The following is a 57,671-nucleotide window of genomic DNA, read 5'->3' on the forward strand; positions in this document are numbered from 1 at the left end:
GCCTTCTTGTCCGCGGCGACGTCGAGGATGGTCGTGATCGGCTGCTTGATGCCGATGTTGACGACCTCGTAACCGTTGTTGGACAGGATGATGTCGACGAGGTTCTTGCCGATGTCGTGGACGTCGCCCTTGACGGTCGCCAGCACGATACGGCCCTTGCCGTCCTCGCCGGTCGCCTCCATGTGCGGTTCGAGGTGCGCCACAGCGGCTTTCATGACCTCGGCGGACTGCAACACGAACGGCAGCTGCATCTGACCCGAGCCGAAGAGCTCGCCGACGGTCTTCATCCCCGACAGCAGCGTGTCGTTGATGATCGACAGCGGCGGAACCTGGGTCATCGCCTCGTCGAGATCGTCGGTCAGGCCGTTGCGCTCACCGTCGACGATGCGTCGTTCCAGCCGTTCGAAGAGCGGCAGCTTGGCCAGTTCCTGGGCACGTGACTCGCGAGCCGAGGCGGCCGAGACGCCCTCGAACAGCTCCATCAGCTTCTGCAGCGGGTCGTAACCCTCGCTCCGGCGGTCGTAGACCAGATCCAGCGCGACCTGACGATGCTCCTCCGGGATGCGCGCCATCGGCAGGATCTTCGAGGCGTGCACGATCGCGGTGTCGAGGCCGGCCTGCACGCACTCGTGCAGGAACACCGAGTTCAGCACCTGCCGCGCGGCCGGGTTCAGGCCGAACGAGATGTTCGAGATACCGAGCGTGAAGTGCACATCGGGATGCGACTCGTGCAGCCGGCGGATGGCCTCGATCGTCTCGATGCCGTCGCGGCGGACCTCCTCCTGACCCGTCGAGATCGGGAAGGTCAGGGCATCGATGATGATGTCCTCTTCGGCGAGGCCCCAGTTGCCGGTGATGTCGTCGATCAGACGCTCGGCGACCCGGACCTTCCAGTCCGCGGTACGCGCCTGCCCCTCCTCGTCGATGGTCAGGGCGACAACGGCCGCACCGTGCTCGACGACGAGACGCATGATCTTGTTGAACCGCGAGTCCGGCCCGTCGCCGTCCTCGTAGTTCACCGAGTTGACCGCGCACCGACCGCCGAGCGCCTCGAGACCCGCGCGGATGACCTCCGGCTCGGTCGAGTCGAGCATGATCGGCAGCGTCGACGACGTCGCGAAGCGGCTCGCGAGAGCGGTCATGTCCGCGGCGCCGTCACGACCGACGTAGTCGACGTTCAGGTCGAGCATGTGCGCGCCGTCGCGCGTCTGGTCCTTGGCGATGTCGAGGCACTTCTGGTAGTCCTCGGCGATCATCGCCTCACGGAATGCCTTGGACCCGTTGGTGTTGGTGCGCTCACCGATGACCAGGAAGCTCGCATCCTGATCGAAGGGCACCGCGGTGTAGAGCGACGACGTCTCCGACTCGTGCTGGGGCGCGCGCGTCGCGGGGGTGACCTGCGCGACCGCCTCGGCGACCTGGCGGATGTGCTCCGGCGTGGTGCCGCAGCAACCGCCGACGAAGGAGAGCCCGAACTCGCCGACGAACTGTGCCATCGACTCGGCCAGTTCCTCCGGCGTCAGCGGGTACTCGGCACCCTTCGCGCCGAGGACGGGCAGACCGGCGTTCGGCATGACCGACACCGGGATGCGCGCATGCTTCGACAGATAGCGCAGGTGCTCGCTCATCTCCGCCGGACCGGTGGCGCAGTTCAGGCCGATCAGGTCGACGCCCAACGGCTCGATCGCCGCCAGCGCGGCACCGATCTCCGAACCGAGCAGCATCGTGCCGGTCGTCTCGACCGTGACGTGGCTGATGATCGGGATGCGTCGGCCCACCTGGTCCATGGCGCGCTGCGCCGCGATCACCGCGGCCTTCACCTGCAGCAGGTCCTGCGACGTCTCGACGAGCACCGCGTCGGCGCCGCCCTCGAGCATGCCGATGACGCATTCCTGATAGGCGTCGCGGATCGCGGCGAACGTCGTGTGTCCGAGGCTCGGGAGCTTGGTGCCCGGGCCCATCGAGCCGAGGACGTACCGGTCGGTGCCGTCGGCGGACGGACCCATCTCGTCGGCCACGCCGCGTGCGATCGCGGTGCCCTTGTAGGCCAGCTCACGGATGCGGTCGGCGATGTCGTAGTCGCCGAGGTTCGACAGGTTGCAGCCGAAGGTGTTGGTCTCCACGGCGTCGGCGCCGGCCTCGAAGTAGGCGCGGTGGATGCCCTCGAGGACGTCGGGGCGGGTGTCGTTGAGGATCTCGTTGCAGCCCTCGAGCTGGTTGAAGTCGTCGAGGGTCAGGTCCGCGGCCTGGAGCATCGTGCCCATCGCCCCGTCGCCGATCAGGACGCGCCGCGACATCGACGACATGAAGGTCGTGTCGAAGTCGCTCGGTCGATGGCCGGAGTTTTCGAAGGACATGGTTGACAGCGTAGTTCGCCCTCTCTGCGTGTTCGGTCGTAGGCTGGTTCGGTGAACGCTGAGCAGATGTCGAACCTCCCCCAGCTGCGCAGACCCATTCTGCTCGCGGCCTTCGAGGGATGGAACGACGCCGGGGACGCCGCCAGCAGCGCCGTCGAGCACCTCGCCCTCGAATGGGACGCTCGTCCGCTCGCCGACATCGACTCTGATGAATACTACGACTTCCAGGTCAACCGCCCCACTGTCAAGCAGGTGGACGGCGTGACCCGGCGCATCGAGTGGCCGACGACGTCGATCTCATACTGCAGCCCGCGCGGTGCCGACCGCGACATCGTGCTGGTCCGGGGCATCGAACCGAACATGCGGTGGCGTGCGTTCTGCGCCGAGATCGTCGAACTCGCCCAGGAGCTCGAGGTCGAGACCACCGTCATGCTGGGCGCGCTGCTCGCCGACACCCCGCACACCCGCCCGGTGCCGGTCACCGGGACGGCCTACAGCAGTGAGTCGGCGGCCCGGTACAACCTCACGGAGAGCCGCTACGAGGGCCCCACGGGCATCACCGGCGTGCTGCAGGACCTCTTCGTGCAGGCGGGCCTGCCCGCGGTGTCCTTCTGGGCCGCCGTGCCGCACTACGTGTCGACCCCGCCCAACCCGAAGGCCACCGTCGCGCTGCTGACGCGCGTCGAGGAGGTCCTCGACATCGAGGTCCCGCTCGGCACCCTGCCCGAGCAGGCCGAGGAGTGGGAGCGCGCGGTCACCGAGATGACCGAGGACGACGAGGAGATCGCCGACTACGTCCGCGGGCTCGAAGAGCGTGGCGACGCCGAGATGGATGCCGACGAGATGATGGCGAAGATCGACGGCGACGCACTCGCCGCCGAGTTCGAGCGGTATCTGAAGCGTCGCGGCCAGGGGCCGTTCGGCGGGTGAGCAGCCACCGATCGACGTTGGCGCTACGTGCCGGCGCCGGGATCGCGACGGGTCTCGCCGCGATAGGGGCCGGTACGGCGACGTACGCCGCGCGCAATCTCACCTACGACACCCGCGAGGCGGCCCGGCTCGCGTCGAGCAGGATGCGGCCGCGGGCGGTCACGACCCCCGACGGCGCCGTCATCACTTACGGCGAGGGACCCCGACACGGCCCTCCCCTGCTGCTGATCCCCGGCCAGCAGGTGTCGTGGACGGATTACGCAGCGGTGCTGGGCACACTCACCCGCGACTGGCAGGTCTTCGCCGTCGACGCCTTCGGACACGGGGGTTCGGCCAAGGAGCCGTCGCTGTACCCGGCCCTGCCGCAGACCGAGGCCCTCGCCTGGTTTGTCGAGAACGTCGTCGGCGCCCCCGTCGTCGTGGCGGGACATTCCTCCGGCGGGCTCCTGGCCGTGCGGCTGGCCGCCGACTTCGGAGACCGCGTGCGCGCCGTGCTCATCGAGGACGCACCGTTCTTCGGCACCGAACCCGACCGCGTGCACGCGACCTACGCCTGGCTCGACACGTTCCGGAACATCCACCGCCATCTCGAAGCCGGCGCATCGGCGGATGCGGACAGCTGGACCCGGTACTGGGTCCGGCACAGCCACCTGCGGACGATGTTCGGCGACCGCGCGTGGGAGTCCCTGGTCCGGGGTCCGCTGGAGCGCCGCCTCGACCGGGATCCGCACGTGATCCCGAAACTGTGGTGGCTGCCGCCGACCCTCAACCGCGCGATCGCACTCACGGCCTGTCTGCAGGACGGAACCGGCGACTACGACCTGCGCTACGGGGAGATGTTCTACGACGGCTCGTGGCTCGCCGGATATGAGCAGGCCGAGACCCTCAGCCGGGTCCTCGTACCCACGACGCTGTTGCACACGACGACCCATGAGCAGGACGGCGTCCTGCTGGGCGCGATGACCTCCGACGACGCGGTCCGGGCGCACACGCTCATGCCGGACTGCCTGCTGATCGACCGCATACCGTCGGGACACGACATCCACCGGCAGCGGCCGCCGCTGTATGTCGACGCCCTGAACGCGCTACGGGATCGGATTCGCGCCCCGCTCAGCCGATCTTCTCGATAGACACGACCGGCGTGGTGATCCGCCACGTGCGGACGTCGGGATCGTCGGCGGCCCGTACCCAGAACTGCGCGGACTCGCCGAGCCGGCAGGACTTGACCCCGAGCAGCGGGATGTCCTCGGAATCACGGCGCAGCCGGCTGACGGTCCAGTCCTCGCTGTCGGTGCCGCCGACGCCGGGGGCACGCAGCAGCGTCATCTCCCCGAAATCGAGCAGGTAGGTGGAGGTCCGGGTGACCACGGTGAACACCCCGGAGTCGGTGTCTGGTCTGATCTCTTGCACGCGCGCCACGAGAGCACTGTACCCAGAGCGGTCACTCACTGTTCGCCCCGCACGACCCGGAGGGATCAGTTCTGCCGGGTCGCCGGGATGCCGAGCAGCGCGTCGACCGCGGCCGCGAGTGCCGCCGGGGCCTCCGCCGACGAGCCGATGCCGCTGCGCACGTCCGCGCTCCAGGCGTCCACTGCGGCAAGTGCTTTCGGGGTGTCGAGATCGTCGGCGAGATGCTGGCGGACGCGCGCGATGACATCTGCGGCGTCGGGTCCGGTGGGTGCGGCGAAGGCGGTGCGCCACCGGTCGAGACGTTCGACGGCGGTGTCGAGCACCGTCTGGGTCCACATGCGGTCACCGCGGTAGTGGTCGGCGAGCAGGGCCAGACGGATCGCGGCCGGGTCGACGCCCTCGCGACGCAGCACCGACACGAACACCAGGTTGCCGCGGCTCTTCGACATCTTCTCGCCGTCGAGGCCGACCATGCCGGTGTGCACGTAGTGGCGGGCGAAGCGGCGCGAATCCGTGAGTGCCTCGCCGTGGGCGGCCGAGAACTCGTGGTGCGGGAAGATCAGGTCGTTGCCGCCGCCCTGGATGTCGAACTCGATGCCGAGCCGGTTCAGTGCGATGGCCGAGCACTCGATGTGCCAGCCCGGACGTCCCGGACCGAAGGGCGAGTCCCACGACGGCTCGCCCTCACGCTTCGCGCGCCACAGCAAGGCGTCGAGGGGGTCACGCTTGCCCGTACGGTCGGGGTCGCCGCCGCGTTCGGCGAAGAACCGGGCCATGGTCTCGCGGTCGTAGCCGGACTCGTAGCCGAACTGCTCGGTGGCGTCGGTCCGGAAGTAGACGTCGGGGTACTCGGCGTCGTCGACGGTGTAGGCGGCACCCGAGGCGAGCAGCTTCTCGACGACCTCGATGACCTCGCCGATCGACTCGACGGCTCCGATGTAGTCGCGCGGCGGCAGCACGCGCAGAGCGGTCATGTCGTCGCGGAAGAGTTGGGTCTCGCGCGCACCGAGGTCGCGCCAGTCGACGCCGTCGCGGTCGGCGCGCTCGAACAGCGGATCATCGACGTCGGTCACGTTCTGCACGTAGTGGACGTCGTGTCCCTGGTCCCGTAGGACGCGGTTGACCTGATCGAAGGTCAGGTACGTGGCGGCATGACCGAGGTGGGTCGCGTCGTACGGGGTGATCCCGCAGACATACATGGTGGCGGTCTGTCCGGGGGTCACCGGACGGACCGCACGGTCGGCGGTGTCATAGAGGCGAAGGGCAGGTCCCTCGCCGGGTACCTCCGGAAGTTCCACATCGGGCCACGACTGCATGTCGTCCACTGTATTGCCCACGGACCGCGAGGTGTTCACGGCCCGGTCGGAGAGGCGCCGGCCGGCGACGCGGGTCACAGTGGGCCGTCAGAACGGGGGCCACGGGATGGGCCGGTGGCCCGGCGGGAGCGGCATGGTCTCGCTCTCGGCGACCACGATCGCCCGGATCGTGAGTGCGTCGACCTCGTCGACGGTGATGTGACGCAACAGTTCGTCCCGCAGCGCGCACCCGTCGGTCTCCAGCTTCTCGGCCAGTTCGGCGACATCGGCGACCAGGTGTCCGGGCACCTGCTCCCCCGCCCAGCCCCACAGGACGGTGCGGAGTTTGTCCTCGGAGTGCAGGCAGATGCCGTGGTCGATGCCGTAGACCCCGCCGTCGAGGCCCTCGAGGACGTGGCCGCCCTTCCGATCGGCGTTGTTCAGGACGACGTCGAGCACCGAGAGTCGCTGGAGTCGCGGGTCGTCGGCGTGGACGAGCACGACGGGTTCGCCGTACGGGTCGTAGGCCTGCAGGACGGCGAAGAAGCCGGCCGGCACCCGGTCGACCGGGCACAGGTCCACGAGGTCGACCCTGGGCTGGTTCTCGACGGGCGGGTGTTCGGTGTTGTCGGGCGTCTCGATCCAGCGCTGGACCATCCCCGGGCCGACCGGGCCGTCGCGGTGGATCGTCGTCGGGATGGCACCCCAGCCGAGGGCCTCCGAGATCAGGTACGACGCAACCTCGCGGCCGGCCAGCGTGCCGTCCGGGAAGTCCCACAGCGGAACCTCGCCGCGGACCGGCTTGTACACGCAGCGGATCGTCTGTTCGTCGAGCACGGCGTCGCACACGAGGGTGGCGTTGCTCGCCGACGGGATCCGACCGAGGATCGTCAGCTCCCCGTCGCGGAGGATCTCGAGCGTCGACACCTCAGCCGGCACCGGGTCCGAGGGCTCGGGCTGGGTGCTCGCGGCCTCCGACGTCAACGACCGTGCCCCTGTCTCACGTGTGGGAGGGTCCGGACGTGCCCGGATCATCGTCGTCGGGACCCTCCGGGTCGTCGTCGTCCTCGTCGACGAGGAAGCTCGGATCGGTCTGGGCCGCAAGGCTGTTGAAGACCTCGGGGTCGATGAAGTCGATGGACTTGCTCAACTCCGCATCACGCTTGTAGCCGTTGGTGCGCACGCACAGGTGGCCTTCGGGGTCGAGCGGTTCGCTGCACAGCGGGCACGGCTGGCGGCCGGCGGAGATGACCTTCGACGAGCGGGCGGCGAATTCCCGTGCGGCCGCGGTGGTCAGGAACACCCGCACGGCGTCGGGCCCCTCGTCGGTGTCGTCGAGCACGACACTCTCGTCGAACTCCCCCTCGGTGATGGCGAGGAGCTCCACCACGACGGCCTCGGACTCGGCGTCCCAGCCCAAACCCATGGTGCCGACCCGGAACTCGGCGTCGACCGGCATGACGAGCGGGCTCAGGTCGCCGACCCGATCGGTGGCCGGGGGGATCGGGGTCCCGAAACGGCGATGGATCTCGTCGAGGAGCGCACCGATCCGATCCGCGAGGATCTGAACCTGCTGCTTCTCGAGCATCACGCTGATGATGCGGGTCTCGTGGACGGCCTGGAGGTAGAACGTGCGGTCACCGGGTTGCCCGATCGTGCCGGCGACGAACCGGTCCGGGCTGCGGAACACGTGGATCGCTCGGGACATCACACCTCCTTGATTGTTGTGTTCATTATCCCGATGTCGCCGGGATCGTCGCAGTGGCACCGGTGTCTCCGCCCACGACCGCGTCGTCGGAGGCCTGCTGATCGTCTCCGGCGGGCGGACGCGGGGTCGGTATCGAGAGCTTCTGGGTGTTGTTGACGGTGTGCACGTACGGGCGCGACGAGGCGTAGCGGATGACGCTGATCGACGCCGGTTCGACGACGATGCGCTGGAAGGCGTCGAGGTGGCTTCCCATGGCATCGGCGACGATCGACTTGATGACGTCGCCGTGCGAGCAGGCGACCCACACCCCGGAACCGTCCGGTCCGCCGTAGATGCGGTCGAGATCGCGGACGGCGCGCACCGCCCGGGCCTGGACGTCGGCGAGCCCCTCGCCGTCGGGGAAAACCGCCGCCGAGGGCTGCTGCTGTACGACCTTCCACAGCGGCTCCTTGAGCAGCTCGGAGATCGATCGTCCGGTCCAGCCGCCGTAGTCGACCTCGGCGAGGTCGTCGACGACGACCTCCGGCGGGCGGTCGCCGTTGGTGCCGAGCGCGGCGAGCAACGGTGCGACGGTCTCTGCGCAGCGGTCGAGCGGCGAACGCACCACCGCCTTGATCTCGGCGAGGTGGTCGCCCAGGCGGCTCACGAGGTCGTCGGCCTGTGCGCGGCCCCGGTCGTCGAGGTGGACTCCGGGGCTACGACCGGCGAGCACACCCGAGGTGTTCGCCGTCGAACGGCCGTGCCGGAGAAGGATCACGGTCATGCCACAACCATAGGCAAGAGCGCAGGCGACCCGCACACGACGAGGACCGTCGGGATCGTCAGGTCGCGGAGATGGCGCCGGTCGACAGCAGGATGATCAGCACGACGCCGAGGACCACGCGGTAGGCACCGAACCAGTTCATCGAGTGATTGCCGACGAACTTCAGCAGCCAGGCGATGGCCGCATATCCGACGATGAAGGCGACGATCGTCGCGACCAGCAGTTGGGGCCCGGTGGCCTCCATGCCCTCGCCACTCGGATTGAACGCGTCCGGGAGGCTGAACAGACCGGAGGCCGTCACCGCCGGGATGGCCAGCAGGAACGAGAACCGGAACGCGGCCTCGCGTTCGAGGCCGAGGAACAGGCCCGCACTGGCGGTCGCACCCGATCGGGAGACGCCGGGGACCAGCGCCAGGCACTGTGCGCCACCCATCACCAGACCGTCGCGCAGGGTCAGCTTCTCCAGCGGACGCTGCTTCTTGCCGTAGCGCTCGGCCAGCCAGAACACACCCGCGAAGACGATCAGCATGATGGCCACCAGCCACAGATTCCGGCCGGTGGTGCGGATCTGGTCCTTGAGGACGAAACCGATGATGCCGATCGGGATGGTCGCGAAGATCACATACCAGCCGATGCGGTAATCGAGGTTGCGCTCCTCGGCCGAGAACAGACCCCGGAACCAGGCCGCGATGATGCGGACGATGTCCTTGGCGAAGAACAGCAGCACAGCGGCCTCGGTGCCGAGCTGGGTGACCGCGGTGAACGACGCGCCGGCGTCCTCCCCGAACATCAGTTCCGAGGCGATGCGGAGATGCCCGGACGACGAGATCGGCAGGAACTCGGTGAGACCCTGCAGCGCCCCGAGGACGATCGACTGGGTCCAGGTCATGGTGTCGGTCACGGCGCCCGATGCTACGCGGAGCCCCCACCGCCGACCCGGCTCGGTGACACGCGTCGACCCGCCTGAGCGTCGCACGCGAGCGGTCACGCAAGATGGGTTCATGCACTCGTCTCGACGACCGCGCCCCCGTCACCAGCCCCCGAAAGGTCTCGCACGGTTGCGTCGGCCGGTGGCCGCGGCGGCTACTCTCGCCGTGGGTGTGGCGATGATCACGGCGTGCGGGTCCGACGACTCGGGCACCCCCGACGTCGCGACCGTCGCCCCGGCGACCGCGGTCGAGGCACCCGCGACCTCCGAGCCGGCCGGCCTCACGGTCACCGCACCCGTCGGCTCGCGGGCTCTCGCCTCCTCCGGTCGCACGGTTGCCGTCGTCTCGCCGGACGGCAGCCAACTGTTCCGCTTCGACACCGCCACGATGACCGCGCCGCCCACCCACGTCCAGGTGCCGGGCCTGACCGCGCTCGCCCCGGACACCGACGGCGGCTACCTCGGCGTCGGACCGGGCTCGCTGGTCGTCGTCGACGCCGAGGGCCGCGCCCGTACCGCCGAACTCGACACCGATGAACCGACCGCGGTCGTGCGTGCCGCGTCCGGCCAGATCGTCGTGGGAACCGCCGACGGCCGGGTCCTGATCTACGACACCGAGTCCGAGAACGGGGAGTTCCAGAAGAAGCACGACCTGCGCGAGTTCGTCCGCGTGGACTCACTCACCGCCGCCCCGGCCTCCGCCGAGAACCTCGACGGCCAGGTCGTCGTCCTCGACCGCGCGCAGTCGTCGGTGACCCCGATCGACCCGGAGTCCGGCGAGCCCGGTCCCGCGCTGCGGGCCGGCAACGGCGCCACGAACTCGACGGTCGACAGTTTCGGGCGCATCCTGGTCGCGAACACCCGCGACGGCGAGATCCTCGGGTTCTTCGGGTCGCCGCTGGTCATGCGATTCCGCTACCCGGTGGCCGACGGCCCGTACGCCGTAGACTACGACGACACCCGCAACCTGCTCTGGGTGTCGACAACCGGGAACAACGAGGTGGTTGCGTATGACCTGGACGACGGTGAACCCACCGAGAGGCAGCGGTTCGCGTCTGTCGTCCAGCCCGACACCATCACCGTCGACGACGCGGGCACCGTCTTCGTCCTGTCTGCGCGCGACGGCAAGCTCCAGGTCGTCCCGCCGCCCGGCACCCCTCTGGGCGTCACCGCGGTCGAGCCGGGTCGGTGATCGATGAACGCTGACCGACGACCCCACACGCGGCATTCGCGGACCTTCGCCCGCTTGGGCGCCAAGTACCCCGCCGGCTGGGAGGTCACCTCGGAGGACGTCGAGTACATCCTGCTGAAGCTGCCGCCGGACGTCACCCGGGTGACCGCGTCGATGCGCCTCGCGCTCGAGGCCGAGTTCGGCGGCTGGGAGCTGTCGCGGGTCCGCCTCTACTCCGACGGCACACGCAAGGTCCTGCTGAAGCGCAAACGTCCGCCCCGCGGGGCCCGCGCACTCGACGAGAACCGTTCCACCGACCACGATCCCCGGAGCGCCCAGGCATGCTGACCGCACGAACCGCCACGAAGGTGCTGATCGCACTCAACCGGCGGTGCTATCCCCTGCTGCTCAAACTGATGTTCCTGCTTCCGCCGGAACGCATCCATCACATCGTCTTCGTGCTGTTGCGTGCGGTGAGCCGGTTCTCGGTGATCTCGTTCCCGGTGGCGAAGCTGCTGGCCCACCACGATCCGGTCCTACGCAGCCGGGTGTTCGGTGTGGATTTCCCGGTGCCCATCGGCTTGGCGGCCGGTTTCGACAAGACCGCCGGAGCCGTGAACGCTTGGGGGCAGATCGGTTTCGGTTTCGCCGAGATCGGCACCATCACCGGCCAGGGGCAACCCGGCAACCCGCAGCCGCGCCTGTTCCGCCTGCCCGCCGACCGCGCCCTCATCAACCGGATGGGCTTCAACAACCCGGGCGCGCACGTCGCCGCCGAACACCTCAAAGAGGTCCGGCGCGGTCCGGTGTCCGCACCGATCGGCGCCAACATCGGCAAGACCAAGGTGGTCCCGCTCGACGAGGCCATCGACGACTACCGGCTCTCGGCCGGCCTTCTCGGGCCCCTCGCCGACTTCGTCGTCGTCAACGTGAGCTCACCCAACACCCCGGGCCTGCGTGACCTACAGGCCGTCGACTCGCTGCGGCCGATCCTCACCGCGGTGCAGGCCGAGGTCCACGTCCCGGTCCTGGTGAAGATCGCACCCGATCTCGTCGACGACGACATCGACGCGGTCGCCGACCTCGCCGTCGAGCTCGGACTGGCCGGGATCGTCGCCACCAACACCACCATCGGCCGCGAAGGCCTGCGCACCCCGGACGCCGAGGTGCGCGAGATCGGTGCGGGCGGACTGTCGGGCGCCCCGGTCGCCGACCGGTCGCTGGCCGTCCTCAGGCGCCTCTACAACCGCGTGGGCGGGAAGATCGCGATCGTGAGTGTCGGCGGCATCGAGACCGTCGATCAGGCCTGGGAACGCATCTGCGCCGGCGCCGATCTGCTGCAGGTCTACACCGGGTTCATCTACGGCGGACCGCTCTGGCTGTACGAGCTGCACGCCGGTCTCGCCGAGCGGGTGCGCGCCGGCGGCTTCGCGTCCATCTCCGACGCGGTCGGCTGCGCCGCCGCCCACCAGCCCTAGCGAATCGCCCTGCGTCAGACGTTCTCGCCGGGTTGTTCGTAGGTGCCCACCAGGGTCGCGCGGGCGATCGCGTGGGAGAACAGGTTGAAGCCGAGGTAGGCCGGGGTGGCCGCCTCGGGGAGGTTCAGCGACTCGGTGTCGACGGCGTGGACGACGACGAAGTAGCGGTGCGGTCCGTGTCCGGGCGGCGGCGCGGCCCCGATGTAGCGACGCAGCGAGGCGTCGTTGGTCAGGGTCACGGCACCGTCGGGCAGACCCGTGCCGTCCTCGTCACCGGCGCCCTCGGGGAGGCTCGTGACCGATACGGGGATGTCGGCGACGGCCCAGTGCCAGAAACCGGACGCGGTGGGTGCGTCGGGGTCGTAGACGGTGACCGCGAAAGACTTGGTCTCAGCGGGGAATCCGGACCAGCTCAGCTGGGGTGACAGGTCTTCTCCACCCGCGCCCATGATCCCGCTCACCTGACCGTTGGCCAGCGGCGATCCGTCGGTGAGGCTTTCCGAGGTCAGCGTGAAACCGGGCAGGCTCGGTAGCGGGGAGTACGGGTCGAAGGACGACATGTGTTCACCTTTCTGACGTTTCGCGCATCGGAACGATCTGGTTCTCACTCTATGTGAGGGTTCAGCTGTGGAGCAGGAAGTGTTCGAACACCTTGGTGCCGAACAGAACCGCGTCGACCGGGACGCGCTCGTCGACGCCGTGGAAGAGCGCCGCGAAGTCGAGGTCGGGCGGCAGCTGCAACGGCGCGAAGCCGAAGCAACGGATGCCCAGCTTGGCGAACGCCTTGGCGTCGGTGCCCGCAGAGAGCATGTAGGGCACGGTCTTTCCGTGCTCGTCGTGCGCGAGGATGGCGTCGTTCATGGCGTCGACGAGGTGGCCGTCGAAACTCGTCTCGTAGGAGTCGAGGTGGGTGATCCACTCGCGGGTCACATTGGGCCCGATGAGTTCGTCGATCTCCTTTTCGAACGCCTTCTGCCGTCCGGGCAGCACGCGGCAGTCGATGACGGCCTCGGCCTTCTGCGGAATGACGTTGGCCTTGTACCCGGCCTTGAGCATGGTCGGGTTGGCCGTGTCGCGCAGTGTCGCGCCGATGATGCGGGCGAGGTTGCCGAGCTTGAACAGTGAGGTCTCGAGATCTGGCGCCTCCGGGTTGAAATCCAGACCGGTCTCGGCGCTGACCTCGGCGAGGAACTGGCTCACCGAGTCGGTCATCACGAGCGGGAAGGTGTGTCGGCCGATGCGCGCCACCGCCTCGGCGACCTCGGTGACGGCGTTGTCCGAGTGCAGGAACGACCCGTGGCCGGCCTGCGCGTCGGCGGTGAGGCGCATCCAGCCCAGGCCCTTCTCCGCCGTCTCGACGAGGTACAGGCGCTTCTGGGTGCCGTCGGGTCGGTCGACGGTCAACGAGAAGCCGCCGACCTCGCCGACCGCCTCGGTGATCCCCTCGAACAGGTCGGGGCGGTGCTCGACGAGCCAGTGGGCGCCCCAGGCCCCGCCGGCCTCCTCGTCGGCGAGAAACGCGAAGACGATCTCGCGCGGCGGGACCGTGCCGTCGCGCTTGAACTGGCGGGCGAGCGCGAGCGCCATCCCGGCCATGTCCTTCATGTCGACCGCGCCGCGTCCCCAAATGTAGCCGTCCTTGACGGCACCGGAGAACGGGTGGACGCTCCAGTCCGCCGGTTCGGCGGGCACCACGTCGAGATGTGCGTGGATCAGCAGGGCACCGCGATCGGAATCGGGCGGTCCGGCGAGCCGTGCGAAGACGTTCCCGCGGCCCGGACGACCTGATTCGACGTATTGTGTGGTGTATCCCACTTCTTCGAGTTGCTGCGCCACCCATTTGGCGCACTCTTCCTCGCCTTTCGTGGTTTCCGGCTCCCCCGTGTTGGAGGTGTCGAACCGGATCAACCGGCTGACGAGATCGACTACTTCAGTGGTCGCAGACTGTGAAGACACCCCTCACTCCTACGGGATTTGGGATACACGGGCAACCTCGGTTAGTGTTATCCCGCTGCCGCGAGATGGCGAGGAGAAATCCCCGCCGGAGCAACGCAGCAGAGCAAGTCCGAGTGGCGGAATGGCAGACGCGCTAGCTTGAGGTGCTAGTGTCCTATTAACGGACGTGGGGGTTCAAGTCCCCCCTCGGACACCGCAGAACGACGAGAAAACCCCCGGCTCCGGCCGGGGGCTTTCTCGTTGTCGGAGCTCGATATCCCGGGCTCAGGTACCGGCAGTCTCCAGGAGTGATCCCCACCGCGAGTACGGCAGAGCGATGTTGTTCTCCACGAAGGCCTGAAGGATCGCGCGTCGCAGCCGGCGCTGTACGGCCCACTGTCCGTTCGGCTTGGTCTTGACCGTCAGGCGCAGGACGATCTGCTCCGAGGACACCTCCTGCACGCCGAGCATCTCGATCGCTCCGAGGATGTCGGTGTCGTCGTCTTCGACGGCCCGCCGTGCCGCCTCGGCGGCGACCTGCTGCGCCTTGTCGATGTCGGCGCCCGGTGCGACCGGGGTGTCGACGCGGGCGACCGCGAACTCCTGGCTCATGTTGCCGACGCGGGCGATCTCGCCGTTGCGGACATACCAGAGGGTGCCGTCGATGTCGCGGAGCGTGGTGACCCGCAGTCCCACCGTCTCCACCTCGCCGATGGCCTCGCCGAGGTCGACGATGTCACCGACCCCGTACTGGTCCTCGAGCAGCATGAAGACACCGGTGACGAAGTCGCGCACCAGGTTCTGTGCACCGAAACCGATCGCCAGACCGACGATGCCTGCGGAGGCGATGAACGGCGCGATGTTCACACCGAGGACGCTCAACACCGACAGCACCACCCATACGAGCAGCACGATCGACACCGTCGACTTCAGCACCGAACCGATCGTCGCCGCCCGCTGGGCGCGTCTGGCGGCGATCTGGGCGCTGCGCTCGGTGGTCACCGTCTTGGGCCGCAGACCGCGCATGAGGGTCGCTCCGCGCGACTTCTCGCCGTCTCGGGACCGCGGACGGGTCGCCCTGTCGATGGTGCGGTGAATGGCGAAACGCACGATGAGCGCGACCAGGATGTAGGCCACGATCCGGATCGGATTCTCAATGATCCATTCGCGATTCGTCTCGGTCCATTCGAAGGCCAGGTTCTGAATGGTCATGACCCCGACCGTACGGACGATGAGATCGTTGTCCAGTCGTGATCGCCCCGAGATCGGCGCGGCCTACGCCGAAAACCGTTGTCAGCCTGCGCGGAACGTGACGACGTTCTGATCGAGGATCATTCGGTCCTGCGGTGTGGACACGGTCACACCGGGCGCCATCTCGAGCGGGACGCCGGTGCTCTCCGAGGCGTCGAACGCCTCCGTGTCGTCCACCCGGCCGGTGATCATGAACAGGTCGGTGACACTCGGCACACCTTGGGACATCAGGAACGAGGGTCCGTTCATGACATGGACATGCAGGTGGGGTGCGACCGAGTTTCCGGTGTTGCCGACCTTGCCGATGACGTCGCCGCGTCGTACCCGATCCCCCGGCTTGAACCGCACCGATCCGGGTTGCATGTGCGCATAGTTCACGAAGAACCCGTCGCCGATGTCGACGACGAGATTGTTGCCGTCGGCGTCGGCGATCGGCAGGTTCGCGGGGAACTCCCCCGGTACCTGCTCGGGCAGATCGTTGCGACTGGCGACGACGGTTCCATCGGCGACGGCGAGCACGTCGTCGCCGTAGATCCGGTAGCTCGCCGGGTCCTTGGCGTCACCGACGAAGATCTTCCCGTCGGGTCCGGCCTGTTCCCAGTCGACCGCGTACCGCTGGGCGACGACGGGGGTGCCGTCCAACGGCAGGATCGCGCGCGTGTGACGGACCGCGTCGCAGCAGGCGTCGGCGGCGATGTAGTCCTCGCCGATCAGCGGCGGACCGAGGACCGGGACGACGGCGTCGTTCACTTCGACCTCGGCGATCCGCTCGGTGGTCTCCCGCATCTGCGGCGGCGCCCCGTCGGCACGGACCGAGATCTCGTGGACGAGCTTCTTCGGGGCCTCACCCTCGAACTGCAGATGCAGGAACAGCACACCGTTCTGCCCCGGTGCGAGGACCTCGGAATAGCCCTCGGGCACATCGGGTCTCGGCGGGACGGAGGCCGCACCGGTGGGCTTGAGCCGTCCCGCGACCCCGGTCTGGTCGAGGCCGCTCAACTAGGGAGTGCCCGCAGCCCCGGCGTCGAGCGTCTTGACCCCGGTGATCGTGACCGGGGTGCGCATGAAGTCGGTCAGCGACACCTCGTAGACGAGATGGGCGGACCCGTCCGACCCGGCGAACGGCGTCGGCGCGAACAACACCGACCCCACCACCGGGGTCAGGACCGGGTCGGGCGGTACCGGCACGGGCGTACCACTCCCCCTGTCCTCGCCGCCGCACGCGGACAGCAGGAGCGCCGCGCACACGCCAAGGACCGCCAATGGACGTCGTGGTCTGTGCATTGCTTCCTCCGCGGCCGCGCCGACGGCGATCCGCCCGGCTCCCTGAGCGTCGAATTCTAGGGATTCCCCGGGGCGACACGCGGGCCCTCGCCCCACACCGGGCACAATTGTGTCGTGACCCAGCGCCTGTTCTTCGACTGCGACACCGGCATCGACGACTCGGTCGCGCTGCTCTACCTGCTGGCACGCGCCGATGTCGAGCTCGTCGGCATCGCCTCGACCGCCGGCAACGTCCCGGTCGACGTGGTCACCACCAACAACCTCGCCTGGCTCGAACTCTGCGGCCGCCCGGAGATCCCCGTGCACGTCGGGCCGGTCGCACCCCTCGTCGCCGAACTCATGACCACCGAGGACACACACGGCCCGCTCGGCGTCGGCCACGCCGAGCTGCCCACGCCGACCATCACGCCGGGCCACCTCGACGCCCCGGATGCCTGGATCGAGGCGTCGCGAGCGCACGAGGGCGAACTAGTCGGGCTGGTGACCGGGCCGCTCACGTCGCTGGCGACCGCGATCCGCCGGGACCCGGGCCTTCCCTCCCGTCTCCGACGCCTGGTGATCATGGGTGGGGCCTTCCACACCCACGGCAACACGACGCCGACCTCGGAATGGAACGTCGCGGTCGACCCGGAGGCCGCGGCCGAGGTCTTCGCCGCATTCGGCACCGCCGGCGCACCGGAACCCATCGTGTGCGCGCTCGATCTCACCGAACAGGTCGTGCTCACCCCGGACCATGTGGTGCGTCTCGCCGCGGCATCGGGGAGTTCACCGCTGGAATGCCCCGACCCGGGCGACGAACGGGGTCTGCGCTCGGTCGCCGACAACGAGATCATCCGGCATCTCACCAACGCCCTGCGCTTCTACTTCGAGTTCCATCACGACCACGACGAGGGCTACATCGCCCATCTCCACGACCCGTTCGCGGCGATGGTGGCCCTGAACCCGGATCTCGTCACGACCATCCCGGCACGGGTCGACGTCGAGCTCGTTGGCACGCTCACCCGCGGAATGACCGTCGCCGACGAACGCTGGATGTCGCCGCTGGGCCCCAACGCCCGGATCGCCACCGCCACCGACCTCGACGCCGTCTTCGACGACCTGATCGACACGATCGGCGCCTTCGCCCGCGCCTTCGTCCGGATCTGAGACGCGTGTCCACCTAGGGTTGAACCGTGACCCGACTCGGATACCAGATCGCCAACTTCACCTACGCGGACGTTCCCGCGGATCAGCTCTTCCCCACCGTCGTCGCGCAGGCGCAGGAGGCGGAGAACTCCGGGTTCGACACGGTCTTCGCGATGGATCACTTCTATCAACTGCCGATGCTCGGCGAGCCGCACGATCCGATGTTCGAGTGCTACACGTTGCTCTCGGCCCTCGCCCAGCACACCTCGACCGTGCGACTGTCGTCGCTCGTCACCGGCAACACCTACCGGAACCCCACCCTGCTCGCCAAGACGGTCACCGCACTGGGCATCGTGTCCGGCGGCCAGGGCCAACTCGGGATCGGCGCGGGATGGTATGAGCTCGAACATGATTCGCTCGGCTTCGAGTTCGGCACCTTCACCGACCGGTTCGAGCGTCTTGAAGAGGCACTGCAGATCATCCGCGGCATGCTCGCGGGCGAGCGACCGAGCGTCGACGGCAAGCGCTACCAGGTGTCCGAGGCACTGAACGTTCCTGCGCCGCTGTCGAGGATCCCGGTGATGATCGGCGGGGCCGGCGAACAGAAAACCCTGCGAATGGTCGCACAGTACGCCGACGAGTCGAACCTGTTGTGTCCGCCGAACCACATCCCGCGCAAGCTCGACGTCCTCGCCGAACATTGCGACCGGCTCGGTCGGGAGCGCTCGGAGATCACCGTGAGCATCCAGACCTACGTCTGCATGGCGCCCACGCACGACGAGGCGGTTGCCGAGTACGAGGCATATGTCGAGCGAACCCCGGCAGCCGAGGTGCGGCGCCGTATGACGATCATCGGTGACCCCGACGAGGTCGCGGCGCGCTATGCAGACATGCTGGCGGCCGGTGTGGACGGTTTCACCGTCAACGCCGCGGCCAACGGCCATGTGCCGGGGCGCGTCTCACTGCTCGGCGAGACACTCGCCCCGCTGATCGGCTGAGCGGGGACGCCCTCAGCGATTGTCGAAGGCGTCGACGATGCGCTGCGCGGCGAGTGCCGGTGTCAGCACGCCCTCGCGCAGCTCGTCCTCGACCTCGTCGCGGATGTCGCGGACGCCGGGCGACTCCGCGAGCCGGCTGAGCACGATGTCGTGGACCATCGACCACGTCCAGTCGATCTGCTGCTGGTTGCGACGGGCGGTGAACTCGCCTGCCTCCCTGAGGGTCTGGTTGTGCTTGACGACCGTGTTCCAGAACTCGTCGACGCCGGTCCGTTCGATCGCGCTCATCGTCAGGACCGGCGGGGTCCACAGGGCGTCGTGCGGGTAGATCAGCCCGAGTGCGTTGCGCAGCTCGCGGGCGGCGCCCTTCGCCTCGTTGAGGTGCTTGCCGTCGGCCTTGTTCACCACGACCACGTCGGCGAGTTCCAGGACACCCTTCTTGATGCCCTGCAACGAATCCCCGGTACGGGCCAGCGTCAGGAAGGTGAAGGTGTCGACCATGTTGGCGACGGTCACCTCGGACTGCCCGACGCCGACGGTCTCGACGAGCACGACGTCGAAACCGGCGGCCTCGACCAGCACTATCGACTCACGGGTGGCCTTGGCCACCCCGCCGAGCGTGCCGGAGGTCGGCGAGGGGCGGATGTAGGCGTTCTTCTCCGTCGACAACCGACCCATGCGCGTCTTGTCGCCCAGGATGGAGCCGCGGGTACGCGTCGAACTGGGGTCGACGGCGAGGACCGCCACCTTGTGCCCCAGTTCGACCAGGTGCATGCCGAGCGCCTCGATGGTCGTCGACTTGCCCACGCCCGGGACACCGGTGATGCCGACCCGGAACGAGTTACCCGCGTGCGGGGTCAGCTTCAGCAGCAGTTCCTGCGCCGCAGCCCGGTGATCGGGACGCTTGGACTCGACCAGGGTGATCGCACGCGCCAGATCGGCGCGGCGATCGGCGAGAACCGCATCGGCCAGCGCGTCGACGTCGACCCGACGCCGAGTACCGTCCGCCATCAGTTCGCGGCCACCCCGGGCAGTTCCAGGCCGAGGGTGTCGGCCAGCTTGCCGATGAGCTCCACGGCCGAGTCGGCGATGACCGATCCGGGCGGGAAGATCGCGGCGGCGCCGGCCTCGTACAGCTCGGGGAAGTCACCCGGCGGGATGACGCCGCCGACGACGATCATGATGTCCTCGCGGCCGACTTCCTTGAGCGCCTCCCGCAGCGCGGGAACCAGGGTGAGGTGACCGGCAGCCAGCGAGGACACACCCACCACGTGCACGTCGTTGTCGGCGGCCTGCGCGGCCACCTCCTCCGGCGTGGCGAACAGCGGGCCCACGTCGACGTCGAAGCCCAGGTCGGCGAAGGCGGTCGCGATGACCTTCTGGCCGCGATCGTGACCGTCCTGGCCCATCTTGGCCACCAGCACGCGCGGCTGGCGGCCCTCGGCCTCGGCGAACTGGCGCACTGCCTCGAGTGCCGCGTCGATGTTGCTCACCTCGCCCGCCTCATTTCGGTACACGCCGCTGATCGTCTTGATCTCGGCCTGATGACGACCGTAGACCTTCTCGAGCGCCTCGGAGATCTCCCCGACCGTCGCCTGATGACGTGCGGCCTCGATGGCCAGGGCCATCAGGTTGTTCTCCAGGCCGCCCTCCGACGACGCCGCGGCGCGGGTCAGGTCGGCCAGGGCCGCCTCGACCGCAGCGGAATCACGCTGCGCGCGAAGGGTGTTGAGCTTCTCCAGCTGCTCGGCGCGCACCTTGGAGTTCTCGACCTTGAGGACCTCGATCTCCTCGTCGTCGGCCACCTGGTACTTGTTGACGCCGATCAGCGGCTGCTGACCCGAGTCGATGCGGGCCTGCGTACGGGCCGCGGCCTCCTCGATGCGCAGCTTCGGCAGGCCCTCGTTGATGGCCTGGGTCATGCCGCCGGCCTCTTCGACCTCGCGGATGTGCTTGCGCGCCTTCTGCGTCAGCTGGTGGGTCAGCGTCTCGACGTAGTTCGAGCCGGCCCACGGGTCGATCGGGCGGGTGGTGCCCGACTCCTGCTGCAGCAACAGCTGGGTGTTGCGGGCGATGCGGGCCGAGAAGTCGGTCGGCAGGGCGATCGCCTCGTCGAGCGCGTTGGTGTGCAGCGACTGGGTGTGACCCTGGGTCGCGGCCATCGCCTCGACACAGGTGCGCGCCACGTTGTTGAACACGTCCTGCGCGGTCAACGACCAGCCCGAGGTCTGCGAATGTGTGCGCAGCGACAGCGATTTGGCGTTCTTCGGACCGAACTCGGCGACGAGCTCACTCCACAGGAGACGCGCCGCGCGCAGCTTGGCGACCTCCATGAAGAAGTTCATGCCGATGCCCCAGAAGAAGGACAGACGCGGTGCGAACTTGTCGATGTCGAGACCGGCCTCGAGACCGGCGCGGATGTACTCGACGCCGTCGGCCAGCGTGTAGGCCAGCTCCAGGTCGGCGGTCGCACCGGCTTCCTGGATGTGGTAGCCGGAGATCGATATCGAGTTGAACTTCGGCATCTTCTGGCTGGTGTACTCGAAGATGTTCGAGATGATCCGCATCGACGGCTTCGGCGGGTAGATGTAGGTGTTGCGGACCATGAACTCTTTGAGGATGTCGTTCTGGATGGTCCCGGCCAGCTTCTCCGGCGGCACACCCTGCTCCTCGGCCGCCACGACGTAGAGCGCCAGGATCGGCAGCACCGCGCCGTTCATCGTCATCGACACCGAGACGTTGCCCAGGTCGATGCCGTCGAAGAGCTGACGCATGTCGAGGATCGAGTCGATCGCCACACCGGCCATACCGACGTCGCCTGCGACGCGCGGGTGGTCGGAGTCGTAACCGCGGTGGGTCGCGAGGTCGAAGGCCACCGACAGACCCTTCTGACCGGCCGCGAGGTTGCGGCGGTAGAAGGCGTTGGACTCGGCGGCGGTCGAGAAGCCCGCGTACTGGCGGATCGTCCACGGCTGGTTCACGTACATCGTCGGGTACGGACCGCGGATGAACGGCGCCGCACCCGGGACCGAGTCGAGCGGGTACGGGTGCTCGGCGTCGTCGAGGATCGCGTTGCGGTCGGTGCGCGTGTACACCGGGGCGACGTCGATCTGCTCGGGGGTGTTCCAGGTGACCTGGTCGACCGAGTAGCCGTGCGCCGACGCCAGTTCCTCGGTGACGGGTGCGCCGGGCCCGGCGGCCGCAGCAGCCGTCCCGTCGGTGAGCTCGACCCCGGCGAAGCTCGGGATCGACTGTGTCGGATTGGGTTCGGTCTGGGTCATGCCGTCGCTCCCGAGGTTGAGAGAAGCTGATCGAGGAGTTCGGAGAGCGTGCTCACCGCGTCGATGCCGACCCGCAGCGAACCGTCCGGGCGATCGTCGGACTCGGGCCATTCCTTGTCGGGACCGGCGAGCAGGACCTTCGACAGACCGGCCGCACGGGCGGCGGCGAGGGCCGCCGGACCTTCCTCCGCGTAGCGGGCCTTGGTGCCGCAGATGACCGCGATCGGGGTGTTCGCACCGGCGACCGCGTCGCCGATCTGGTCCGCGCTCAGCGGGCCGGGGTTGACCACGGTGATGCCGCCGGCGCCCAGCAGGTTGGCCACGAAGGTGGTGCGCCCGTTGTGTTCGGCGACGCTGCCCAGCGGGATCAGCAGGATCGACGGGCGCGCGCCCTTCTCGGACAACGCCACGTCGGAGCGGTCGCGCAGCTCCTCGAAGGCACGGCCGACACGGGCCAGCTTCGGGGTTCCGGTGACCACGTCGGTCACGCCGGACGCCGAGGCACCCTGGGCGTCGGACAGGGCCCGCTCGTCGATGTTCGGGAACTCGTTGACACCGGTGACCGAGATGCGACGGTGCGCGACCTCGGCATCGCGGCGGGCCAGCGAGGCGTCGACTTTCTCGGCGATCCAGCCGCTGTCGAGGGCGGCGCGGTAGCCACCGGCGGCCTCGACCTCGGTGAAGACGCTCCAGGCGTTGGCGGCGAGGTCGTCGGTCAGCGACTCGACGAACCACGAACCACCGGCCGGGTCGAGGACGCGTCCGATGTTGGACTCCTCGAGCAGCAGCAGCTGGGTGTTGCGGGCGATGCGGCGCGAGAAGGACGCACTCGAGGTGCGCTTGTCGGCCGGGATCGTCGCGTCGTAAGCAAGGACCGTCAGTTGATCGGCGCCGCCGACACCCGCACCGAAGGCCGCGATGGTGCTGCGCAGCATGTTGACCCAGGGGTCGCGCTGGCTGTACATCGACAGGTCCGTCACGCCGTGGGTCAGTGCACCGCCGGCGTCGGGTGCGCCGACGACCTCGGCCACGCGGGCCCAGATCTTGCGCAGCGCACGGAACTTGGCGATCGTCGCGAACTGGTCGTCGTCGGCGGAGACCCCGAAGGTGATCTGGCCCAGGGCCGCCTCGGCGGACAGACCGGCGGCGGTCAGGTCACGCAGGTGCGCGACGGCCGCGGCCACCACGAGCGCGAGCTCGAGGCCGTTGTCGGCGCCGGCGGTCGCGAAGTCGCTGCCGTCGACGCGGAAGGTCCGGACCCCGGCGGGCAGGTTCGACGCGGCGAGGGCGGTGGCCTCGTCGGCGTCGACGGTCGCCCGTCCGGAGAACGCCGCGGTCAGCGGCGAGAGACCGAAGGAATGGGTCGTCGCGGCGGTGGGAGGCGCGGCGACCGGTGCGGCCTGCGCCTTCTCCTTGAGCGACAGCAGCTCCCGGGCGGCGGCGATGCCCTCCGTGCCGGCGTCGAGCGTCACCGGCACGAGGTCGAGGTAGACGCCGCGCAGCACCGTGGCGAGGTCGGCGACACCGAGACCGCCACCGGGCTTGCCGATGGAGAGCCAGAGTCCGCTGGTGCCGTTGGCCATCGCCTCGAGAACGAGTTCGTTGGCGTCCTCGGCCGGAGTCTCGTCGTCGCCGAACCGCTCGGTGACACGCCACCCGGTGGTGACGTCCCGCGCGGGGTCGGCACCGCGGACGAACGGGAACCGACCGGGCAGACCGGGTTCGGTCGTCTCGTCGCGACGTGTGTACAGCGGCCGGATGGTCAGCCCGTCGGCGGTGTCGGTCGAGAGCAGTGCTTCCGGTGTATCCGGGAGCTCGTCGACGTCGACCCGACGTGATTTCGCCAGAACGGCCGCGGCGGCCTTCGACCACGCCTGGTAGGCCTGATCGAGTTCTGTACGGCCGAGATCTGACTCGGGTTTGGGCTGGTCAGTTTGCTGTGGCATGTGGGGAAGCACACCTCCGTGAATGCTCTGTGCGAGCGCGTACACGACCTTAGCCGATCGCTCGCTCGGCCCATCAACGAGGTCGGCGTGAGCTACGCCACCCGGAGGGGTGCGAGCTGGTCGCGACGTGGAGGCGTCCAGTGAACTCCAGAGTAGAGTGTCTGGGTGCCCGAGCCAGCCCCCGTCACCGAGGTAACACCAGACGTGACGGGCAGTCGACGCCGGGTCGCCTTCGACCGCCGGGTCGTCCGGCGCGCGCTCGTCGCCGCCGCGGTCGTGGCAGTGGTCCTGCTCGGCTCCTACCTCATCCCGCTCCCCTCGATCGGCAGCGTTCGCGCATGGGGCGACGACCTCGGCCCGGCCTTCCCGTGGCTGTTCTTCGCGGCGTATGCCGTGGTCACGATCGCGCCGATCCCCCGCTCGACCTTCACCGTCATGTCCGGGATCTTCTTCGGCCCCTTCGTCGGCTTCGTCGGCGCGATGATCGCCTCGTCGATCGCGGCGGTCGCCGCCTTCGGACTCGTGCGGGTCCTCGGCCGCGATCGGGTTCGACCGTTCCTCAAGAAGCCGGTCGTGAAGGCCGTCGAATACCGCCTGGAACGGCGCGGCTGGCTCGCCGTCGGCTCGCTCCGCCTGATCGCGGCCTGCCCGTTCTCGGTCGCGAACTACTGCTCTGCGTTGTCCTCCGTACGACCGCTGCCGTTCACCGTCGCGAGCATCATCGGCATGGCTCCCGGAACCGCGGCCGTGGTGATGCTCGGCGATTCGCTGACCGGCGGCGCCAACCCCGCCCAGCTGCTGGTCAGCGGAGCACTCTTCGCGGTCGGGATCGCCGGGCTGATCCTCGACGCCCGGTTGCCGGTATCCACCGGAAGCACTCAAACCTCCGGACTTGATCAGGTCGAATCAAGTTCACAAGCCTGATTAATCCAGCCCTAAGGCTTGATCGCAGTTACTCAAGTCCGTAGGCTTGTGTGATGTTTGTCATGACCGTCGATCAGCGCGGCAGCCGCACCGACGTCGACCGGGTCGAAGCCGTTCTGGAACGGCTCCGCGACGTCGACACGGTTCGCCCCTTCGAGCGCACCGCCGGCGACGAGATCCAAGGCGTCCTCGATGATCCGCAGACCCTGGCACAGCTCGCCGTCGAACTGACCGCCGACGGTCACTGGAGCGTGGGCATCGGCACCGGGGATGTCGAACAGCCTCTCCCCTCGTCCACCCGCGCAGGACGTGGAGCCGCCTTCGTCCACGCCCGGGACGCGGTCGAGGCGGCCAAGCGCCAGCGCATACCCCTGTGCGTACGCGGTCCCGATGCCCGATGGTGCCGCCACGCTCAAACCGCCGGCCGCCTGATCAGCGACATCGTCGCCACCCGAAGTGCGGCCGGGATCGAGGCGGTGGCCCTCATGCGACGCGGACTCACCCAGGCGGACGCGGCGGGCGTCCTCGACATCACACCCCAGGCGATGAGCCAACGACTCCGCGCCGCCGGCTGGGATCTGGAACCCGATTCCCTGGAGCTGCTCGCCGATGCACTCGCCGAGGCCGACCGCCGGCATGTCGGCGAGCAGGCCCCGGATGCGACGGTGGTCCGATGACCGGGATCGCCCTCACCCTCCTCGTCCTGACCGCCGTCACGCCTGTGCTGTGGCTCGGGGTGGAGCAGCTGCTGCGTCACCGCGCACTCGAGGGTCTGACCGTGCCGCGGTCGGCGACCATCGTGCACGCGATCGGCCTCACGGTCCTGCTGGGACTCGCCACGGCGACGGCAATCGTCGCTGCCACCGCCGGACCCGCGATCGGGCTCGACGCCGCGACGGCGACCGTGATCACAGCTGTCGCGGCGGTCACCGGCGGCGGCCCCGTGGTGCGGGCGGTACTGAAACTGGGTGGCGTCCGGGGGGACCCGGCGCCGACGCCCGCCTCGGAGAACGACGATGACACCGAGGCCCCGGACCACGCCGAGACCCCGGACGACGCGGACCCCGCACCGTCCGACCCGAACGAGGTCGGGCCGCTCCGCGGCGGCCGTGTCATCGGTTATCTCGAGCGGTTGGCCGTCGTCACGACGCTGATGGCCGGGTGGCCGGAAGGACTCGCGATCATCCTGGCGGTGAAGAGCCTTGCGCGTTATCCCGAGCTACGTGCGCCGCAGGCGTCCGAGCAGTTCATCATGGGAACCTTCGCGTCGGTGCTGTGGGCCATCGGCCTCGCCGGCATCGAACACCTCATCACCGCCTGACCGCCGGTCTAACCGGGTGTGGTACCGGTCTCCTCGACCGCGGCGTCGAGCGATGCGGAGCGTGTCGACCGGCCCACGCCGGTGCCGATCTCGGGGGCGACAGGTTTGCGGGCCACCGCCTCGGCCTCGGCGACAGCCTGCGCGACCTTCGGATCGGACGCCAGCGAGAACCAGTCCTCGGTCTCCGACTCGTCGATCTGCGAGGGCGGCGAGTCGGTCGGCTCGTACCGGAACACGCCGTCGTCGCCCTGGATGCCGAAGGACTTCGCGAAACCCTGGAGCGCCGAGCCGAAGTCGGACGGCACCACCCAGACCTTGCTGCCCTCACCCTTCGCCATCTCCGGCAACTGCTGGAGGTATTGGTAGGCAAGGAGTTCCGGAGTCGGCTTGGCCGCCTTGATCGCCGCGAACGTCTTCTCGATGGCCTTCGCCTCACCCTGTGCGTTCAGGTAGGCGGCCGCACGATCACCCTGGGCACGCAGGATGCGCGACTGCCGCTCCGCCTCGGCGGCGAGGATCGCGGCCTGCTTGGCACCCTCGGCCGCGAGGATCTGCGACTGCTTGTTGCCCTCGGCGGTCTTGATCGCCGACTCGCGTTGGCCCTCGGCGGTGAGGATCGTCGCGCGCTTCTCGCGATCGGCCTTCATCTGCTTCTCCATCGACTCCTGGATCGACGGCGGCGGCATGATCGACTTGAGTTCGACGCGGGCGACGCGCAGGCCCCAGCGGCCGGTCGCCTCGTCGAGCACGCCGCGCAGCTGCCCGTTGATGGAGTCACGGGAGGTCAGCGTCTCTTCGAGAGTCATACCGCCGACCACGTTGCGCAGCGTGGTGATGGTGAGTTGCTCGACACCGGCGATGTAGTTGTCGATCTCGTAGACGGCCGAACGCGGATTGGTGACCTGGAAGTAGACGACGGTGTCGATGGACAGCGTGAGGTTGTCCTCGGTGATCACCGGCTGCGGCGGGAAGGACACGACCCGTTCACGGATGTCGACCCGCGCACGGATCCGGTCGACGAACGGCAGCAGCAGCGTCAACTGCCCGGACACGGTGCGGGTGTAGCGGCCGAGACGCTCGATCACCGCGGCCTCCGCCTGTGGGATCAGCGCCACCGATTTGGCCAGCACCACCGCCACGAACACGACCAGCAGTACCACCACCACCAAGCCGAAGATCTGTAAATCGTCCACAATTCACCTTCCTCGCGGAATGTCGAGCAGGTCGGGTCGAGCGATCAGGCGCGCCACACCACTGCGGTCGCACCGTCGATCTCGACGACGGTCACATGGGTTCCGGGTTCGAGCACCGCTGCGGGGTCCACCGACCGCGCCGACCAGATGTCGCCGCCGATCTTCACGCGGCCGTCGTCGCCGTCGACCGTCTCGGTGACGACCGCCGGCTGCCCTTCCAGGGCCTCGGTGTTCATGAGCACGGCGGGGCGATTGAGCATGTGGCGCTTGGCAATCGGACGCACGGCTACGAGCAGCAGAACCGACACCGCCGCGAATACCAGGCCGTCCACCCAGAGGGGCGGCTCCCACACGAAATCCACACCGGCCGCGGCGAAGGCGCCGCCGGCCAGCATGAGCAGCACCAATTCGCCACCGAACATCTCCGCGACCGCCAAGACGATCGCGGCCGCCAACCACAGCAGGGCGCTCATGTGTCCAGTCTGCCAGAGATGTCCGAGCAGCCTCGGTTCGTCGACGGCGCGGACGAGTGGGCCGCCGTCGCTATCCGGCCTCTTGGGCAGCGGTGACGAAGTCGATGAGCTCCTCCACCGACCGCAGGAGGGGCACCTCCAGATCGCGGAAGCTGCTGACCCCGCTCAGCACCCGGCGCCAGCCGTCCCGCGGGTCACCCCATCCCAACTGGGCACACACCCCGGTCTTCCAGTCGGTGCCGCGCGGAATCCTCGGCCAGGCCGAGATCTTGACCGAGGCGGGCTTCACCGCCTCCCAGACATCGATATAGGGGTGACCGCACACCAGCACGTGCTCGCCGACCTCGGCGGTGAGGTGGGCCTCCTTCGAACCGGCCACGAGATGGTCGACGAGAACGCCCGCGCGGCGATGCGGCGCGGGCTGGAACTCGGCGAGCGCCGCGTCGAGGTTGTCGAGACCGTCGAGACTGACCACGACAACCCCTTCGGCCCGTAGGTCGTCGCCCCACACCCGTTCGAGCAACGTCGCATCGTGCACGCCCTCGACGAAGATCCGGCTGGCACGTGCGGTGCGCGCGCGGGTGCGCGGCGCGGCGCGCGAACCGGACGCCGTCGTCGCCGGTTTCTGGGGTCCGCGCGTGCGGGGCTTGACGAGGGTCACGGTGCGGCCGTCGATCAGGAAGGCGCCGGGGTTCATCAGGAACACGCGGGTCCGGCCGTGCCGGTCCTCGAGGCGCACCAGGTCACCGGCGTAGCTCTTCTCGAGCCCCACGACGGCACCGCAGAAACCGGAGGCGGCGTCCTCCACGACCAGGTCACGTTCTGCCGCGACCTCCACCGGACGCGGCTTGGTCCGGCGTGGCTGAGACAGCACATCGCGCCCGTACCGGTCATCCATCGCGTTCCACCTCTTCGGTCCCTGGACATCTGCGCCCAACACCGTAAGCGCCCGGGCCCCCGGCGGCGGGTTGCCACGCCCGGCGCCCGTTCCGGGGCCGGCGGTATCGTTGTTCCTTGATGAATCGCAGCGACATCCTCCCCTCCACCGTCGCGTGGCCGACCTGCGCCCTGGGCGCGTGGGCGGCCGCGTGGCTCACCGGGCGCTGCTCCCCCGACGACGTGATCGAGGCGCTCGCCGAATCCGCCGACCGGCATGAGGTGCCGACCGAACAGCCCACGACCCCAACGGGATCGGGGAACGGCGTACTGGACCTGCTGGGGTTGCTGAAACCGGCCCGACGCCTGGCGGTGCGCCTGCCGTCGACCGGCGATCCGCAGGGTCTGCCCCCGAACCCCGCGACGTCGAGGGCCCTCACCGCCGGCGAGGTTCTCCTGGTCGACGATTCGGACACGGCGGGCACCCTCGCACTCGTCCCCGAGTTCTCCACCCTCGGTGTCGATCCCCCATACGTGACCTGCCGGTGGACCACCTTCCGGTATGCCGACCGGCTCGACCTCGACCATCTGGTGTCATCCGGCCCGTCCGCGGGTGACCTGGAATACGACCTGCGCCAGGCGGTCCGCGATGCGGCGTCGATCATCGGGGGTCTCGGTGGACGCCGGTCGGTCGATGCGGGTGATCTGCGCAAGGAGCTCGCGGCCCTCACCGCCCGGCATCGCGTCGCACTGCCCCCGCACGCACTCGACGCCCGCTCCACGCGGCTCATCGACACCGCCGCCCAGGTGGAGGCCATCGTCGATCTCGCGGGGACCCGTCGGGTCGAGATCGGCGACACTGCGGGACAATGGGATTCGGGTGATTCCGCCCTACGCGGTCTGCAGACCCTCACCCGGACCGCACGTGCGGCCGCGGTGAATTCCACGATCGGTGAACTGCTCCGCCGCTGATTCACGTGCGACGCGGGAACGCGTCAGGCCGGACCGGACTCCGTCCGGCGTCGTGGTGGCCGGTCGGAGACGAGGCCGTACATCTTGATGCCGTTCCAGTCCTCGACTGCGAACTCGTTGGCACCCCAGACCTCGGTGTAGTAGCGACGCAAGCTCTCCGAACCCGTCCACGCGTAGAACGGGCGCGCTGCGGCCGTACAGAACCGCTCCAACTCACGCACCATGGCGACCGTTGCCCGGCCGCCGCGTTCGGTGCGCGCCACGACCCCGATCCGGAGATTCACCGCGTCGTCCGCCGGAGGTGCCAGCGTCGAACTGGTCAGCAGCTCCGCGACGCGTTCCCGCACTCCGGGAACGGTCGCGACGGCCGCGAAATCGGCCGGCGCCAGCGGCGGACTGCCGTCGACCGAGAGATCGGCGTCGTGCGGCTGATAGACCAGCAACCCGACAAGACGGTCGCCGAGTCGGGCGCCGATTACATATCCCGCATTCAGCAATGGTCGTACGAGGATTTCCGCCAGCCATTCCCGCAGCGAGCGGTCGGCGATGTGGTCGCCGAGCAACCAGGAGTACAGCGGTATCTCGTCGAGGCCGTCGGCGAGCAGTTCGATGGCCGGGTCGAGATCATCACCGGTGAGAGTGACCGTTTCGATCGATTCGTGTTGGTTGTCAATCATCGAAACCCGTAATTCTCGGCGAAATCAGAGAAGGACCCATAAAAGACGAGTGGGCCGCGTCGTCGACGCGGCCCACCCGACAAGCGTTTCTTACGAAGGATCGTTTTCCTCGAGCGAACCGGTGAGAATGGTGTCCAGGATCGATCCGAGCAATGCGTCGTCCAGGTCGATAAGCTTATCTGCCATTACAGATTCCTCTCTGAGATCGCCACCCGGGGGGAGGGAGCGTATCCACAGAATGTCATGTGGCAAACAATGAGGCCACACGTGCCCTCTCCTGTTATTCGATTGTTACCAACGCAAACGATTAGAGCGCTGAGCAGGAACGATCGTTAACAATGGACTTGATATCGACTGTCGCTACGTGGCGTCGGCCGCGGTGATCGATAGCCTCGGCCGTGCGGCGGGCACACAGCACCGGTCCCGGCACACCCGACCGTTGTCCCCGCAACCCATCGCGGTGAGATCTCCCAGGCCGCCGACGTAGTTCTCCACGTACTCGCCGATCATCTCGATGAATCGAGGATCGGTGCCGACGGTGTCGGCGCGCACGTAATCCATTCCGAGTCGCTGCGCCGTCTCGGCCGCTTCGTTGTCGAGGTCCCAGATCACCTCGAGGTGATCGGAGATGAACCCGATGGGATAGACCACGACCCGGCGAACACCGTGCGCCGCAAGATCTTCGAGGTGATCGCAGATGTCCGGTTCGAGCCACGGGATCTGCGGGGGTCCCGACCTCGACTGCCAGACCTGGTCGAAGTCGTCGACGCCCAGGGCGTCGGCAACGGCCTGCGACGCGGCCATCACCTGGCGGGAGTAGAGATTCCCGCCCTCGGCGGCCGGTCCGGACGCGGCATCGGCCGAGCTCGGGACGGAATGTGCGGTGAACACCAGGCGGACCGAGTCCTCGGACGCACCGAGCTTCTCGATCCCGCGACGGACGGCGTCTGCGCCCGCCGCGGTGAATGCCGGGTGCGACCAATACTGCGGCAGTTTGCGGAGCACCACCGCACCCTCGGGCGTCGTGGACGCGGGTTCACGACTGGCCAGCGCCTGCAGGGACCGGTCGATGTCCTCGTGGTACTGACGGCACCCCGAGTAGCCGCCCCAGGCGGAGGTCGGGAAGACCAGAATGCGGCGATGCCCGGCCCGGTACATCTCGGCCAGGGTGTCCTCGGCCATCGGGTGCCAGTTGCGGTTGCCGAAGTACACCGGAAGGTCGACGCCGCGACGCGCCAGATCGGCGCGGACACCGTCGATCATGTCCAGGTTGAGCTTGTTGATCGGCGACACCCCGCCGAAGTGCAGATAGTGTTCCGCCACCGATTCCAGGCGTTCCCGCGGGATACCCCGGCCCCGGGTCACGTTCTCCAGGAACGGCATGACCTCGTCGGGGCCCTCGGGACCACCGAAGGACAGGAACAGGACGGAATCGAAGGCGGTCTCCACGGCGTCTCTCCCCGGGTTCACGACCCGGAGGTCATGCCCTCCGGGAACCAGGTGTTGTGGCTGGCGCCGCCGTCGACGTAGACGATGGAGCCGGTGGTGCCGGGCAGCCAGTCGCTCAGCAGCGCACAAACCGACTTGGCGACCACGGTCGGGTCGTCGACGTCCCAGCCGATGGGCGACGCGCCGTCCCAGTACTCGTTGAGCATGTTCAGCTGCTTGGCGTCGTCGGTCGCGGTGCCGGCGATGGCCTTGGCCGCGAGGGTCTTGATGGGGCCGGCGGCGACCAGGTTGGAGCGGATGTTCTTGGCGTTGCCCACTTCTCGCGCCACGTAGCGGTTCACCGACTCGAGGGCGGCCTTGGCGACGCCCATCCAGTTGTAGTACGGCATGGCGGTGCGGGGGTCGAAGTCCATACCCACGATCGAGCCGCCCTCGTTCATGACGGGCAGCACGGCGCGGGCCAGCGACGCATAGCTCCAGGCCGAGATCTCGAACGCCTTGGCGGCGTCGGGGCCGGGGCCCTCGAGGAACGGCTTGGCCTCCGGGCCCATCAGGGTGCGCGGTGCGAACGCGATCGAGTGCATGACACCGTCGATGCCCTGCGGGGCGATCTCGCGGATCTTGCCGGCGAGCGACTCGAGGTCTTCCTCGCTGGTGACGTCGAGACCGATGGCCGGCGGCACCTCCTTCGGCAGGCGCTTGGCGATCCGGTCGATCAGCCGAAGCCGCTCCGGGATACCGGTGATGATCACCGTCGCGCCCTGCTCCTGCGCCATGGCGGCCGCGTGGAAGGCGATCGACGCATCGGTGATGATGCCCGTGATGAGGACGGTCTTCCCGTCCAGGATTCCGCTCACGAAGATGTGCTCCTGAGATCGACGTTGATTGAGATGTGGTGTGGCCGTCGGCCGTTGGTGACCCGCAGGGTCAGTGGCCCATGCCCATGCCGCCGTCGACCGGGATGACCGCGCCGGAGATGTAGCCGCCCTCGTCGGAGGCGAGGAAGCTGATCGCGGCGGCGACGTCCTCCGGCTTGCCGGTACGGCCCAGCGGGATGGCCTGCTTGGCCATCTCGATGTAGCGATCTTCCATGGCGGCGGTCATGTCGGTCTCGATGAAGCCCGGCGCGACGACGTTGGACGTGATGTTGCGTGATCCGATCTCACGGGCGATCGAACGCGCCATGCCGATGAGACCGGCCTTGGACGCCGCGTAGTTGACCTGGCCGGGGATACCCGACATCGCGACGACCGAGCCGAGGAAGATCATGCGGCCCCACTTGGCGCGCTGCATTCCCTTGGTGGCGCGCTTCGCGCAGCGGAAGGCGCCGGTGAGGTTGGCGTCGAGGACCTTCTCGAAGGACTCCTCGGACAGCCGCATGAGCAGCATGTTGTCGGTGATGCCCGCGTTGGCCACGAGGATCTCCACCGGACCCTGGTGGGCCTCGACCTCGGCGAAGGCCGCGTCGACCGACTCGGAGTCGGTGACGTCGCACTTCACGCCGAACAGTCCCTCGGGGGCACCGGAGCCGCGGTGCGTGACCGCGACCTTGTGGCCGTCGGCGGCGAGGCGCTGGGCCACGGCGAGACCGATCCCGCGGTTGCCGCCGGTCACCAGGACCGAACGGGAAGGGTTCTGCGCTTCGTTGCTGGATGCCGTCATGGGTGTCTAACCTATCCGTTCTGTTTGGGTCGGCGTCGCGGTGGTCGTCGGATGTGGCTCGCCGTCACCCGGGCCCGGGGTCGGGTCAGGGCAGCCTGCGGTTGATCGCGAGCGCTGCGAACGCCGAGACCAGCGCGAACAACGTACCCGCGATCAGCCACGGCTTCGAGTTGTCCCCGCGTCGTGTCTCGTAACCGATCTCGTTCTGCAGTTTCTCGTAGACCTTGTTGAGCTCGTCGAGGCTCGCGGCGGTGAAGAAGTCACCGCCGGAGAGGTTCGCGATCTTGCGCAGCGAATCGTCGTCGACGGGAACCGGGACTCGATCACCCTCCAGCTCGACGGTGCCCGTCCGCGTGCCGAAGGAGATCGTGGAGACCGGGATCTTCTCCTCCTTGGCCTTCCGCGCCGCGGTGAAGGCACCGCGCGGGTCGTCGGGGTCGTCGGGCACGGTCTCCTTGCCGTCCGACAGGAGCACGATCCGCGCCGGCGGGGCCGCCTCGCCGCCACCGAGAACGGCATTGAGTGTGCTGATCTGCTGCAGCGCGGCGAAAATGCCCTCGCCGGTCGCCGTCTTGTCGTCGAGCCTCAGCTTGTCCACGGCGACCTTGGTCGCGTTGTGGTCCGGGGTCGGCGAGACCAGGCTCGCCGCGGTGCCGGCGAAGGAGATCAGGCCGAGGTTGATGCCCTCGGTCAACTCGTCGGCGAACTTCTTCGCCGCCTCCTGCGCGGCCTTGATACGCGACGGCGAGACGTCGGTCGCGTTCATCGACCGCGACACGTCCATCACGAGGATCACCGTCGCCTTGTTGCGCGGCACCTTGCGGTCGGCCTGCGGCCCGGACAACGCGACAGTCAGCAGGATCAGCGAGATGATCAGCAACGCGATCGGCACGTGACGCAGCCGGTTGCGGTCGGCGGGTGCGACGGACTTCAGCAGATCGAGGTTCGCGAAGGTCAGCGCCCGCTGCTTGCGGCGACGCAGCATGTACACGTACGCGGCGCCGAGCAGGGCGACGACGAGCAGCAGCAACAACCAGAAGGGACTGGACAGCATCGGCTACCCCACCCCGGCGGCCAGGCCGCGGCGTCGCTGGGCGATGAACTTGACGGTGTCGGTGATCCACTCGCGGTCGGTGCGGAGGGACAGCGTCGCTCCCCCGCAACTGCGCAGCGTCCGATGCACGCGCTGCTGATGGGCGCGGGCGGCGGCGGCGAAGTCGCGCTGCAGCTCCTCGGTGACGGTGACGTCGTGGATCTCCCCCGACTCGGCGTCGGCCAGGGTGACCTCGCCGATCGCGGGCAATTCCAGGTCGCGAGGGTCGAGGACCTCGACCGCGAGCAGCTCGTGATGGGCGCCGATGGCACGCAGCGAGCGTTCCCAGTCGATCGGTCCGAGGAAGTCGCTGATGACGACCGCGAGACCGCGGCGACGCTGCGGACGGCGCAGTGCCTCGATGCCGGCCTTGAGGTCGCCACGGACGCCGGGAGCACTGCGACGGGTGGTCGCAATGGCCTTGAGAAGGTTCTGGGCATGGGCGCGGCCGGCCCGAGCGGGCACCCGTACGACGTCGTCGCCGGTCACCACGAGGGCCCCGTGCCGGTTGCCGCCACCGGTGGTGAGATGCACGATCGCGGCGGCCGCGGCCACCGCCAGGTCGCGCTTGGTGCACCCGACCGTGCCGAAGTCGAGGCTCGCCGACGCGTCGACGACGAGCCAGGTCTCGAGCTCGCGGTCGGCGATCATCTGGCGCACATGCGGCTGGGTGGTGCGGGCGGTGACCGACCATTCCATCCGACGGACGTCGTCACCTGGCTGGTAGGCACGCGCCTCCCCGGGTTCCGAACCCGGGCCGGGGATGAGTCCGAGATGCTCCCCCTGCAGCACGCCGTCGAGCTTGCGACGGACGGTGAGCTCCAACATCTTCAGAGCCGCGGTCAGCTGGGGCTCCTCGAGCAGCCCGGCACCGAGGCTGGGTAGGTCGCGATTAGCCGCCATACCGCGCATTCGGGTTCACCGGACCGGAGCCCTGCGGAACCTGCTGTCCGGCATAGCCGTTGGCGCCCTGCTGAGCCGGCTGGGGGACACCAGTCTGGGGTGCGCCGGTCTGGCCCTGCCCCTGGGGTGCCGCCGGGTACGACGACTGCACCGGCTGCGCACCGACCTGCGGGAGTCCCACGGTCTGCAGCACGCGGGTGATGACCTGATCGGCGTCGATCTCGTCGGCCAGCGCGTCGTAGGACAGCACCAGGCGGTGCCGAAGGACGTCGGGCATGATCTCGACGATGTCCTGCGGGATGACGTAATCGCGTCCGCGGACCAGCGCGAGTGCGCGGGCCGCGGCCACGATGCCGAGCGTCGCACGCGGCGAGGCGCCATAGGACAGCCACGAAGCGACGTCGCTGAGACCGAGCTCGGCCGGACGACGCGTCGCGTTGATGACGCGGACGACGTAGTCGACGAGCGCGTGGTGGACGAAGACGTTCGCGGCGGTCTTCTGGAGACGCAGCATCGCCGCGGGGTCGAGGACCTGTGAGGCCGTCGGCGGGACGTTGCCCATCCGGTAGACGATCTCGCGCTCCTCCTCCACCGACGGGTAGTCGACGAGCACCTTGAACAGGAAGCGGTCGCGCTGGGCCTCCGGCAGCGGGTAGACACCCTCGTTCTCGATGGGGTTCTGCGTCGCCATCACGAGGAACGGGTCGGGCATCGGGTAGGTCTTGCCGCCGATCGACACGTGCCGCTCGGCCATGACCTCCAGGAGCGCGGACTGCACCTTGGCGGGTGCGCGGTTGATCTCGTCGGCGAGCAGGAAGTTCGCCACGACCGGGCCGAGTTCGGTGTCGAACTCCTCGCGGCCCTGACGGTAGATACGCGTACCGATGAGGTCGGTGGGCACCAGGTCGGGAGTGAACTGCACACGGGAGAAGGATCCGCCGACGACCCTGGCGAAGGTCTCGACCGCAAGCGTCTTGGCGACGCCCGGGACACCTTCGAGAAGGATGTGGCCGCGGGCGAGCAGGCCCACGAGAATCCGCTCGACGAGCTGGTCCTGACCGACGATGACGCGCTTGACCTCGTAGATGGCCCGCTCGAGCAGGGCGACGTCGGCGTCGCTCAGCACCGACGAATCGGCGCCTGCCGCGGCCGGGTCCCCCGTGGCCGCCTTGTCGAGGGAGTGCGATTCGGTCAACCCGTGCTCCTGTTCGTCTGAACTCTGCTGCTCACTGGTGTGGCCACGTCGGGGCCGAAGACACCCCCGCGTGTTTGTGCCAGCCTAGCCGTGCGAACTGAAAAGGCGCCAAGAAGATCCGCGGCCCGTCGTTCGGACGTTCTCAGAGGAGGCGGACCACGTTGGGCATCGCACCGCTGGTGCGCAGCGGCGACACCTTGACGACGGAGCCCGACTGCGGGGCCTCGACCATCTTGTTGTCGCCCAGGTACAGCGCGACATGCTGGCTCGCGTTCGGGCCGTAGAAGATCATGTCGCCGCGACGCATCTGCGACAGCGGGAAGTGCGGACCCGACGTGTACTGGTAGCCCGTGTAGTGCGGCAGTTCGATGCCGACACCGGCGAAGGCGTAGATCATCAGACCCGAGCAGTCGAAGCCGACCTTGCGGTAGTCGCCGTAACTGTCGGCGACGCCGCCGTCGCGGATGCCCTGCGTCGGACCGTTGACGTCGCCACCACCCCAGGCGTAGGTGACACCCAGCTGCGAGAGAGCACGGTTCACGACGATCTCGACCGCCTGCGGGCCGCGAAGACCCGGCCGCATGATGCCGCCCGATCCACCGCCACCGCCCGAGCCGCCGAACAGGGAGCCGAGGCTTCCCGATCCCAGGCGGGAGCTCAGGCTGTCGTTGCCGCTGCTGCCGGTGAGGTCCATTCCGCCCAGACCGAGCTCGTTGAGGAGTTCGGACTGCGGCAACCGCTGCTCGCCGATGATGCCCTTGAGCATCTGCGAACCCACGTCGAGGCCCATCCCGAGCGCCGCGGAGCCCACGTCGACGGCGATCTGGGCGGCGGCCCGCGCCGCGATCGACAGCAGTTCGTTGTCGGAAACGTTGGTCGTCGGCAGGTCCGGAAGGGTCGGGGCTGCCGGGAAGATGTTCTTGAGCAGGTCACGGGTCGACGGTCCGGCGGCCTGCTTCTTGGGCACGTATCCGCGGATCGAGTCGATCTTCTTCTGCACGCGATCACGCTTGGCGACCAGCGAGGCCTTGCGCTCCGACTGCTCGGCGATGGCAGTCTTGGCCTCGGACACCGCGGCCAGGGCGTCGCGCTTGCGCTGGTCGGCACTCTTGGCGGCGAACGCCGCCTGCCGGCGGGTCGCCTCGACCGCGGCCAGACGGTTGGCCTTCTGGTTTCGGGCGACCTGGAGGCGACGGATGGTCTCCTGCTGCTTCTTGCCGACCTGGTCGAGCAGCTTCATCCGGTCGAGCACCGCCTGGGGATCCGGGGATGCGACGTAGTTCGACATCGAACCCTGCTCGGCGCCCTGCTGGTATGCGAGTCGGACGAAGTTGTCGAAGGTCTTCTGCGCCTCGGTGACGGCCTGGCCGGCGCGGTCGAGCTCGGTGCGCGCGCCGCGGGCGGCGACGGTCGCCAGTCGCCGCTGGGCGAGCGAGTTCTGGAAGTCGACGATCGCGCGGTTGACGTTCTCCTGCCGGACCGCGAGGGCCTCGTCGAGGTCGGCGATGTCCTGGTTCACCGAGGCGATCTCGTTGATTAGTCCGGTCACCGGCGACTCGGGCGCCTTCTTCGGGGTCGCGACGGCATGCCCGGCGCCGACCGCACAGATGAGAACGGCGGCCATGGCCGCCGTGACGCGCGCCGGCCAGGACGCACCTGTTCTAACTCGCCTCACCTGAACTCCTCGCGGTTCCTTCCGGGGACCTGTCAAGATCTCCGGATCTCGATCGAACGGCCGCTGTGGGCCGCCCCGACCACACACTGCACATGTGTCGCATCTGCCCCTGCAGGAAACACAAGTCACACATGCGACATCAGAACCGTACGTCACATCAACCACACGAGAAAACCGAAACCTGTGAATTACAAAGGCGTTATTACCTGGGAAAATGCTGTGAACTGCAGATAGTTCACCACCGTGGCTCAGGTCTCGAATTCGCAACAAACCGGTACACGAACCGGATCGGGCGAGAGCACGACGCCGCCGGCGCCACCGGACCGCGGGAAACGATCGTCAGTGACGCCGGCGAGAGGCGTGGTGAGGGGTCAGGAAGAGGCCGACGACTCGGCCGGGGTCCCGTCGCGAGCGGTGTCCGCACCGTCGGGCGACGCGGCGCCCGCGCCCGTGGCGGCGACCGGGCCCAGCGGACCGTTCGACGCCGCCGCGCGGGCGCGCCGGGTGCGGAATCGCGCGCCGACCGCACCGAGGACGACGACGAGGATGAGGAGCAGACCGACCACGGTCCAGTCGATGTGTGAATCCGTCATCGAGTCGACCATCTGCCGGGCCGCGCCGGGCGGGTCGGTGAGGGTCAGGTTCTGTGTCGCCTGCTCCTGGATGACCCGGCTGAACTCCGGGGAGGAGCTGCCCACCGAGTTGGGGCCGAGGACGATCACGGTGCCGCCGACCTGCTCCTGCAGCTGGTTGGCGATGTCGCGGTAGAGGCTGAACCGCGGCTGCACCTGGTCGACGACCACGAAGCTGAAGTCCTGACCCTTGTCCTTCGCGTACTCGATCACCTCGAGCATCGCCGGGACCTGGTCCGGGGTGGCGCCGGCGACCCCGTCGTCGGCGATGTCGCGCGACAGTTCGGCCATGTCGACACCGACGAGCCCGGTGAGTTCGTTGTTCTCCGCGGGCGCGGCCAGCATCAGCATCGTCGGCTCGGGACCCATCTGTCCTCACCCCTGTCTGTCGGTAACACCCCGCGGCGAGCAAAGGCGACGCTCGCCGGACTTCGCCCTGCACGGTACGACACAATGGACCCGTCCGGGTATTCGCCCACAGCGTGAGTCGTCGGCGGCGTGTCGCCGGTACCCCGCTTGGTAACAGTACGCTCGTACTGTTAGACTGGACGATGTTGTCGCGGGTTGTCTCGCGGACATCCGATGGCACCGGTGCAGCCCCGCCGGGTTCAGAATTTCATCGAGCATCGCCGACGCAGCCCGTCGGTAAACGAGGAGAGTGGATTTAGACGTGAGTATCAATTCCTTCGGCGCCCGCGGCACGCTGGACGTCGGCGACAACAGCTACGAGATCTACCGCCTGAACGCCGTCAAGGGCGCCGAGAAGCTCCCCTACGCCCTCAAGGTGCTGACCGAGAACCTCCTCCGCACCGAGGACGGCGCCAACATCACGAAGGAGCACATCGAGGCGCTGGCCAACTGGGATCCGAGTGCCGAGCCGAGCATCGAGATCCAGTTCACGCCGGCCCGCGTGATCATGCAGGACTTCACCGGTGTGCCGTGCATCGTCGACCTCACCACCATGCGCGACGCCGTCAAGGAACTCGGCGGCGACCCGGACAAGGTCAACCCCCTCGCCCCCGCCGAGATGGTCATCGACCACTCCGTCATCATCGAGGCCTTCGGCAACGCCCAGGCCTTCGAGCGCAACGTCGAGATCGAGTACCAGCGCAACGAAGAGCGCTACAAGTTCCTCCGCTGGGGCCAGGGCGCCTTCGACGACTTCCGCGTCGTCCCGCCGGGCACCGGCATCGTCCACCAGGTCAACATCGAGCACCTCGCGCGCTCGGTCATGGTCCGTGACGGCGTCGCCTACCCCGACACCTGCATCGGCACCGACTCGCACACCACGATGGAGAACGGCCTCGGCGTCCTGGGCTGGGGCGTCGGCGGTATCGAGGCCGAGGCCGCGATGCTCGGCCAGCCGGTCTCGATGCTCATCCCCCGCGTCGTCGGCTTCAAGCTGACCGGTTCCACCAAGCCGGGCGTGACCGCCACCGACGTCGTGCTCACCATCACCGAGATGCTCCGCAAGCACGGTGTGGTCGGCAAGTTCGTCGAGTTCTACGGCAACGGCGTCGCCGAGGTGCCGCTGGCCAACCGCGCCACCATCGGCAACATGAGCCCCGAGTTCGGTTCGACCTGTGCGATGTTCCCCATCGACGAGGAGACCGTGAAGTACCTGCGCCTCACCGGCCGCAGCGAGGAGACGCTCGCCCTCGTCGAGGCCTACGCCAAGGAACAGGGCATGTGGCTGGAGAAGGACGCCGAGGAGGCCGTGTACTCGGAGTACCTCGAACTCGATCTCGCCGACGTCGTCCCGTCGATCGCCGGCCCGAAGCGTCCGCAGGACCGCATCGAGCTGTGGGACGCCAAGAACGCGTTCCGCAAGGACATCCACAACTACGTCGAGAACGGCAACAGCCCGGCTCACACCAAGCTCGACGAGGCCGTCGAGGAGACCTTCCCGGCCTCCGACCCGGCCACGCTGACCTTCGCCGACGATGACGCAGAGCCCCTGCACTCGGCCGCCAACGGCGCCGAGGGCCGTCCGACCAACCCGGTGCGTGTGGACTCCGAAGAGCGCGGCTCGATGATCCTCGACCACGGCATCGTGACCATCGCGTCGATCACCAGCTGCACCAACACCTCCAACCCGTCGGTCATGCTCGGCGCAGCACTGCTCGCCAAGAAGGCGGTCGAGAAGGGCCTGACCTCCAAGCCGTGGGTCAAGACCTCGATGGCTCCCGGATCGCAGGTCGTCACCGGCTACTACGAGAAGGCCGGCCTGTGGCCGTACCTGGAGAAGCTCGGCTTCTACCTCGTCGGCTACGGCTGCACCACCTGCATCGGCAACTCGGGCCCGCTGCCCGAGGAGATCTCGAAGGCGATCAACGACAACGATCTGACCGCCACCGCGGTGCTCTCGGGCAACCGTAACTTCGAGGGTCGGATCAACCCCGACGTGAAGATGAACTACCTGGCCTCGCCGCCGCTGGTCATCGCCTACGCCCTCGCCGGCACCATGGACTTCGACTTCGAGTCCGACCCGCTGGGCAAGGACACCGACGGCAACGACGTCTTCCTCAAGGACATCTGGCCGACCAACGAGGAGATCGAGTCGACCATCGCCTCGTCGATCTCGCCGGAGCAGTACGCCGCCGACTACGCCGACGTGTTCAAGGGCGACGAGCGTTGGCAGAACCTGCCCACCCCGTCGGGCAAGACCTTCGAGTGGGACGAGAAGTCCACCTACGTGCGGAAGCCTCCGTACTTCGAGGGCATGCAGCTCGAGCCGACCCCTGTCTCCGACATCAAGGGCGCCCGCGTCCTCGCGAAGCTCGGCGACTCGGTGACCACCGACCACATCTCCCCCGCGTCGACGATCAAGCCCGGCACCCCCGCCGCGCAGTACCTCGACGCCAATGGTGTGGCCCGCAAGGACTACAACTCGCTGGGCGCCCGTCGTGGCAACCACGAGGTGATGATCCGCTCGACCTTCGGCAACATCCGCCTGCAGAACCAGCTGCTCGACGGTGTGACCGGTGGTTACACCCGCGACTTCACCCAAGAGGGTGCGCCGCAGTCGTTCATCTACGACGCAGCGCAGAACTACGCCGCGCAGAACATCCCGCTCGTCGTCCTCGGCGGCAAGGAGTACGGCACCGGTTCGTCGCGTGACTGGGCGGCCAAGGGCACCAGCCTGCTGGGCGTCAAGGCGGTCATCACCGAGAGCTTCGAGCGCATCCACCGCTCGAACCTGATCGGCATGGGCGTCATCCCGCTGCAGTTCCCCGAGGGCGAGTCGCACAAGTCACTGGGCCTCGACGGCACGGAGACCTTCGACATCTCCGGTATCGAGGAGCTCAACGAGGGCAACACCCCGAAGACCGTGCACGTCACCGCCACCAAGGAGGACGGCTCGAAGGTGGAGTTCGATGCCAAGGTTCGCATCGACACCCCCGGCGAAGCCGATTACTACCGCAACGGAGGCATCCTGCAGTACGTGCTGCGGAACATGATCAACGGCTGACAAGGAGCACGCGACGTGCCCAAGGTCAGTGATGACCGCCTTGCCGCGCGTCGTCGGGAGATTCTCGACGGCGCGCGGCATTGCTTCGCGGAGTACGGATACGACGGTGCGACCGTCAAGAGGATCGAGGAGTCCACAGGCCTGTCCCGCGGCGCGATCTTCCACCATTACCGGGACAAGGAAGCGCTCTTCCTCGCGCTCGCGCACGAGGACGCCGAGCGCATGGCCGACGTCGCCGCCGAAGAGGGTCTCGTGCAGGTCATGCGCGACATGCTCACGCGACCGGAGGACTTCGACTGGCTCGGCACCCGGCTCGAGATCGCGCGAAAGCTACGGACCGACAACAGCTTTCGTGCGGAGTGGATGGCCCGCTCGGCCGAGCTCGAACAGGCCACCCTCAGCCGTCTCGAACGCGGCCGCCAGGCCGGCCGGCTCCGTGACGACGTCCCGACCGAGGTCCTGGTGAAGTACCTCGACCTCGTTCTCGACGGGCTGATCACGCGGTTGGCGTCGGGCCAGCCCACCGACGATCTGCACGCAGTCCTCGACCTCGTCGAGGAATCGGTGCGGGCCAGGGACTGACCCTCAGCACCACCGCTCGACCACACCACCGGCGAGTCGCCCGAACTGTTGTTCGGCGGCTCGCCGGTGGTGTTTTGTGGGCCCTCCCGTTAGAAGGCAGTGAGATCGTCCGTAAACGCTAGGGTACTGTGACATGCAACACCCCGAACGATCGTTAGATAACGGACGTTCCGGGTGACCGTCCCCTTGTCAGAGGAGAGCACCCTTGTTCCCTGGAGTCTTCGCCAAGTCCACTCCGGACAAGCCCGCCGTCATCCGCGCCGCCACCGGCGAGCAGTTGACCTACCGTCAGCTCGACGAGAACTCGACCCGGCTCGCGAACTACCTGGAGTCGCTGGGCCTCAAGCGCGGAGACAGCATCGCGGTGGTGTCCGCCAACGATCTCCATGTCTTCGAGGTGTACTGGGCGGCACTGCGCAGCGGCCTGTACGTGACGGCGGTCAATCACCATCTGACGGCGGCCGAGACCAACTACATCCTCTCCGACTGCAACGCCCGGGTCCTGTTCGCCGGCGCGTCGGTCGCCGACGCCGTGTCGCGGTCCGGCGAGATCGAGGCTCTCACCGGCACCGGCCGCCGAGTGGTGTGGGGCGGGGACCTGGAGGGCTTCGACAGCTACGACAAGGTGCTCGCCAACGCCTCGGCCGAACCACGCACCGACCAGCCGCGCGGCACCGACATGCTCTACTCGTCGGGCACCACCGGTCGCCCGAAGGGCATCAAGACCCCCATGCCCGACGGCCAGGTCGACCAGATCCCCGACGCCTACACCGCGATCTTCGCACCCATGTACGGCTTCGACGAGAACACCGTCTACCTCTCCCCCGCGCCGCTGTATCACGCTGCGCCGCTGCGCTACTGCGGCGTAACCAATTCGGTCGGCGGCACCGTGATCATGCTCGACCGGTTCGAGCCCGAGGCCGCCCTGGCAGCGATCCAGAACCACAAGGTGACGCACAGCCAGTGGGTGCCCACCATGTTCATCCGGATGCTCAAACTGCCCGAGGAGGTCCGCAACTCCTACGACGTCAGCAGTCTCAAGATCGCCATTCACGCCGCGGCACCGTGCCCGGTCGAGGTGAAGCGGGCGATGATCGAGTGGTGGGGACCGGTCGTCCACGAGTACTACGCGTCCACCGAGGCGGCGGGCGCGACGTTCATCGGTCCGCAGGAGGCGCTCGACCACCCCGGTTCGGTCGGCAGGCCACTACTCGGAGTCGTCCACATCTGCGACGAGGACGGCAAGGAACTCCCGGTCGGCGAGGTCGGTCAGGTCTTCTTCGAGCGCGAGGACGTCGCTTTCCAGTACCACAACGATCCGGAGAAGACCCGCAAGGCCCAGCATCCGGAACACGAGAACTGGTCCACGACAGGCGATGTCGGCTACGTCGACGAGGAGGGGTACCTCTACCTCACCGACCGCAAGGCCTTCATGATCATCTCCGGCGGAGTGAACATCTATCCGCAGGAGGCCGAGAACGTCCTCATCAACCATCCGGCGGTCTTCGACGTCGCCGTGATCGGTGTTCCCGACTCGGATCTCGGTGAGGTCGTCAAGGCCTGTGTTCAGCTCGCCGACGGTCGTGAGCCCTCCGACGAACTGGCCGATGAACTCATCGCGTTCACCAAGGAGAGCATCGCCGCCTACAAGGCACCGCGGTCGGTGGACTTCGTCGACGAGCTGCCGCGTACACCCACCGGCAAGCTGGTCAAGGGTGAACTGCGCAAGAAGTACTGGCCCGCGAGCTGATCACCGAAGCGGCGAGCGTCAGGCGAGTTCGATGATCTCCTGGTACTCGTCGCTCCAGTGGTCCTCGGTGCCGTCGGGCAGGAGGATCACCCGCTGCGGGTCGAGTGCGGCGGCGGCGCCGGGGTCGTGGGTCACGAGGACCACGGCCCCGGTGTAGCTGCGCAGCGCGTCGAGGACCTGTTCGCGCGACACCGGGTCGAGGTTGTTGGTCGGCTCGTCGAGGAGCAGGACGTTGGCGGCCGACGACACCAGACCGGCCAGGGTCAGGCGGGTCTTCTCACCGCCGGATAGGGTGCCGGCGGGCTGGTCGAGTTGCGCGCCGCTGAACATGAAGGCGCCCAGCAGTCCTCGCAGGTCCTGTTCACCCGCGTCCGGCGCGGCGTGGCGGATGTTCTCCCACACCGTGGCCTGGTCGTCGAGGGTGTCGTGCTCCTGCGCGAAGTAACCGATCTTCAGGCCGTAGCCGGGCTCGAGCTGCCCCGTGTCCGGCTTCTCCACCCCCGCAAGCATTTTCAGAAGGGTGGTCTTACCCGCGCCGTTGAGTCCGAGGACGACGACGCGACTGCCCTTGTCGATGGCGAGGTCGACGCCGGTGAAGATCTCCAGTGAGCCGTAGCTCTTCGACAGGCCCGAGGCCATGAGCGGCGTCTTGCCGCACGTCGCCGGTTCCGGGAACCGAATCCGGGCGGTGCGGTCGGCCACCCGCTCCTCGTCGAGCGAGTCGATCATGCGCTCGGCGCGCTTGAGCATGTTCTGGGCAGCCGTCGCCTTGGTGGCCTTGGCGCCGAGCTTCGCGGCCTGGGCGCGCAGCGCGGACGCCTTCTTCTCGGCGTTGGCGCGCTCGCGGCGACGACGCTGCTCGTCGGTGGCGCGCGCGTCGAGGTAGCGCTTCCAGCTCATGTTGTAGATGTCGGCCTCGCCGCGCACGGCGTCGAGGAACCACACCCGGTTCACGACGTCGGCGAGCAGGTCGACGTCGTGGCTGATCACCACCAGCCCACCTTCATGGTTCATCAGGAAGCTGCGCAGCCACGCGATGGAATCGGCGTCGAGGTGGTTTGTCGGCTCGTCGAGCAGCAGCGTCGTGTCGGACTTCCCGGAGCCGTCGGAGGCGGCGAACAGGATGCGCGCGAGCTCGATGCGGCGACGCTGACCACCGGACAGGGTGCGCAGCGGCTGGTTCAGAACGCGATCCGGCAGACCCAGGCTGTTGCAGATTCGGGCGGCCTCGGATTCCGCGACGTAGCCGCCGAGGGCGGCGAAGCGCTCTTCGAGACGTCCGTAGCGGGCGACGGCCTTGTCGCGCAGCTTGTCGTCGGCGGCCTCGGCCATCCGCGCCTGCTGCTTCTCCATGTCGCGCAGGATCTCGTCGAGTCCGCGAGCAGAGAGCACCCGGTCCTTGGCGAGGACGTCGAGGTCGCCCTCCTTGGGGTCCTGGGGTAGGTAGCCGAGCTCGCCCGACCGGCGTACGGTGCCGGCATAGGGCTCGGTCTCACCCGCCAGGATGCGCAGGGTCGTGGTCTTTCCGGCGCCGTTGCGGCCCACGAGGCCGATCCGGTCGCCGGGCTGGATGCGGAGGGCGTCGCCGGGCGCCGACAACAGGGTCCGAGCGCCCGCTCGTACCTCCAGGTCGGTCGCGGTGATCACGACGGACAAGTCTACCGGGGCGCGTCCAATGGTTTGTCCACGAAACCGTCGCGGACCGCCTCGCGGAGTCGCCCCGCGGCGACACGGTGGACCGATACGGTGTGGGACGTGACGCAATCCACAACGTTTCCCCAGTCTTCCTTCCCCCAGACGTCCGACCTGACCGGGCGTTCCGCTCTGGTCACCGGCGCCAGCCGGGGCATCGGTGAAGCCATCGCCACCGAGCTCGCCCGACGCGGCGCCTCGGTCGTCATCACCAGCCGCAAGGCCGAGCCCCTCGAGGAGGCCGCCGAGCGCATCCGGCAGGCGGTGCCGTCGGCGTCGGTCACGGCGTTCGCGGCCAACACCGGCGACCCCGAGGACCGGGCGGGCGCGGTCGCGGCCACTGTCGCCCAGGGCGGCGGAATCCACATCCTGGTGAACAACACCGGCATCGCTCCCCTCGCCGGACCCCTGATGTACGCCGATCTGGATGCCTACCGCAAGACCTTCGACACCAATGTGGTCGCCGCCCTCGGGTTCGTCCAGGAGGCCTACCGGGCGGGCATGAAGGACACCGGTGGCGCGGTCGTCAACATCTCCTCAGTCGCGGGCCTGCGATCGACCGGGGTCATCGCGGCCTACGGCACCTCGAAGGCGGCGTTGATCCGTCTCACCGCGGAACTGGCGTGGGAACTGGGCCCGAACATCCGGGTGAACGCGATCGCACCCGCGATCGTGCGCACGAAGTTCGCCTCCGGACTCATCGAGGGTGAGAACGAGGCCCGCGCTGCCGCCGCATATCCGATGAAACGCATAGGCGAACCCGAGGACGTGGCCCGCGCGGTCGCCTTCCTGGCCAGTGACGAGGCGGCCTGGATCACCGGCGAGACCCTGGCCGTGGACGGCGGGACCCTGGCCACGGGCGGCGCGTAGGCCGAAGCCGCGTCCCGCCGGTTCGTGGCAGGATCGAGGGCATGGCCGGCGGAGTGATCGTTCTGGGTGCTGGACCGGCCGGGCGTGCCCTGGCACATCGGCTGCTCGCCGCCGCGGTGCCGGTGACCATCGTCGACACCCACCCCGAGCGCGTCTGGCAGTCCACCTTCGCCTGCTGGTCCGACGAGCTCCCCGACTGGCTCGACCCGGCGGCCTTCGCCGCCCGACTCGACCGCGTCGGCGTCGCCGGCACCGCTCTCGACGAGGTGGACCGCGGTTACACGGTGTTCGACACCCCCGGTCTGCAACGCTCGCTGACGCTCGACGGCGCGGAGATCGTGACCGACCGGGTCACCGGGATCGACGGTGCGCGCGTGCATCTCAAATCCGGTCGGGTCCTCACCGGTGACGTGGTGGTCGACTGCCGCGGCGCGCTCCCTCATGAGGCGCCGCGGCAGACCGCCTACGGCATCGTCGTCGACAAGGCCACTGCCGCACCATTTCTCGACGGGCACGACGCGCTGCTGATGGACTGGCGCGGCGGGATCGTGGACCGCCGGGCGCTACCGTCGTTCCTCTATGTGGTGCCGCTGGGCGACGACGAGTACCTGCTGGAGGAGACCTGCCTGGTCGGCCGGCCCGCGCTGGGTCTCGACGAGCTGAAGCGTCGGCTCGACGTCCGGCTCGGCGGGCTGCCAACGGGTGTCCGCCGGGTCGAGCGGGTGGCGTTCCCGATGACGGGGTCGTCGCCGCAGCCGTGGCGGGAACCGACGTTCCGCTTCGGCGCCGCGGGCGGTTTCAAGAATCCGACGACCGGTTACAGCGTCGCCTACTCATTGAAGTGCGTCGACGACGTCGTCGACGCACTGGCCGCGGGGCGAGACCCGATGCCCGAGTTGTGGCCCGCCTCGGCGCGCGCCGTCCACAATCTCCGTCTGCGCGGACTCAGCGTTCTGTTGCAGCTCAACCCCACCCAGACGATCGCGTTCTTCGAGGCATTCTTCGCGATGCCGATCGAATCGCAGCGTAGCTACCTCAGCCGCCGCGACGACCTGACCGGGACGATGGTTGCGATGACCCGGGTCATCCGGAGCGTCGACATGCGGACCCGGGCGGTGGTGGCGCGTGGTGCCATGTCCACGCCGGGATGGACCGGGGACGCCCACCGAGAAGGATGACCGTCAGCGGCGCAGGGCGCGCCACTGCGCGACCATGTCGTCGACATCGATGGTGTGCGCGACGACGCTGTGCGGCATGGCGATCTGACGGGACGCCAGATGGGCTTCGCGCACTCGACGGTTGAAGTCGATCAGGATGTCACGAACCGCGGCCTCATCGGCGATGTCGCACAACGACTGCGGGAAATCCTGTGCCTCCCGGCGCAATTGGAGCGGCGCCGGGAGGAGGGCCGAGGAGTCCAGGTTCTCGTCGCGGATCTTGCGCTTGACCCACCAGTCGGGGTCGTCGCTGTCCGACAGGTCGAGCGGTTTGCCGGCGCCGGGCAGGTCGTCGAACTCGCCGCGTTCGGCCGCCTCGCGGATCATCCGCTCGACCCGGGACTCGAACCACGACGTCATGGCCGTCGAGAGGGTTGACCTAGACGGTGAAGCCGAGGGCTCGCAACTGCTCGCGGCCGTCGTCGGTGATCTTGTCCGGGCCCCACGGCGGAAGCCAGACCCAGTTGATCTCGAGGTCGGTGCACAGACCGCTGCTGACGAGCGCACCGCGGGACTGGTCCTCGATGACGTCGGTCAACGGGCACGCGGCCGAGGTCAGGGTCATGTCGATCTTGGCGACGGCCTCATCGGTGACCTCGATGCCGTAGACGAGTCCGAGGTCGACGACGTTGATCCCGAGTTCGGGGTCGACGACATCGCGCATGGCCTCTTCGACGTCCTCGACGGCCGGCAGCGAGGTCGACGGGGCTGCGGGGGTACCCGCCGCCGTCGTGTCGGTTGCCGTGGGGGTCGGGTTCTCGGTGGCTGTGTCGTCACTCATGCTGACTCCGCTTCTTTCTCATGGCTGTCGGTGTCGTGGCGGTCCATCGTCTGGGAAAGCGCGTCCTTGAACGCCATCCAGCCGAGGAGTGCGCACTTCACGCGCGCGGGGTACTTGCTGACACCGGTGAACGCGATGCCGTCGCCGATGATGTCCTCGTCGCCCGGGTCCTTGCCACGGGAGGTCATCATCGTGTTGAACGACTCCACGGTGGCGAGGGCCTCGCCGACCGGTTGTCCGACGATCAGGTCGTGCAGCACCGACGTCGAGGCCTGGGAGATCGAGCATCCCTGGCCGTCGTAGGACACGTCGTCGATCGTGCTGCCGTCGCGCGAGACGGCGACGCGCAGGGTCACCTCGTCGCCACACGTCGGATTGACGTGGTGGACCTCCGCGCCGAACGGCTCGCGGAGACCCCGACCGTGTGGATGTTTGTAGTGGTCCAGGATCACTTCCTGGTACATCTGCTCCATACGCATGCCTACTTCACCCCGAAGAAGTTCTGCGCCTTGACGATCGCCGCGGCCAGCGCGTCGACCTCGGCAAGCGTGTTGTAGGCGGCGAACGACGCACGCGCGGTCGCGGCCACACCGAACCGGCGGTGCAGCGGCCATGCGCAGTGGTGGCCGACACGGATGGCGACGCCCTCGTCGTCGAGGATCTGTCCGAGGTCGTGGGCGTGGATGCCGTCGACGAGGAAGGACACCGCTCCCCCGCGGTCTTCGGTGGTGGTCGGGCCGATGATGCGCAGGCCGTCGATCTCGCCGAGCTGCGAGAGCGCGTGCTCGACGAGAGCATGCTCATGGGCGGCAACGGCTTCCATGCCGATGATCTGGAGGTAGCGCACGGCGGCACCGAGGCCCACGACCTGCGAGGTCATCGGCACACCGGCCTCGAAACGCTGCGGTGGCGGCGCGTAGGTCGACACCTCCATCGTGACCGTCTCGATCATCGAGCCGCCGGTGATGAACGGCGGCAACGCATCGAGGAGTTCGCTCTTGCCGTACAGCGCGCCGACGCCGCTCGGACCGAACATCTTGTGTCCGGAGAACGCGGCGAAGTCGACGTCCAGCGCGGTGAGGTCGACCGGCATGTGCGGCACCGACTGGCACGCGTCGAGGACGACGAGCGCACCGACGGCCCGCGCACGCGAGACGAGTTCTCCGACATCGGCGACGGCACCGGTGACGTTCGACTGGTGGGTGAACGCGATGACCTTCACCGACTCGTCGAGGGTCAGCGAGTCCAGGTCGATGCGACCGTCGTCGGTCACTCCGTACCAGCGCAGCGTCGCACCGGTCCGACGGCAGAGTTCCTGCCACGGCACCAGATTCGCGTGATGCTCGAGTTCGGTGATGACCACGGTGTCACCCGGGCCCAGAGCCGATCCGCCGAGGACCGAGGCCGAACGCGGATCGCCGAGCGTGTAGGTCACCAGGTTGAGCGCCTCGGTGGCGTTCTTGGTGAACACCAGCTGATCCGACGACGCACCGACGAACCGCGCGATGACCTCGCGCGCATCCTCGTAGGCGTCGGTGGCCTCTTCGGCGAGCTGGTGGGCTCCCCGGTGCACCGCCGCATTGTGGTGCGTCAGGAAGTACCGCTCGGCGTCGAGCACCTGAACGGGACGCTGCGAGGTGGCCCCGGAGTCGAGGTACACCAACGGCTTCTCGTCACGAACGGTGCGCGACAGGATCGGGAAGTCCGCGCGCAGCGCCTCCACGTCGAAAGCGGCTGCCGCAGTTGTGGTCTCAGGCGAGAGTGTCACGTACGTGCACCTCCAGGGTGTTGGTTCAGCCGGCCTTGGCCGCCGAGGTGAAACGCTCGTAGCCGTTCTCCTCGAGCACGTCGGCCAGCTCCGGGCCACCGGACTCGACGACACGTCCGTTGACGAAGACGTGGACGAACTCGGGCTTGATGTAGCGGAGGATGCGCGTGTAGTGCGTGATCAGCAGGACGCCGCCGTTGTCGCGCTCCTTGTAGCGGTTGACGCCCTCGCTGACGACGCGCAGCGCGTCGACGTCGAGACCCGAGTCGGTCTCGTCGAGGATGGCGATCTTCGGCTTGAGCAGGTCGAGCTGAAGGATCTCGTGGCGCTTCTTCTCACCGCCGGAGAAGCCCTCGTTGACGCTGCGCTCGGAGAACGACGGATCGATCTCGAGAGCGGTCATCGCCTCCTTGGTCTCCTTGACCCAGTGACGCAGCTTCGGCGCCTCGCCGCGGACGGCGGTGGCGGCAGTACGCAGGAAGTTCGACATCGAGACACCGGGCACCTCGACGGGGTACTGCATGGCCAGGAACAGGCCGGCGCGCGCACGCTCGTCGACGCTCATCTCCAGGACGTCTTCACCGTCGAGGGTGATCGAGCCCGACGTCACCTGGTACTTGGGATGACCCGCGATGGCGTAGGACAGCGTGGACTTGCCCGAACCGTTGGGCCCCATGATCGCGTGCGTCTCACCGGACTTCACGGTCAGGTCGACACCCTTGAGGATGTGGATGGGCTCGGCGTCGGAGTCGGTCTGGGCGACATCGACGTGCAGGTCACGGATTTCCAGTGTGGTCATGTTTCTGAGTTCTCTCTAACAGGCTGTGGGAAGTACTGAGTCGGGCGCGGTCGCTGGTCAGGCGCCGGAGAGTTCGAGCTCGCGCTCGACGGCGGCGGACAGGCGCTCGCGCAGCTCGGGCACGCCGATCTTGGCGATCACCTCGCCGAAGAATCCGCGGATGACCAGACGGCGTGCCTGATCCTCGGGGATGCCGCGAGCCTGCAGGTAGAACAGCTGCTCGTCGTCGAAACGTCCGGTGGCGCTGGCGTGTCCGGCGCCGACGATCTCGCCGGTCTCGATCTCGAGGTTGGGCACCGAGTCGGCACGGGCGTTGTCGGTGAGCACCAGGTTGCGGTTGAGCTCGAAGGTGTCGGTGCCCTCGGCCTCGGCGCGGATCAGCACGTCGCCGATCCAGACCGTGTGCGCCTCACGCGACCGGTCGCCGCTCGTGTCACCCTGCAGCGCACCCTTGTACACCACGTTCGAGCGGCAGTTGGGCTGGCTGTGGTCGACGAGCAGGCGCTGCTCGAGATGCTGTCCCGCGTCGGCGAAGTACAGACCCCACATCTCGACGTCGCCACCCGGCGCGTCGTAGTGGACGATCGGCGAGAGCCGGACGAGGTTGCCGCCGAAGCTGACCGCGAAGTGGCGGACCACGGCATCGCGGCCGGTGCGCACGTGATGGGCGACGACGTGAACCGCGTCGTCGTCCCAGTCGTGCACGTTGACGACGGTGAGCGCGGCACTGTCGCCGACGACGAACTCGACGTTCTCGGCGAAGGTTCCGCTGCCCTTCTGGTCCAGCACCACGACGGCGCGGGCGAAGGGCTCGAGCCGGACCTGGGTGTGACCGAAGGCGGTCTCGCCCTCACCGGGACCGGTGACGGTGATGGTGACCGGCTCGGACAGCTCGACCTCGCGGCCGACGGTGACGACCGTGGCCTGCGTGAACGACGAATATGCCTGCGCGGCAACCCGGTCGAAGGGCACGCCGCCCTGGCCGAGACGCTCGTCGTCGCGACCCACCGTCTCGACCGTGACGCCCTCGGACGCTCCGGACACCTCGACGGTCGCCTCGGCGGTCCGCTGTGCGGAACCGTCGTGCAGACCGCGCAGGCGGCGGAACGGGGTGAAGCGCCAGGCCTCTTCGCGAGGGCTGGGCACCTCGAAGGCGTTGACGTCGAACGAGGTGAACAGTTCACCCTTGTTGACGACAGGCGAATGCGAGCCCGGTGTCGAAACCGGGAGTGTCGGATCGGCCATCAGCCGACGGCTCCTTCCATCTGAAGCTCGATCAGGCGGTTGAGCTCGAGCGCGTATTCCATCGGGAGTTCCTTGGCGATCGGCTCGACGAAGCCGCGGACCACCATGGCCATCGCCTCGTCCTCGGTCAGGCCACGGCTCATCAGGTAGAAGAGCTGATCGTCGCTGACCTTCGAGACGGTCGCCTCGTGCCCCATCGTCACGTCGTCCTCGCGGATGTCGACGTAGGGGTAGGTATCACTGCGGGAGATGGTGTCGACCAGCAGCGCATCGCATTTCACCGTCGAGCGGCTGCCGTGCGCTCCGTTGTTGACCTTGATCAGGCCACGGTAGGAAGCGCGGCCACCACCACGGGCCACCGACTTCGAGATGATGTTGCTCGAGGTGTTCGGCGCAAGGTGGACCATCTTGGAACCGGTGTCCTGGTGCTGTCCGGGGCCGGCGAAGGCGACGGAGAGGACCTCGCCCTTCGCGTGCTCACCGGTCAGCCAGACCGCCGGGTACTTCATGGTGACCTTCGAGCCGATGTTGCCGTCGACCCACTCCATGGTGGCGCCGGCCTCGGCCTTGGCGCGCTTGGTCACCAGGTTGTAGACGTTGTTCGACCAGTTCTGGATGGTCGTGTAGCGGCAGCGGCCGCCCTTCTTCACGATGATCTCGACGACCGCGGAGTGCAGCGAGTCGGTCTTGTAGATCGGCGCGGTGCAACCCTCGACGTAGTGCACGTAGGCACCCTCGTCGACGATGATCAGCGTGCGCTCGAACTGGCCCATGTTCTCGGTGTTGATCCGGAAGTAGGCCTGCAGCGGGATGTCGACGTGGACACCCGGCGGGACGTAGATGAACGAGCCACCGGACCAGACCGCGGTGTTCAGCGCGGAGAACTTGTTGTCACCGGCCGGGATGACCGAGCCGAAGTACTCCTGGAAGATCTCCGGGTGCTCCTTGAGCGCGGTGTCGGTGTCGAGGAAGATCACGCCCTGCTTCTCGAGGTCCTCACGGATCGAGTGGTAGACGACCTCGGACTCGTACTGGGCGGCGACACCGGAGACCAGGCGCTGCTTCTCCGCCTCCGGGATGCCGAGCTTGTCGTAGGTGTTCTTGATGTCCTGGGGCAGGTCGTCCCACGTGGCGGCCTGCTTCTCACTGGACCGCACGAAGTACTTGATGTTGTCGAAGTCGATGCCCTCGAGCCCGGCACCCCAGTGCGGCATGGGCTTCTTGTCGAAGATCTTCAGTGCCTTGAGGCGCTGCTCCAGCATCCACTCGGGCTCGCTCTTCTTGGCCGAGATGTCGGCGACGACCGCCGGGGACAGTCCGCGCTTGGCGCTGGCACCGGCGACGTCGGAGTCGGCCCAGCCGTAGCCGTACTTGCCGAGGGCGGCAATCGTCTCTTCCTGCGTGAGGGGAGCCGGGGCGGTCGGCGTGGTGGCGGCCGGATCGGTGACGGTCATCGCGTGGCCTTTCGGGTTGTCGTGGGCAGTGCCTGTGAGGTTCCGTGCTGAGGAGACGGTGGAGACTCCGGCGGCGGATGGATCGGTACGTGGGTGGTGCAGGCGCAGTCACCGTTGGCGATGGTGGCCAGGCGCTGCACGTGCGTACCGAGCAGCTCGGTGAAGACCGCGGTCTCGGCCTCACAGAGTTCGGGGAACTCGGTGGCGACATGCGCCACCGGGCAGTGGTGCTGGCAGATCTGCATGCCGTTGCCGACCTGCCGGGTGTTGGTCGCGTATCCCGCGCCGGTCAGCGCGTCGGCGATCTCCTCGACCGTCTCCGCGACCGTGACCGGGTCGGTGCTGGGCGACACGTCGGCGACGATCCGCTCGACTCGTTCCCGCGCGAATTCGGCGACGGCGTCGTGGCCACCGAGGTCGCGGAGCTTGCGCATCGCGGCACCGGCGAGGTCATCGTAGGCGTGGCGCATCTTGCCGCGCCCCTCCGGCGTGAGCTGGAACCACTTCGCCGGACGACCGCGTCCACGACCGCGACGCTGACCGAACCCGGTGGAGGCGACCTCGATGTCCCCGGCGCTGGTGAGCGCGTCGAGATGACGGCGTACGCCGGCGGCGGAGATGCCGAGACGCTCGCCGATCTCACCCGCGGTGAGCGGGCCGTCCTCAACGAGGAGGTTCAACACGGCATCACGCGTCTGACCGTCGTGCTGTTCGGCACCGGCGGTCGTCTGGGGGCTTGCCGTACCAGCGGAGGGCACGGCATTGCCGCTGCCGGAGGGCAGCACAACATCGTTCCGCATGGTTTTCACAACACGAGTGTGACGTAATTGATTCCACGCTGCCAGCAAGGGTGCCCTTAGCGAAGCGATCGAATTCTGCCACGGTGTCTCGATTGTCCGGATAAAGGGTGGTCGCGAGGTATCGGCCACCGACGATTACAGTCGTCGTGTGCCCGAAACCACAGCTGGCCGCCGCGTGCCGGACTTCTTCGGACTCGTGTGGAATCACCTGCTCACCGTGCTGAACTACCTCGGACTGCGTAAACAGCGCCCGGTCGAACCCGACGCCGACGCCACCGAACAGCGCGGCGACTACGGGAAGACCGTCGCCCGCCTACACGACGACGAACGCGAGGTCGGCCCCCTCAACGCCGCGGAGACCCGACGCCTCCGCCGCATCAAGCTCTTCGGCGCCACCGGCTCCGTCCTGATCCTCATCGGCGCACTCGGCACCGGCGCGGTCCCCGTGTTGCAGAACCCGGTGGCCGGCATGCGCGTGCTGTCGCTGCCGTCCCGGATGTTCGGCACCGCACTCGCCCTCTCCATCGGCGGCACGATCACCCTGGTGGTCGCGTGGCTGCTGCTCGGCCGTTTCGCGGTGGGCCGGTTCAGCGTCGAGGTCCTGCACGGACGCAGTCCCGAACGCCGGATGAGCCGGCGTCAGGCCGACCGGACCCTCATGCTGTGGATCACGCCGATCGTGCTGGCTCCCCCGCTGCTGAGCAAGGACATCTACTCCTATCTGGCGCAGAGCGCCATCGCCTTCCGCGGCATGGATCCCTACTCGGTCAGCCCGGTGAGAGGTCTGGGCGTCGACCACATCCTCACCAGGTCGGTGCCCAATCTGTGGCGGGACACCCCCGCGCCCTACGGACCACTGTTCCTCTGGATCGGCGAGGGCATCACCAAGGTGACCGGCGCGAACATCACGGCCGCGATCTTCCTGCACCGCATCGTCGCGCTGCTCGGTGTCGCACTCATCGTGTGGGCTCTGCCCCGTCTGGCGAAACGCTGCGGGGTGTCCTCGGTCGCGGCACTGTGGCTCGGTGCGATGAACCCTCTCGTGATCCTCCATCTGGTGGGTGGCATCCACAACGAGGCCCTCATGCTCGGCCTGATGCTCGTCGGCCTCGAGCTGAGCTTCCGTGCCATCTACGGCGTGGACCGGCTTCGCAAACCGGGGACACTGATACCCACGAGAGCCGGCTGGATCCTGATCGCCGGCGGTGCCGTGCTCGCCGCGTCGGCGATGATCAAGGTGACCTCGATGCTCGCGCTCGGCTTCGTCGGGATCGCCCTCGCCATGCGATGGGGTGCGACCCTGCCCGCGCTGCGGCACGCGCCGATCCGCGAATGGTGGACGCGGTCGAAATGGTCGGTGTACGCCCTCGGTCTCTCCGCCGGGTTCTACGTGGTCGTGCTCGGCATCGTGATGGGCACCATCTCGCTGGGAACCGGGCTCGGATTCGGCTGGACGGGCACGCTGTCGACCGGCGAGATCGTCCGGTCGTGGATGTCGATGCCGACCCTGCTCGGCGTGACGACCGGACGCATCGGGGTGACCCTCGGACTGGGCGAACAGACCCAGGCGATCCTCGAGGTCGCCCGGCCGATCGGTCAGCTCGTCGCCGGCCTCTTCATCATCCGGTGGATGCTCGCGACCCTCGGCGGACGCCTGCATCCACTGGGCGCCCTCGGTGTGTCAATGGCCACAGTCGTGCTGTTCTTCCCGTTCGTCCAGGCCTGGTATCTGCTGTGGGCGGTCATCCCGCTGGCCGCCTGGGCCACCGGCCCCTGGTTCCGGATCTCGACGATCTCGGCATCGGCGATCATCGCCATCGTCGTGATGCCCACGAGCTCCAACACCAGCGGAGTCGTTCTCGCACAGGGACTTCTGGCCGGTGTGATCATGGTCGCAGCACTCACCGCACTCTTCTTCGAGGACCGTTCGCCGCGCCGATGGCGTCGTCGCAGAACCGGGGCACCGGAGAAGTCCCCGGAACCGGCGGAGAACGCCCCGACGCCATGACGATCCCCCACCGCACCCGCGAACGGCGTTTTTCGTCCGCGGGGCCCGAGCGCCTAGTCTGACCTGTGTGCGCAGCACGACTCCTCGGCAGATCAGCGATGACGATCGGATGAACGATCGTCCGCCGAGCGACCCCGTCGCGTCCCCAGCGGTCGAGGTCCGCGGGTTGGTCAAGGCCTTCGGCGACCGAACCGCCGTCGACCGACTCGACCTGACCGTGGAGCGCGGACAGATCCTCGCCCTCCTCGGACCGAACGGTGCGGGCAAGACCACCACCGTCGAGATGTGCGAGGGCTTCACCACCCCCGACGCCGGCACCGTCCGGGTT

The 57,671-nt window shown here is 68.1% G+C and carries 54 protein-coding genes and 1 tRNA gene (2 of these 55 cut by a window edge); 19 read left to right on the forward strand and 36 right to left on the reverse strand.

Translation table 11 applies throughout. From position 1 onward, the window contains the following. Positions 1-2,357, reverse strand: the 5' portion of a protein-coding gene (gene metH, locus M1L58_RS00255; protein WP_248657426.1) for a methionine synthase. It extends 1,234 nt beyond the left edge of the window; only the first 2,357 of its 3,591 coding nucleotides appear in the window; its start codon is at positions 2,355-2,357; the stop codon falls past the left edge of the window. Positions 2,358-2,408: 51 nt separating this feature from the next. On the opposite strand from metH, the gene M1L58_RS00260 reads away from it, so the two are divergent. Continuing rightward, positions 2,409-3,287, forward strand: coding sequence for a PAC2 family protein (locus M1L58_RS00260; protein ID WP_006868267.1), 879 nt, complete (start codon positions 2,409-2,411; stop codon positions 3,285-3,287). Next, a complete protein-coding gene (locus M1L58_RS00265; RefSeq protein ID WP_248657427.1) occupies positions 3,284-4,417 on the forward strand; it encodes an alpha/beta fold hydrolase in 1,134 nt (377 codons plus the stop codon). Before M1L58_RS00260 ends, M1L58_RS00265 begins: the two co-directional genes overlap by 4 nt. Here M1L58_RS00265 and M1L58_RS00270 read toward each other — a convergent pair. The 6 genes from M1L58_RS00270 to M1L58_RS00295 form a co-directional block, all read right to left on the reverse strand. After that, a complete protein-coding gene (locus M1L58_RS00270; protein ID WP_006360419.1) occupies positions 4,398-4,706 on the reverse strand; it encodes a hypothetical protein in 309 nt (102 codons plus the stop codon). The genes M1L58_RS00265 and M1L58_RS00270 overlap by 20 nt on opposite strands. Before the next feature lie 56 nt (positions 4,707-4,762). Next, the gene (gene mshC, locus M1L58_RS00275; RefSeq protein WP_248657428.1) at positions 4,763-6,013 is read right to left on the reverse strand and encodes a cysteine--1-D-myo-inosityl 2-amino-2-deoxy-alpha-D-glucopyranoside ligase; all 1,251 of its coding nucleotides are present in this window, start codon (positions 6,011-6,013) and stop codon (positions 4,763-4,765) included. An 87-nt stretch (positions 6,014-6,100) separates the two neighbouring features. After that, on the reverse strand, positions 6,101-6,976 hold the full coding sequence (locus M1L58_RS00280) for an SCO1664 family protein (RefSeq protein WP_248657429.1): 876 nt from the start codon (positions 6,974-6,976) through the stop codon (positions 6,101-6,103). A gap of 16 nt (positions 6,977-6,992) precedes the next feature. Next, on the reverse strand, positions 6,993-7,700 hold the full coding sequence (locus M1L58_RS00285; RefSeq protein WP_248657430.1) for a DUF3090 domain-containing protein: 708 nt from the start codon (positions 7,698-7,700) through the stop codon (positions 6,993-6,995). Between the two features lie 25 nt (positions 7,701-7,725). Further along, the gene (locus M1L58_RS00290; RefSeq protein ID WP_248657431.1) at positions 7,726-8,463 is read right to left on the reverse strand and encodes an MSMEG_4193 family putative phosphomutase; all 738 of its coding nucleotides are present in this window, start codon (positions 8,461-8,463) and stop codon (positions 7,726-7,728) included. A 58-nt stretch (positions 8,464-8,521) separates the two neighbouring features. Then, positions 8,522-9,364: an undecaprenyl-diphosphate phosphatase gene (locus M1L58_RS00295; RefSeq protein WP_248657432.1), complete on the reverse strand. Its 843-nt coding sequence runs from the start codon at positions 9,362-9,364 to the stop codon at positions 8,522-8,524. Between the two features lie 157 nt (positions 9,365-9,521). On the opposite strand from M1L58_RS00295, the gene M1L58_RS00300 reads away from it, so the two are divergent. Genes M1L58_RS00300 through M1L58_RS00310 form a run of 3 tightly spaced genes read left to right on the forward strand, consistent with a single transcriptional unit; the run spans position 9,522 to position 12,040 of the window. Then, entirely contained in the window at positions 9,522-10,583 is a 1,062-nt protein-coding gene (locus M1L58_RS00300; protein WP_308221782.1) for a hypothetical protein, read from the forward strand. A gap of 3 nt (positions 10,584-10,586) precedes the next feature. Beyond that, the gene (locus M1L58_RS00305) at positions 10,587-10,910 is read left to right on the forward strand and encodes a DUF5703 family protein (RefSeq protein ID WP_248657434.1); all 324 of its coding nucleotides are present in this window, start codon (positions 10,587-10,589) and stop codon (positions 10,908-10,910) included. Continuing rightward, a complete protein-coding gene (locus M1L58_RS00310; protein WP_248657435.1) occupies positions 10,904-12,040 on the forward strand; it encodes a quinone-dependent dihydroorotate dehydrogenase in 1,137 nt (378 codons plus the stop codon). Before M1L58_RS00305 ends, M1L58_RS00310 begins: the two co-directional genes overlap by 7 nt. A 14-nt stretch (positions 12,041-12,054) precedes the next feature. On the opposite strand, the gene M1L58_RS00315 is transcribed toward M1L58_RS00310, so the two are convergent. Beyond that, positions 12,055-12,600, reverse strand: a complete 546-nt coding sequence (locus M1L58_RS00315) for a YbhB/YbcL family Raf kinase inhibitor-like protein (RefSeq protein ID WP_006868257.1) — start codon at positions 12,598-12,600, stop codon at positions 12,055-12,057. Positions 12,601-12,661: 61 nt separating this feature from the next. Beyond that, entirely contained in the window at positions 12,662-13,996 is a 1,335-nt protein-coding gene (locus M1L58_RS00320; RefSeq protein ID WP_006868256.1) for a M20/M25/M40 family metallo-hydrolase, read from the reverse strand. 107 nt (positions 13,997-14,103) lie between these two features. Between M1L58_RS00320 and M1L58_RS00325 the strand changes: the two genes are divergently transcribed. After that, a tRNA-Leu gene (locus tag M1L58_RS00325) sits at positions 14,104-14,189 on the forward strand. Positions 14,190-14,260: 71 nt separating this feature from the next. Here M1L58_RS00325 and M1L58_RS00330 read toward each other — a convergent pair. From M1L58_RS00330 to M1L58_RS00340, 3 genes are all read right to left on the reverse strand, one after another. Further along, on the reverse strand, positions 14,261-15,187 hold the full coding sequence (locus M1L58_RS00330; protein WP_006868255.1) for a mechanosensitive ion channel family protein: 927 nt from the start codon (positions 15,185-15,187) through the stop codon (positions 14,261-14,263). 81 nt (positions 15,188-15,268) lie between these two features. Continuing rightward, positions 15,269-16,225 (reverse strand): M23 family metallopeptidase, encoded by a 957-nt coding sequence (locus M1L58_RS00335; protein ID WP_248657436.1) that lies wholly within the window; start codon positions 16,223-16,225, stop codon positions 15,269-15,271. Next, positions 16,226-16,414 (reverse strand): hypothetical protein, encoded by a 189-nt coding sequence (locus M1L58_RS00340; protein WP_248657437.1) that lies wholly within the window; start codon positions 16,412-16,414, stop codon positions 16,226-16,228. It lies immediately after the preceding gene. A gap of 210 nt (positions 16,415-16,624) precedes the next feature. On the opposite strand from M1L58_RS00340, the gene M1L58_RS00345 reads away from it, so the two are divergent. Further along, entirely contained in the window at positions 16,625-17,656 is a 1,032-nt protein-coding gene (locus tag M1L58_RS00345) for a nucleoside hydrolase (protein ID WP_248657438.1), read from the forward strand. 26 nt (positions 17,657-17,682) lie between these two features. Further along, complete coding sequence (locus M1L58_RS00350) at positions 17,683-18,633, forward strand: LLM class F420-dependent oxidoreductase (RefSeq protein WP_248657439.1); 951 nt, start codon at positions 17,683-17,685, stop codon at positions 18,631-18,633. 12 nt (positions 18,634-18,645) lie between these two features. Here M1L58_RS00350 and meaB read toward each other — a convergent pair whose 3' ends face one another. From meaB to M1L58_RS00365, 3 genes are read right to left on the reverse strand one after another with little or no spacing between them, the layout of a single operon-like run. Then, complete coding sequence (gene meaB / locus M1L58_RS00355) at positions 18,646-19,644, reverse strand: methylmalonyl Co-A mutase-associated GTPase MeaB (protein WP_154883847.1); 999 nt, start codon at positions 19,642-19,644, stop codon at positions 18,646-18,648. Beyond that, on the reverse strand, positions 19,644-21,914 hold the full coding sequence (scpA, locus tag M1L58_RS00360; RefSeq protein ID WP_248657440.1) for a methylmalonyl-CoA mutase: 2,271 nt from the start codon (positions 21,912-21,914) through the stop codon (positions 19,644-19,646). Before scpA ends, meaB begins: the two co-directional genes overlap by 1 nt. Continuing rightward, positions 21,911-23,860 (reverse strand): methylmalonyl-CoA mutase family protein, encoded by a 1,950-nt coding sequence (locus M1L58_RS00365; RefSeq protein ID WP_248657441.1) that lies wholly within the window; start codon positions 23,858-23,860, stop codon positions 21,911-21,913. The genes scpA and M1L58_RS00365 overlap by 4 nt, the downstream gene beginning before the upstream one ends. Before the next feature lie 165 nt (positions 23,861-24,025). On the opposite strand from M1L58_RS00365, the gene M1L58_RS00370 reads away from it, so the two are divergent. Genes M1L58_RS00370 through M1L58_RS00380 form a run of 3 tightly spaced genes read left to right on the forward strand, consistent with a single transcriptional unit; the run spans position 24,026 to position 26,105 of the window. Continuing rightward, positions 24,026-24,784 carry a TVP38/TMEM64 family protein gene (locus M1L58_RS00370; protein WP_248657442.1) on the forward strand — a complete coding sequence of 253 codons (759 nt, stop codon included), beginning with the start codon at positions 24,026-24,028 and terminating at the stop codon, positions 24,782-24,784. Between the two features lie 53 nt (positions 24,785-24,837). Further along, positions 24,838-25,461, forward strand: coding sequence for a hypothetical protein (locus tag M1L58_RS00375; RefSeq protein WP_248657443.1), 624 nt, complete (start codon positions 24,838-24,840; stop codon positions 25,459-25,461). Beyond that, on the forward strand, positions 25,458-26,105 hold the full coding sequence (locus M1L58_RS00380) for a hypothetical protein (RefSeq protein ID WP_248657444.1): 648 nt from the start codon (positions 25,458-25,460) through the stop codon (positions 26,103-26,105). Before M1L58_RS00375 ends, M1L58_RS00380 begins: the two co-directional genes overlap by 4 nt. Before the next feature lie 8 nt (positions 26,106-26,113). Here the strand turns inward: M1L58_RS00380 and M1L58_RS00385 are convergent, their stop codons facing one another. From M1L58_RS00385 to M1L58_RS00395, 3 genes are all read right to left on the reverse strand, one after another. After that, complete coding sequence (locus M1L58_RS00385; RefSeq protein ID WP_248657445.1) at positions 26,114-27,298, reverse strand: SPFH domain-containing protein; 1,185 nt, start codon at positions 27,296-27,298, stop codon at positions 26,114-26,116. A gap of 44 nt (positions 27,299-27,342) precedes the next feature. Next, positions 27,343-27,771 (reverse strand): NfeD family protein, encoded by a 429-nt coding sequence (locus tag M1L58_RS00390; RefSeq protein WP_006868243.1) that lies wholly within the window; start codon positions 27,769-27,771, stop codon positions 27,343-27,345. Positions 27,772-27,841: 70 nt separating this feature from the next. After that, entirely contained in the window at positions 27,842-28,669 is an 828-nt protein-coding gene (locus M1L58_RS00395; protein ID WP_248657446.1) for a DUF3097 domain-containing protein, read from the reverse strand. A gap of 119 nt (positions 28,670-28,788) precedes the next feature. On the opposite strand from M1L58_RS00395, the gene M1L58_RS00400 reads away from it, so the two are divergent. Continuing rightward, on the forward strand, positions 28,789-29,619 hold the full coding sequence (locus M1L58_RS00400; protein WP_248657693.1) for a serine/threonine protein kinase: 831 nt from the start codon (positions 28,789-28,791) through the stop codon (positions 29,617-29,619). A gap of 23 nt (positions 29,620-29,642) precedes the next feature. On the opposite strand, the gene M1L58_RS00405 is transcribed toward M1L58_RS00400, so the two are convergent. The 9 genes from M1L58_RS00405 to M1L58_RS00445 form a co-directional block, all read right to left on the reverse strand. After that, positions 29,643-30,296 carry a hypothetical protein gene (locus tag M1L58_RS00405; protein WP_248657447.1) on the reverse strand — a complete coding sequence of 218 codons (654 nt, stop codon included), beginning with the start codon at positions 30,294-30,296 and terminating at the stop codon, positions 29,643-29,645. A gap of 360 nt (positions 30,297-30,656) precedes the next feature. Further along, entirely contained in the window at positions 30,657-31,745 is a 1,089-nt protein-coding gene (locus M1L58_RS00410; RefSeq protein WP_248657448.1) for a ferrochelatase, read from the reverse strand. Positions 31,746-31,762: 17 nt separating this feature from the next. Next, entirely contained in the window at positions 31,763-32,602 is an 840-nt protein-coding gene (gene inhA, locus M1L58_RS00415) for an NADH-dependent enoyl-ACP reductase InhA (protein WP_006868236.1), read from the reverse strand. Between the two features lie 70 nt (positions 32,603-32,672). Continuing rightward, positions 32,673-33,407, reverse strand: coding sequence for a 3-oxoacyl-ACP reductase FabG1 (fabG1, locus tag M1L58_RS00420; protein ID WP_005194943.1), 735 nt, complete (start codon positions 33,405-33,407; stop codon positions 32,673-32,675). Positions 33,408-33,492: 85 nt separating this feature from the next. Then, the gene (locus tag M1L58_RS00425; protein ID WP_006868235.1) at positions 33,493-34,461 is read right to left on the reverse strand and encodes a VWA domain-containing protein; all 969 of its coding nucleotides are present in this window, start codon (positions 34,459-34,461) and stop codon (positions 33,493-33,495) included. Positions 34,462-34,464: 3 nt separating this feature from the next. Then, complete coding sequence (locus M1L58_RS00430; protein ID WP_154883834.1) at positions 34,465-35,403, reverse strand: DUF58 domain-containing protein; 939 nt, start codon at positions 35,401-35,403, stop codon at positions 34,465-34,467. Further along, positions 35,393-36,598 (reverse strand): AAA family ATPase, encoded by a 1,206-nt coding sequence (locus M1L58_RS00435; protein ID WP_248657449.1) that lies wholly within the window; start codon positions 36,596-36,598, stop codon positions 35,393-35,395. The genes M1L58_RS00430 and M1L58_RS00435 overlap by 11 nt, the downstream gene beginning before the upstream one ends. A gap of 142 nt (positions 36,599-36,740) precedes the next feature. Continuing rightward, positions 36,741-38,273, reverse strand: a complete 1,533-nt coding sequence (locus M1L58_RS00440) for an NlpC/P60 family protein (protein ID WP_040536897.1) — start codon at positions 38,271-38,273, stop codon at positions 36,741-36,743. 371 nt (positions 38,274-38,644) lie between these two features. Next, positions 38,645-39,274: an Rv1476 family membrane protein gene (locus tag M1L58_RS00445; protein WP_248657450.1), complete on the reverse strand. Its 630-nt coding sequence runs from the start codon at positions 39,272-39,274 to the stop codon at positions 38,645-38,647. A gap of 301 nt (positions 39,275-39,575) precedes the next feature. Here M1L58_RS00445 and M1L58_RS00450 point away from each other — a divergent pair, with 301 nt between their 5' ends. From M1L58_RS00450 to M1L58_RS00460, 3 genes are all read left to right on the forward strand, one after another. After that, positions 39,576-42,377: an aconitate hydratase gene (locus tag M1L58_RS00450; RefSeq protein WP_248657451.1), complete on the forward strand. Its 2,802-nt coding sequence runs from the start codon at positions 39,576-39,578 to the stop codon at positions 42,375-42,377. Positions 42,378-42,392: 15 nt separating this feature from the next. Beyond that, complete coding sequence (locus M1L58_RS00455; RefSeq protein WP_006866272.1) at positions 42,393-42,959, forward strand: TetR/AcrR family transcriptional regulator; 567 nt, start codon at positions 42,393-42,395, stop codon at positions 42,957-42,959. Positions 42,960-43,164: 205 nt separating this feature from the next. Beyond that, complete coding sequence (locus M1L58_RS00460; RefSeq protein ID WP_006866273.1) at positions 43,165-44,709, forward strand: AMP-binding protein; 1,545 nt, start codon at positions 43,165-43,167, stop codon at positions 44,707-44,709. 18 nt (positions 44,710-44,727) lie between these two features. Here M1L58_RS00460 and M1L58_RS00465 read toward each other — a convergent pair whose 3' ends face one another. Next, on the reverse strand, positions 44,728-46,356 hold the full coding sequence (locus M1L58_RS00465; protein ID WP_006866274.1) for an ABC-F family ATP-binding cassette domain-containing protein: 1,629 nt from the start codon (positions 46,354-46,356) through the stop codon (positions 44,728-44,730). 99 nt (positions 46,357-46,455) lie between these two features. Here M1L58_RS00465 and M1L58_RS00470 point away from each other — a divergent pair, with 99 nt between their 5' ends. Continuing rightward, the gene (locus M1L58_RS00470) at positions 46,456-47,271 is read left to right on the forward strand and encodes an SDR family oxidoreductase (RefSeq protein WP_248657452.1); all 816 of its coding nucleotides are present in this window, start codon (positions 46,456-46,458) and stop codon (positions 47,269-47,271) included. Between the two features lie 41 nt (positions 47,272-47,312). Next, complete coding sequence (locus M1L58_RS00475; protein WP_248657453.1) at positions 47,313-48,449, forward strand: lycopene cyclase family protein; 1,137 nt, start codon at positions 47,313-47,315, stop codon at positions 48,447-48,449. A gap of 3 nt (positions 48,450-48,452) precedes the next feature. On the opposite strand, the gene M1L58_RS00480 is transcribed toward M1L58_RS00475, so the two are convergent. From M1L58_RS00480 to M1L58_RS00515, 8 genes are read right to left on the reverse strand one after another with little or no spacing between them, the layout of a single operon-like run. Then, positions 48,453-48,848, reverse strand: a complete 396-nt coding sequence (locus M1L58_RS00480) for a J-domain-containing protein (protein WP_248657454.1) — start codon at positions 48,846-48,848, stop codon at positions 48,453-48,455. A gap of 19 nt (positions 48,849-48,867) precedes the next feature. After that, the gene (locus M1L58_RS00485; protein WP_006866278.1) at positions 48,868-49,269 is read right to left on the reverse strand and encodes a metal-sulfur cluster assembly factor; all 402 of its coding nucleotides are present in this window, start codon (positions 49,267-49,269) and stop codon (positions 48,868-48,870) included. Further along, complete coding sequence (gene sufU, locus M1L58_RS00490; RefSeq protein WP_248657455.1) at positions 49,266-49,748, reverse strand: Fe-S cluster assembly sulfur transfer protein SufU; 483 nt, start codon at positions 49,746-49,748, stop codon at positions 49,266-49,268. The genes M1L58_RS00485 and sufU overlap by 4 nt, the downstream gene beginning before the upstream one ends. Positions 49,749-49,750: 2 nt before the next feature. Then, positions 49,751-51,037 (reverse strand): cysteine desulfurase, encoded by a 1,287-nt coding sequence (locus tag M1L58_RS00495; protein WP_248657456.1) that lies wholly within the window; start codon positions 51,035-51,037, stop codon positions 49,751-49,753. Positions 51,038-51,062: 25 nt separating this feature from the next. Next, positions 51,063-51,836: a Fe-S cluster assembly ATPase SufC gene (gene sufC / locus M1L58_RS00500; RefSeq protein WP_006866281.1), complete on the reverse strand. Its 774-nt coding sequence runs from the start codon at positions 51,834-51,836 to the stop codon at positions 51,063-51,065. A gap of 57 nt (positions 51,837-51,893) precedes the next feature. After that, a complete protein-coding gene (gene sufD / locus M1L58_RS00505; RefSeq protein WP_248657457.1) occupies positions 51,894-53,081 on the reverse strand; it encodes a Fe-S cluster assembly protein SufD in 1,188 nt (395 codons plus the stop codon). Next, entirely contained in the window at positions 53,081-54,535 is a 1,455-nt protein-coding gene (sufB, locus tag M1L58_RS00510) for a Fe-S cluster assembly protein SufB (protein ID WP_006866283.1), read from the reverse strand. The genes sufD and sufB overlap by 1 nt, the downstream gene beginning before the upstream one ends. Next, positions 54,532-55,335, reverse strand: coding sequence for a helix-turn-helix transcriptional regulator (locus M1L58_RS00515; RefSeq protein ID WP_248657458.1), 804 nt, complete (start codon positions 55,333-55,335; stop codon positions 54,532-54,534). Before M1L58_RS00515 ends, sufB begins: the two co-directional genes overlap by 4 nt. A gap of 175 nt (positions 55,336-55,510) precedes the next feature. Between M1L58_RS00515 and mptB the strand changes: the two genes are divergently transcribed. Together mptB and M1L58_RS00525 are read left to right on the forward strand one after the other, a co-directional pair. Beyond that, a complete protein-coding gene (gene mptB / locus M1L58_RS00520; RefSeq protein ID WP_248657694.1) occupies positions 55,511-57,343 on the forward strand; it encodes a polyprenol phosphomannose-dependent alpha 1,6 mannosyltransferase MptB in 1,833 nt (610 codons plus the stop codon). Positions 57,344-57,452: 109 nt separating this feature from the next. Further along, positions 57,453-57,671, forward strand: the beginning of a protein-coding gene (locus tag M1L58_RS00525) for an ABC transporter ATP-binding protein (protein WP_248657459.1). It continues 732 nt past the right edge of the window; only the first 219 of its 951 coding nucleotides appear in the window; the start codon lies at positions 57,453-57,455; the stop codon falls past the right edge of the window.

It is taken from the genome of Gordonia sp. C13 (genome assembly GCF_023218005.1).
In the GTDB taxonomy this organism is placed as follows: Bacteria; Actinomycetota; Actinomycetes; order Mycobacteriales; family Mycobacteriaceae; genus Gordonia; species Gordonia namibiensis.

Coding starts and splice junctions, on each gene's coding strand:
- mshC (WP_248657428.1), bottom strand. CDS start 6,013: ATGCAGTCGTGGCCCGATGTGGAACTTCCGGAGGTACCCGGCGAGGGA.
- M1L58_RS00285 (WP_248657430.1), bottom strand. CDS start 7,700: ATGTCCCGAGCGATCCACGTGTTCCGCAGCCCGGACCGGTTCGTCGCC.
- M1L58_RS00290 (WP_248657431.1), bottom strand. CDS start 8,463: ATGACCGTGATCCTTCTCCGGCACGGCCGTTCGACGGCGAACACCTCG.
- M1L58_RS00305 (WP_248657434.1), top strand. CDS start 10,587: ATGAACGCTGACCGACGACCCCACACGCGGCATTCGCGGACCTTCGCC.
- M1L58_RS00310 (WP_248657435.1), top strand. CDS start 10,904: ATGCTGACCGCACGAACCGCCACGAAGGTGCTGATCGCACTCAACCGG.
- M1L58_RS00315 (WP_006868257.1), bottom strand. CDS start 12,600: ATGTCGTCCTTCGACCCGTACTCCCCGCTACCGAGCCTGCCCGGTTTC.
- M1L58_RS00330 (WP_006868255.1), bottom strand. CDS start 15,187: ATGACCATTCAGAACCTGGCCTTCGAATGGACCGAGACGAATCGCGAA.
- meaB (WP_154883847.1), bottom strand. CDS start 19,644: ATGGCGGACGGTACTCGGCGTCGGGTCGACGTCGACGCGCTGGCCGAT.
- scpA (WP_248657440.1), bottom strand. CDS start 21,914: ATGACCCAGACCGAACCCAATCCGACACAGTCGATCCCGAGCTTCGCC.
- M1L58_RS00365 (WP_248657441.1), bottom strand. CDS start 23,860: ATGCCACAGCAAACTGACCAGCCCAAACCCGAGTCAGATCTCGGCCGT.
- M1L58_RS00375 (WP_248657443.1), top strand. CDS start 24,838: ATGTTTGTCATGACCGTCGATCAGCGCGGCAGCCGCACCGACGTCGAC.
- M1L58_RS00380 (WP_248657444.1), top strand. CDS start 25,458: ATGACCGGGATCGCCCTCACCCTCCTCGTCCTGACCGCCGTCACGCCT.
- M1L58_RS00390 (WP_006868243.1), bottom strand. CDS start 27,771: ATGAGCGCCCTGCTGTGGTTGGCGGCCGCGATCGTCTTGGCGGTCGCG.
- M1L58_RS00395 (WP_248657446.1), bottom strand. CDS start 28,669: ATGGATGACCGGTACGGGCGCGATGTGCTGTCTCAGCCACGCCGGACC.
- M1L58_RS00400 (WP_248657693.1), top strand. CDS start 28,789: ATGAATCGCAGCGACATCCTCCCCTCCACCGTCGCGTGGCCGACCTGC.
- M1L58_RS00405 (WP_248657447.1), bottom strand. CDS start 30,296: ATGATTGACAACCAACACGAATCGATCGAAACGGTCACTCTCACCGGT.
- fabG1 (WP_005194943.1), bottom strand. CDS start 33,407: ATGACGGCATCCAGCAACGAAGCGCAGAACCCTTCCCGTTCGGTCCTG.
- M1L58_RS00425 (WP_006868235.1), bottom strand. CDS start 34,461: ATGCTGTCCAGTCCCTTCTGGTTGTTGCTGCTGCTCGTCGTCGCCCTG.
- M1L58_RS00430 (WP_154883834.1), bottom strand. CDS start 35,403: ATGGCGGCTAATCGCGACCTACCCAGCCTCGGTGCCGGGCTGCTCGAG.
- M1L58_RS00445 (WP_248657450.1), bottom strand. CDS start 39,274: ATGGGTCCCGAGCCGACGATGCTGATGCTGGCCGCGCCCGCGGAGAAC.
- M1L58_RS00475 (WP_248657453.1), top strand. CDS start 47,313: ATGGCCGGCGGAGTGATCGTTCTGGGTGCTGGACCGGCCGGGCGTGCC.
- M1L58_RS00480 (WP_248657454.1), bottom strand. CDS start 48,848: ATGACGTCGTGGTTCGAGTCCCGGGTCGAGCGGATGATCCGCGAGGCG.
- M1L58_RS00485 (WP_006866278.1), bottom strand. CDS start 49,269: ATGAGTGACGACACAGCCACCGAGAACCCGACCCCCACGGCAACCGAC.
- sufU (WP_248657455.1), bottom strand. CDS start 49,748: ATGCGTATGGAGCAGATGTACCAGGAAGTGATCCTGGACCACTACAAA.
- sufC (WP_006866281.1), bottom strand. CDS start 51,836: ATGACCACACTGGAAATCCGTGACCTGCACGTCGATGTCGCCCAGACC.
- sufD (WP_248657457.1), bottom strand. CDS start 53,081: ATGGCCGATCCGACACTCCCGGTTTCGACACCGGGCTCGCATTCGCCT.
- sufB (WP_006866283.1), bottom strand. CDS start 54,535: ATGACCGTCACCGATCCGGCCGCCACCACGCCGACCGCCCCGGCTCCC.
- M1L58_RS00515 (WP_248657458.1), bottom strand. CDS start 55,335: ATGCGGAACGATGTTGTGCTGCCCTCCGGCAGCGGCAATGCCGTGCCC.